Annotated in this window: 46 protein-coding genes (2 of these 46 cut by a window edge); 26 read left to right on the plus strand and 20 right to left on the minus strand. The window is 59.0% G+C overall.

Translation table 11 applies throughout. The annotated features are described in order from the left end of the window. On the minus strand, positions 1–338 hold the 5' portion of the coding sequence (locus M9Q49_RS30275; RefSeq protein WP_254513039.1) for a dienelactone hydrolase family protein. It extends 757 nt beyond the left edge of the window; 338 of the gene's 1,095 nt are visible here — the first part of the coding sequence; its start codon is at positions 336–338; its stop codon lies beyond the left edge, outside the window. Positions 339–528: 190 nt separating this feature from the next. Between M9Q49_RS30275 and M9Q49_RS30280 the strand changes: the two genes are divergently transcribed. Both M9Q49_RS30280 and M9Q49_RS30285 read left to right on the plus strand, forming a co-directional pair. Beyond that, positions 529–1,296, plus strand: coding sequence for a DUF4058 family protein (locus M9Q49_RS30280; RefSeq protein ID WP_254513040.1), 768 nt, complete (start codon positions 529–531; stop codon positions 1,294–1,296). Positions 1,297–1,331: 35 nt separating this feature from the next. Continuing rightward, on the plus strand, positions 1,332–2,729 hold the full coding sequence (locus M9Q49_RS30285) for an ABC transporter substrate-binding protein (RefSeq protein WP_254513041.1): 1,398 nt from the start codon (positions 1,332–1,334) through the stop codon (positions 2,727–2,729). Here M9Q49_RS30285 and M9Q49_RS30290 read toward each other — a convergent pair. The 3 genes from M9Q49_RS30290 to M9Q49_RS30300 all read right to left on the minus strand — a co-directional run bounded on the left by M9Q49_RS30290 (position 2,700) and on the right by M9Q49_RS30300 (position 5,429). Continuing rightward, positions 2,700–3,014: a WYL domain-containing protein gene (locus M9Q49_RS30290; RefSeq protein WP_254513042.1), complete on the minus strand. Its 315-nt coding sequence runs from the start codon at positions 3,012–3,014 to the stop codon at positions 2,700–2,702. The genes M9Q49_RS30285 and M9Q49_RS30290 overlap by 30 nt on opposite strands. 439 nt (positions 3,015–3,453) lie before the next feature. Next, the gene (locus M9Q49_RS30295; protein ID WP_254513043.1) at positions 3,454–3,744 is read right to left on the minus strand and encodes a hypothetical protein; all 291 of its coding nucleotides are present in this window, start codon (positions 3,742–3,744) and stop codon (positions 3,454–3,456) included. A 158-nt stretch (positions 3,745–3,902) separates the two neighbouring features. Further along, positions 3,903–5,429 (minus strand): serine/threonine-protein kinase, encoded by a 1,527-nt coding sequence (locus M9Q49_RS30300; protein WP_254513044.1) that lies wholly within the window; start codon positions 5,427–5,429, stop codon positions 3,903–3,905. Positions 5,430–5,703: 274 nt separating this feature from the next. Between M9Q49_RS30300 and M9Q49_RS30305 the strand changes: the two genes are divergently transcribed. The 13 genes from M9Q49_RS30305 (at position 5,704) to M9Q49_RS30365 (ending at position 25,348) form a co-directional block, all read left to right on the plus strand. After that, positions 5,704–9,309, plus strand: a complete 3,606-nt coding sequence (locus M9Q49_RS30305; protein ID WP_254513045.1) for a VWA domain-containing protein — start codon at positions 5,704–5,706, stop codon at positions 9,307–9,309. Between the two features lie 301 nt (positions 9,310–9,610). Continuing rightward, entirely contained in the window at positions 9,611–10,642 is a 1,032-nt protein-coding gene (locus M9Q49_RS30310) for an AAA family ATPase (RefSeq protein ID WP_254513046.1), read from the plus strand. Positions 10,643–10,653: 11 nt separating this feature from the next. Beyond that, entirely contained in the window at positions 10,654–10,812 is a 159-nt protein-coding gene (locus M9Q49_RS30315) for a hypothetical protein (protein ID WP_254513047.1), read from the plus strand. A gap of 201 nt (positions 10,813–11,013) precedes the next feature. Next, positions 11,014–11,466: an IS200/IS605 family transposase gene (tnpA, locus tag M9Q49_RS30320; protein ID WP_254513048.1), complete on the plus strand. Its 453-nt coding sequence runs from the start codon at positions 11,014–11,016 to the stop codon at positions 11,464–11,466. Positions 11,467–11,676: 210 nt separating this feature from the next. After that, complete coding sequence (locus M9Q49_RS30325; protein WP_254513049.1) at positions 11,677–12,570, plus strand: DUF58 domain-containing protein; 894 nt, start codon at positions 11,677–11,679, stop codon at positions 12,568–12,570. Next, the gene (locus tag M9Q49_RS30330; RefSeq protein WP_254513050.1) at positions 12,570–14,606 is read left to right on the plus strand and encodes a vWA domain-containing protein; all 2,037 of its coding nucleotides are present in this window, start codon (positions 12,570–12,572) and stop codon (positions 14,604–14,606) included. Before M9Q49_RS30325 ends, M9Q49_RS30330 begins: the two co-directional genes overlap by 1 nt. A 152-nt stretch (positions 14,607–14,758) precedes the next feature. Continuing rightward, entirely contained in the window at positions 14,759–16,369 is a 1,611-nt protein-coding gene (locus M9Q49_RS30335; RefSeq protein WP_254513051.1) for an arylsulfatase, read from the plus strand. Next, on the plus strand, positions 16,369–19,017 hold the full coding sequence (locus M9Q49_RS30340; protein ID WP_254513052.1) for a DUF1592 domain-containing protein: 2,649 nt from the start codon (positions 16,369–16,371) through the stop codon (positions 19,015–19,017). The genes M9Q49_RS30335 and M9Q49_RS30340 overlap by 1 nt, the downstream gene beginning before the upstream one ends. A 3-nt stretch (positions 19,018–19,020) precedes the next feature. Next, complete coding sequence (locus M9Q49_RS30345) at positions 19,021–20,286, plus strand: DUF1552 domain-containing protein (RefSeq protein WP_254513053.1); 1,266 nt, start codon at positions 19,021–19,023, stop codon at positions 20,284–20,286. Between the two features lie 87 nt (positions 20,287–20,373). Next, positions 20,374–21,408: a D-alanine--D-alanine ligase family protein gene (locus M9Q49_RS30350; RefSeq protein ID WP_254513054.1), complete on the plus strand. Its 1,035-nt coding sequence runs from the start codon at positions 20,374–20,376 to the stop codon at positions 21,406–21,408. Then, complete coding sequence (locus M9Q49_RS30355) at positions 21,408–22,922, plus strand: GNAT family N-acetyltransferase (RefSeq protein ID WP_254513055.1); 1,515 nt, start codon at positions 21,408–21,410, stop codon at positions 22,920–22,922. Before M9Q49_RS30350 ends, M9Q49_RS30355 begins: the two co-directional genes overlap by 1 nt. A 228-nt stretch (positions 22,923–23,150) precedes the next feature. Next, a complete protein-coding gene (locus M9Q49_RS30360) occupies positions 23,151–23,585 on the plus strand; it encodes a response regulator (RefSeq protein ID WP_254513056.1) in 435 nt (144 codons plus the stop codon). 74 nt (positions 23,586–23,659) lie between these two features. After that, positions 23,660–25,348, plus strand: coding sequence for an amidohydrolase (locus M9Q49_RS30365; protein ID WP_254513057.1), 1,689 nt, complete (start codon positions 23,660–23,662; stop codon positions 25,346–25,348). 7 nt (positions 25,349–25,355) lie between these two features. Here M9Q49_RS30365 and M9Q49_RS30370 read toward each other — a convergent pair whose 3' ends face one another. Together M9Q49_RS30370 and M9Q49_RS30375 are read right to left on the minus strand one after the other, a co-directional pair. Next, on the minus strand, positions 25,356–26,390 hold the full coding sequence (locus M9Q49_RS30370; protein ID WP_254513058.1) for a DUF1559 family PulG-like putative transporter: 1,035 nt from the start codon (positions 26,388–26,390) through the stop codon (positions 25,356–25,358). A 3-nt stretch (positions 26,391–26,393) separates the two neighbouring features. Beyond that, positions 26,394–27,479 carry a DUF1559 family PulG-like putative transporter gene (locus tag M9Q49_RS30375; protein ID WP_254513059.1) on the minus strand — a complete coding sequence of 362 codons (1,086 nt, stop codon included), beginning with the start codon at positions 27,477–27,479 and terminating at the stop codon, positions 26,394–26,396. Positions 27,480–27,862: 383 nt separating this feature from the next. Here M9Q49_RS30375 and M9Q49_RS30380 point away from each other — a divergent pair, with 383 nt between their 5' ends. Genes M9Q49_RS30380 through M9Q49_RS30390 form a run of 3 tightly spaced genes read left to right on the plus strand, consistent with a single transcriptional unit; the run spans position 27,863 to position 31,837 of the window. Further along, positions 27,863–28,153 carry a DUF997 family protein gene (locus M9Q49_RS30380; RefSeq protein ID WP_254513060.1) on the plus strand — a complete coding sequence of 97 codons (291 nt, stop codon included), beginning with the start codon at positions 27,863–27,865 and terminating at the stop codon, positions 28,151–28,153. After that, the gene (locus M9Q49_RS30385; protein WP_254513061.1) at positions 28,146–29,957 is read left to right on the plus strand and encodes a sodium/pantothenate symporter; all 1,812 of its coding nucleotides are present in this window, start codon (positions 28,146–28,148) and stop codon (positions 29,955–29,957) included. The genes M9Q49_RS30380 and M9Q49_RS30385 overlap by 8 nt, the downstream gene beginning before the upstream one ends. A gap of 11 nt (positions 29,958–29,968) precedes the next feature. Further along, positions 29,969–31,837: a hypothetical protein gene (locus tag M9Q49_RS30390; RefSeq protein ID WP_254513062.1), complete on the plus strand. Its 1,869-nt coding sequence runs from the start codon at positions 29,969–29,971 to the stop codon at positions 31,835–31,837. Between the two features lie 62 nt (positions 31,838–31,899). Here the strand turns inward: M9Q49_RS30390 and M9Q49_RS30395 are convergent, their stop codons facing one another. After that, entirely contained in the window at positions 31,900–33,009 is a 1,110-nt protein-coding gene (locus tag M9Q49_RS30395; RefSeq protein WP_254513063.1) for a hypothetical protein, read from the minus strand. A gap of 582 nt (positions 33,010–33,591) precedes the next feature. Here M9Q49_RS30395 and M9Q49_RS30400 point away from each other — a divergent pair. After that, positions 33,592–34,575 (plus strand): SHD1 domain-containing protein, encoded by a 984-nt coding sequence (locus M9Q49_RS30400; RefSeq protein ID WP_254513064.1) that lies wholly within the window; start codon positions 33,592–33,594, stop codon positions 34,573–34,575. 15 nt (positions 34,576–34,590) lie between these two features. Here M9Q49_RS30400 and M9Q49_RS30405 read toward each other — a convergent pair whose 3' ends face one another. From M9Q49_RS30405 to M9Q49_RS30430, 6 genes are all read right to left on the minus strand, one after another. Beyond that, complete coding sequence (locus M9Q49_RS30405) at positions 34,591–34,869, minus strand: SHD1 domain-containing protein (RefSeq protein ID WP_254513065.1); 279 nt, start codon at positions 34,867–34,869, stop codon at positions 34,591–34,593. 320 nt (positions 34,870–35,189) lie between these two features. Further along, positions 35,190–35,411: a DUF350 domain-containing protein gene (locus tag M9Q49_RS30410; protein ID WP_254513066.1), complete on the minus strand. Its 222-nt coding sequence runs from the start codon at positions 35,409–35,411 to the stop codon at positions 35,190–35,192. 99 nt (positions 35,412–35,510) lie between these two features. Next, on the minus strand, positions 35,511–36,950 hold the full coding sequence (locus M9Q49_RS30415) for a DUF1501 domain-containing protein (protein WP_254513067.1): 1,440 nt from the start codon (positions 36,948–36,950) through the stop codon (positions 35,511–35,513). A gap of 106 nt (positions 36,951–37,056) precedes the next feature. Then, positions 37,057–38,109 (minus strand): WD40 repeat domain-containing protein, encoded by a 1,053-nt coding sequence (locus M9Q49_RS30420; protein ID WP_254513068.1) that lies wholly within the window; start codon positions 38,107–38,109, stop codon positions 37,057–37,059. A 111-nt stretch (positions 38,110–38,220) separates the two neighbouring features. Then, positions 38,221–39,519: a DUF1501 domain-containing protein gene (locus M9Q49_RS30425; protein WP_254513069.1), complete on the minus strand. Its 1,299-nt coding sequence runs from the start codon at positions 39,517–39,519 to the stop codon at positions 38,221–38,223. 123 nt (positions 39,520–39,642) lie between these two features. Beyond that, positions 39,643–41,241, minus strand: coding sequence for a DUF1549 domain-containing protein (locus M9Q49_RS30430; RefSeq protein WP_254513070.1), 1,599 nt, complete (start codon positions 41,239–41,241; stop codon positions 39,643–39,645). Positions 41,242–41,501: 260 nt separating this feature from the next. Here M9Q49_RS30430 and M9Q49_RS30435 point away from each other — a divergent pair, with 260 nt between their 5' ends. Beyond that, complete coding sequence (locus M9Q49_RS30435) at positions 41,502–43,601, plus strand: protein kinase domain-containing protein (protein ID WP_254513071.1); 2,100 nt, start codon at positions 41,502–41,504, stop codon at positions 43,599–43,601. Positions 43,602–43,710: 109 nt separating this feature from the next. Here M9Q49_RS30435 and M9Q49_RS30440 read toward each other — a convergent pair whose 3' ends face one another. The 3 genes from M9Q49_RS30440 to M9Q49_RS30450 form a co-directional block, all read right to left on the minus strand. Then, positions 43,711–44,376, minus strand: a complete 666-nt coding sequence (locus tag M9Q49_RS30440) for an NUDIX hydrolase (RefSeq protein ID WP_254513072.1) — start codon at positions 44,374–44,376, stop codon at positions 43,711–43,713. Continuing rightward, on the minus strand, positions 44,373–46,115 hold the full coding sequence (locus tag M9Q49_RS30445; protein ID WP_254513073.1) for a DUF6798 domain-containing protein: 1,743 nt from the start codon (positions 46,113–46,115) through the stop codon (positions 44,373–44,375). The genes M9Q49_RS30440 and M9Q49_RS30445 overlap by 4 nt, the downstream gene beginning before the upstream one ends. 91 nt (positions 46,116–46,206) lie before the next feature. Continuing rightward, the gene (locus M9Q49_RS30450) at positions 46,207–46,563 is read right to left on the minus strand and encodes a hypothetical protein (protein ID WP_254513074.1); all 357 of its coding nucleotides are present in this window, start codon (positions 46,561–46,563) and stop codon (positions 46,207–46,209) included. Between the two features lie 644 nt (positions 46,564–47,207). On the opposite strand from M9Q49_RS30450, the gene M9Q49_RS30455 reads away from it, so the two are divergent. The 3 genes from M9Q49_RS30455 (at position 47,208) to M9Q49_RS30465 (ending at position 49,521) form a co-directional block, all read left to right on the plus strand. Next, the gene (locus M9Q49_RS30455; RefSeq protein WP_254513075.1) at positions 47,208–48,542 is read left to right on the plus strand and encodes a citrate synthase; all 1,335 of its coding nucleotides are present in this window, start codon (positions 47,208–47,210) and stop codon (positions 48,540–48,542) included. Positions 48,543–48,699: 157 nt separating this feature from the next. Further along, complete coding sequence (locus M9Q49_RS30460; protein WP_254513076.1) at positions 48,700–49,101, plus strand: 2Fe-2S iron-sulfur cluster-binding protein; 402 nt, start codon at positions 48,700–48,702, stop codon at positions 49,099–49,101. A 108-nt stretch (positions 49,102–49,209) separates the two neighbouring features. Beyond that, positions 49,210–49,521, plus strand: a complete 312-nt coding sequence (locus M9Q49_RS30465; protein WP_254513077.1) for a P-II family nitrogen regulator — start codon at positions 49,210–49,212, stop codon at positions 49,519–49,521. A gap of 210 nt (positions 49,522–49,731) precedes the next feature. Here the strand turns inward: M9Q49_RS30465 and M9Q49_RS30470 are convergent, their stop codons facing one another. After that, positions 49,732–50,199 (minus strand): hypothetical protein, encoded by a 468-nt coding sequence (locus tag M9Q49_RS30470; RefSeq protein ID WP_254513078.1) that lies wholly within the window; start codon positions 50,197–50,199, stop codon positions 49,732–49,734. Positions 50,200–50,394: 195 nt separating this feature from the next. Beyond that, positions 50,395–50,886 (minus strand): hypothetical protein, encoded by a 492-nt coding sequence (locus M9Q49_RS30475; RefSeq protein WP_254513079.1) that lies wholly within the window; start codon positions 50,884–50,886, stop codon positions 50,395–50,397. A gap of 562 nt (positions 50,887–51,448) precedes the next feature. Between M9Q49_RS30475 and M9Q49_RS30480 the strand changes: the two genes are divergently transcribed. Then, positions 51,449–53,098, plus strand: coding sequence for a sigma 54-interacting transcriptional regulator (locus tag M9Q49_RS30480; protein ID WP_254513080.1), 1,650 nt, complete (start codon positions 51,449–51,451; stop codon positions 53,096–53,098). 104 nt (positions 53,099–53,202) lie between these two features. After that, on the plus strand, positions 53,203–54,744 hold the full coding sequence (locus M9Q49_RS30485; protein ID WP_254513081.1) for a toxin-antitoxin system YwqK family antitoxin: 1,542 nt from the start codon (positions 53,203–53,205) through the stop codon (positions 54,742–54,744). A gap of 105 nt (positions 54,745–54,849) precedes the next feature. Here the strand turns inward: M9Q49_RS30485 and M9Q49_RS30490 are convergent, their stop codons facing one another. Beyond that, the gene (locus M9Q49_RS30490) at positions 54,850–55,506 is read right to left on the minus strand and encodes a hypothetical protein (RefSeq protein ID WP_254513082.1); all 657 of its coding nucleotides are present in this window, start codon (positions 55,504–55,506) and stop codon (positions 54,850–54,852) included. A 135-nt stretch (positions 55,507–55,641) separates the two neighbouring features. Between M9Q49_RS30490 and M9Q49_RS30495 the strand changes: the two genes are divergently transcribed. Continuing rightward, positions 55,642–56,310, plus strand: a complete 669-nt coding sequence (locus M9Q49_RS30495; protein WP_254513083.1) for a hypothetical protein — start codon at positions 55,642–55,644, stop codon at positions 56,308–56,310. A 3-nt stretch (positions 56,311–56,313) separates the two neighbouring features. Here M9Q49_RS30495 and M9Q49_RS30500 read toward each other — a convergent pair whose 3' ends face one another. After that, a protein-coding gene (locus M9Q49_RS30500; protein ID WP_254513084.1) for a hypothetical protein crosses the window boundary here: on the minus strand, positions 56,314–57,671 show its end. Its footprint extends 1,837 nt past the window's final position; 1,358 of the gene's 3,195 nt are visible here — the last part of the coding sequence; the start codon falls outside the window, past its right edge — the gene reads right to left on this strand; its stop codon occupies positions 56,314–56,316.

A 57,671-nucleotide genomic window follows, 5' to 3' on the forward strand; every position in this document is an offset into this window, starting at 1 on the left:
ACACGCTGCCGAATCACGCCGTCGATTTTGTCTTCCTCGAGCACCTTCAGCGCCGGCGGTTTGGCGGGATTGCGCTCGGCGGGCATCTTGCCAAGAAACTTCGTCCACCAGGCGAGGATTTCCGCGCGGCGGGGTTTCCAGGCTTCGACCGTTTCGATCCGCTTGCCGGCGGCATCGACGAGCAGGTCCGACAACGTCGGCGCGTTCGTCGGCAACTTTTCGGGTCGTTGCTGAATCTCCTTCAACCAGGGAACATCTTTTTCCGCAGCCCGCACGTTAGAAGTCAAACAAGCGGCTGCAACCGCCGCCGTCGCGCCAAAAAATTCTCGCCGTTGCATTGCTGTTCTCCTGTTGGCCTGCTGGAAGGAAAAGCCGGACAAGCCTCCCGAACCGCTCGACCTCGCGGGCAGCGCAAGTGTGATAGTCGCGTGGCGGGTTCGCAAGAGTCAGCCGCAGAAGTAATCGCGGGTATCGACTAGAATGAAATTGCTTGCGAAGTACCGACAAACAGGCAACCCGAGTCGCGACATGTCATCTCCGTTTCCAGGAATGAATCCCTATCTGGAGCAGAAAGACGTCTGGCAGGATTTTCACAACCGCTGCCTGACGCACATCGCCGATGCGCTCTCACTGCGGACCGGTGGCGGTTATGTGGTCAAGCTAGAGACGCGTCTCGTGCTCGAAGAGATCGATTCGCACGAGCGAGCGTTCATTGGTCGGGCCGATGTGGGAATCAGTGGTGGGCCGAGCGGCGTGGCGTTGGCTGAGCCGCAAGCCGCCACGCAACCGTTGCAATTGCCACTGCCGGAGTTTGATGTCAGCCAGCATCACTTTGTCGAAATTACCGATCGCGACCGCCGCGTCGTCACGGTCATCGAACTGCTGAGTCCAGCCAATAAAGAAGCTGGAAGTGATCGCGAAGGTTACACGGCTAAGCGTTTGAATATCATGCGTAGCAAAACGCACTTTGTGGAAATCGATCTGCGGCGCGGAGGCAAACGGCCATCACCGCCAGAGATTCCACCAGCCGATTACTACGTCCTCGTGTCGCGGTTTGAAGATCGGCCTCGCACCTGCGACTGCTGGCCGTTCGGTCTGCGAGATCCGATTCCCCTGGTCCCCATTCCGCTGTCGCGGCCCGATGCCGACATTGTTCTCAACCTGCAAGAAATTCTCCTGCAGACCTACAACGCCGCAGGTTACGCACGATATATCTATCGTGGTGAGCCAGAGCCTCCCTTGGCGCCACGCGACGCGCAATGGGCGCAGGAATTAGTCCAACAAATCTCCGGCTGAGCGAACTACTCTCTCGAACCGAACGTATTGGCAGCATGACAGACCTGCGCCGCTATCAAATTGTCATTGGCTTGACCTTATTGGCACTGACCGGTTGTCCGCAACCGGCTCCGCCACCGCCGAGTCCCTCTGGCACTGTGGAGACTCCGCTGCGGGTGATGGTTGTCGACGATCCGCCGCTCGCGGCTGCCTTGGCCCGCGAATGGCTGGCGCATACCGAGAAAAAAATCGATCTGGTCGAAGTGACCACCGCCAAAGCTGCCGCTGCCGAGCAGTTGCCGGTTGATGTGGTTATTTGTCCGCCGAAGCTTCTCGGTCAGTTTGCCACGCGCGATCTGCTGTTGCCGTTGGAAGAGAGTGCGCTGACCGATCCGGCCTACGAGCGTGATGAAATCCTCCCCGCGCTGAAGGATGTCGAAACAACCTGGGGCCGGCGCACCGTCGCCGTGCCGCTTGGTTCGCCGCAACTCGCCTTGTGGTATCGCGCCGACTTGCTCCCTGCCGGCACGCAACCGCCGCGCACTTGGGAAGAGTATGCAGCGCTAGTTGAGAAGTTTGAAAAGGAGCCAGGCGAGTTGAAGCAGATCACTGCCGAGCCGCTGGCCGATGGTTGGGCGGCCCGACTGCTGCTCGCGCGCGCGGCTGCCGGGGCGCTTCATCGCGATCAACTCTCGCCGCTGTGGAATCTCGAAACCATGGAGCCGCTCATCGCCAATCCGCCGTTTGTCCGCGCGCTCGAACAACTGGCCAAAGACAATCGCGGCGCTGGCGAACGGAAACTCCTCTCGCCGGTTGAGTGCTATGAGAAGTTCCAAGCCGGCGAATGCCTTTTCGCCCTCGGCTGGCCGGGCCAATCCGTCGATGGCAAATCAACGACGCTGGCCGATAAGCAATACGGCGTGACACAACTCCCCGGTTCGCGCGAGATGTTTCAACCAACGTCCGCCAAATGGGAAGGAGTCGAAAACTCCGAGACAATTCACGTGCCGTTCCTCAGTGCGAGCGGTCGAGTGGCGGCAGTGACGCGGGCCAGTGCCCAACCGAAAATCGCCACGCAGTTCATCCTCTGGCTGAGCGGCCCAACGGTGAGCGGTCGCGCTGCTGCCGAAAGTCGCGCCACCACGGTCTTTCGCAAGTCGCACTTGCTCGGCAGTTGGCAAGCACCCGCCGAACTTCGCCAACCCCTCACGATGTATGGTGAAGTTCTCTTCGCGCAGCCGCTCGCTGGTCGGCGGTTTGCTCTGCCGCGCATTCCTGGCAGCGACGAGTATCTGGCCGCCCTCGATCGCGCGGTGCTGGCGACGGTGAAAGAAGAGAAGCCCGCGCAGGAAGCCTTGCAAACCGCGGCCAAAGAATGGCAGGCCATCACGGCTGCCCGCGGCTTGGCGAAACAACAGCGAACCTTACGCAGCAGCTTGGGGCTCGGCGACTGATTTGGCTGGCGGCAGCGTGGCGACCAACTGTTCTAGCGGTACGCGCACCATCGGCACGGGCATCACAAAGTTCGACGCCCATTCGAGCCGCATCTGCGAGCAGCGTTTGAGATGAAACTGCCGCGGCTCTTCGCGACTCAGGCACAGGGCCATCAGCCGCTCGCCCTTAATCATCCGCACCGGGCTCACCACCCGCCGCGAAACCACCCCCTTCGAATCCATGTAGTTGAAAACCAAAACCAGTTCATCGGCTTGTCGCAGGGCTCGGTTAATCAAGGCTTGCATGGCTGTCTCGCAATCGAAAGGCGGTCAGTGGCTCGTCTCCCGTATTCTCGAAACCGCGCGGACAACTTAGGTCCGACGTCGAACGATTTTTCAATTTTCGATTTCTTCGCGTGCGAACATACAACACTGGTGCGCGAAAAATGAAATCAGCGTAACTCCATGAGGTAAAAAGTCTTGCGACAGAAATAAGCCACTGATTTCACCAGATCGTACAACACCGGGCCGAATGCCCTGTTTGCATCTTGCGCAATTATTCGATGCTGTAAGTCGCTTGATAGAAATCACTTGCGGACTGGGCCGATTTCATAAGCTCGTTATTTCGGCTTGCACGGCCACAACAACCAATCGGTCGGTCAACAACAATCGATAGCTGAGTTGCATTCGCTGCTCCGCTAGGAAACAAGCGAAGTAATTGAAGTACTTGCAGCCACATGTTTCTTCACGGATTCGTGTCGGGGATCGATTCCTTGAGTTCCCTGGCCGTATCTCCCAGAGTCCAATCCTTCGAGCGAACGTTGCGATCGATTTGCTCCAGCGGCCAATAAATCACGGCTGAAAATTTGCCGCCGATGCGGTAGGGCTCTAAGTTTCCCTCCAATTGGTAATCGTCGTTCTTTTTAATCAAGCCGACACCTTGGGGAACAGTTAGCAGGAAGTAGCTCCCCACGTAGAGTGCCGCTAAGAGCAACAGGATGCCGATGATGACCGGAGCATGGGATTCGCGCTGCATGGTTGTCCCTCGCGACTTGTTCAGCCGCTTACATTGACATTGTAAGCCTTGCGTAGGACGAACCATTGGTTCGTCCAAGAGCAGCGAGTGCAGAAGATTTGGCTTGGTACCCGCATCGGGAGCGGACCAATGGTCCGTCCTACGCTGATGCAAAGAAATCAGCGTTTGGCTCGCAAGGCAATCAGCGCAATGCCGCTCATCACGGTTTGCAGAAATAGGAGCACGGTCATCATCGGATAGAACAGGCGATGGCCGCCGACCAAATCCCATTGGGTCACGCCGGCGGGAAACCAGCCGACGACAAAGGCGAACGCCATCACGAGCATGATCGCACCGCCGATGAAGGAGGCCCAGGCGGCCCAGAGGCGGTTCTGCAACAGGCTCCAACCGAAATAGATAAACGGGCCGTGCCCAGCGAACATGATGAGCATCACCGTCGGCAGTAGCTTGGGCAGATTGAAATCGGCGGGGCGATCGACCACTGCTCCCGCGTTGACCATATACAGAATGATGAACATGCTGAGGATGACCGCGACATGGGTAGCCATGATCGTCAGGCCTGCGTCGCGAATGCGCTGCGGCTGCTGACAGATGCGCAGCGCCCGCCGTGGCAACGATGTCCGTCGCGCCTGAATTTCTTCACCGGCGAGAAAGTGCTGCAAGTCCGCGGCGAGATCTTGCGCGGTTGCGTAGCGATCGGCGGGTTGCTTCTCGAGGCAGTGGAGGCAAATCGTTTCGAGATCGCGAGCAATCTCGGGCCGTTGTGATCGCAGCGGGCGGGGCGGCGTGTGACGCACGAGGTCGAGCACCTCGAGCGGTGTCGTGCCGAGAAACGGAGGACGGCCGCTGAGGAGTTCGTACAGAATCGTGCCCAAGGAATAGATATCGGCCGCGGGGCCAGCCTGCTCGGGATCGCCGAGAGCTTGCTCGGGCGCCATATAGAGCGGCGTGCCGACCACACCGCTAGTGCCGGTCGCTTCCAGTTCTTCTTCGGCGAGGCGGGCCAGGCCGAAGTCGACAATCCGCGGCACGAAGGGAAACTCCTGACTTTGGCCAGCGATCTTGGCGACGGGAAAGAGCAAGACGTTGTTGGGCTTGAGATCGCGATGCAACACGCCGCGGTGGTGGCTGTAATGCATGGCTTCGGCCAGCTGCTGCACGATGCGGGCAGCCACGCGCGGCGAAACCGGCACGCTTTGCGCGCGGAGCCATTCGGCCAGGCTGGGGCCTTCGCAATACGCAAACGCGATATACGACAGCGCATCGCCATCGCCCAGTTCATGAATCGGCACGATTCCCGGATGATCGAGGGCCGCCGTCGCGCGACCTTCACGGCGAAACCGCTCGCGCAGACCTGTGCTATGTAGTACATGCCAGCGCGGAACTTTCAGCGCCACTTTGCGATCGAGCAGCGGGTCGCGAGCGAGATAGACAATGCCGAAAGCGCCCTGCCCCAGCAATTTTTCGATTTCGAAGCGCCCGATGTTCGTCGGCAACGTGGCTTGTCCGGCGAGTTCGTTCCGCGGCCACCGCCGTTCGAGTCGCTGCAAGCATTGGGCGAGACTCTCGGAAATGAGGGTAGCGCCGGCTTCGCTATCGGTAGCGATGATCTCCAGCCCCTGCCGAAGTTGCTCCGCATAGGCAGTCAGTGCTTCGACGTCGGCAGGAGAAGGATCGAGCTTCAACGGACCAATAATATTGAGAGGAAAAAGGGGCAGGGACTTCTTTTAGTTTACTCAAATGCCCCGGGAGGGCGAGGCTCCCGCCGAGCCGCGCCGGTCGAAAGCAGTCGCCAACGGCCTTCGCAATTCCACCTCGGCGGCTCGGCGGGAGCCTCGCCCTCCCAGCGGCTGCTATTGCTTTAGGCCGCTGGTACAATAGGCCGGAAGATTTCGTCTTCGCGGGCGAACTCTCCTTGTCATATTGCGCGCACGCTCGTAGCACCTGCAGGATTGGCTCATGGCCTGGCTGGAATCGATCCGCTTCGATGTCATTCCGATCTGGCTCCTCGTCTGGACCGGCTGGCTGCTGGTAACGGGCTCGATCGGTGAATGCTGGCGGCTGATGTTCGACCGCTACTCGCCCATCCTCGTGCGCATTTCGATGCCCCTGGCGATTGTCGGCCTGGCCACGGCAGCGACGTTTGTTTCGCTCAGCGTGCTCTATCCCGTCGGGTTGTGGCTCGGCTTCGGCAAGGCGACGTATTACTGGCTGCTAGTCGCGCTATTTCTCGCGCCCTTCGACGTTTGGCCGGCGGTGTGGTCGAGCGAAACGCGGACCGGCTGGAAAGTGACGCTTCGCAACATTGGCCTCAAGCTGGCGCTGCCGCTGCTGATTTCATTGGGCGGGTTGCTCACACTGTGGGTTTATTCCTGGCTGACGACGAAGGTGCAGTCGCTCTTCATCTATATGCGCTGGGGCCGGTTGTCGGCCTGGTTCGGCGATTGGTTTGTGCTGCAGAAGGAATTCGACGCCGATCAGCTGACGTTCGATCATCCCTGGACGCTGCTGCTCCTCGTGGCGATTCCGGTGCTGTTTGTCATCAGCTATCGCTCGCTCGCGGCGCTCGGCAAGTATCGGCGAATGTTCGCGCTCGGTTATCGCGGCCGGGTGCTCTTGCTGATGATTCTGGCGCTGGCCGGCGTGCAGTTGCAAAAGATCAGCGAGCGGATGACGGTCATGTATCTGCTCGATCAGTCCGAAAGCATTCCGAAGCACGTGCGCGAAGCCATGCTGCAGTACGTCATGCAAGACGTCGCGCTGAATCGCCGCAAAGGGGATTTGAAGAGCGCCACCGAGGATAAGGCCGGCGTGATTGTCTTCGGCCGCGAAGCCACGATCGAACATCCGCCGTTCGCCGACGATATTCGTTCGGTTGGCAATCTCGAGAGTCTGTTCGAATTGCGAACCGATGCCACCAACATAAGCTCGGCGCTGAAGCTCGCGCAGGCGGCGTTTCCCGAAGATAGCGCCAAGCGAATCGTGATCATCACCGACGGCAACGAAAATCTGGGCGATGCCCGCTCGGTGGCCAGCGGTTTGGCAGCGAATGGCATTGGCATCGACGTCGTCGCTGTGACGCTCACCGCTCGCAATGAAATCGCCGTAGAAAAAGTCGGCTTGCCAGCCGATATCCGCCGTGGTCAGCCGCTCGAAGCCCGTATCGTCGTGCAGAACTACGGCACGGAAGTGGTATCTGGCAGTTTGCGGCTGGTGCAAAATTTCAACGGCCTCGATAACCTGCTGCAGGAATCGCGGGTCACGCTGCAGCCGGGCAAGAATGTCTTTTCGGTGCAGCACACGATCGATCATCCGGCCGGTTACACCTACACGGCGAAGTTCGTGCCCGATGCGTCGGCTGGCGACGCAATGGAGCAGAACAACACGGCGACGGCCTTCACGCATGTGCGCGGCAAGGGTCGCGTGCTGATGATTGTCGATGCCGAGAACCCGCGCGAGTTCGATCCGCTCATTCTCAAGCTCGGCGAACTGAACATGGAAGTCGATCGCATGCCGAGCGACAACCTGTTTACTTCGCTCGCGCAGCTGCAGGGGTACGACTGCATTGTGCTGGCCAATGTCGCCCGCTCGAGCGGCGGCAACGAAGAAGCAGCCGCTTTCACCGACGAGCAGATCGCGATGCTGGTCCGCAACACCGAGCAGTTCGGCTGCGGCCTGGTAATGATCGGCGGCCAGAACAGCTTCGGCGCCGGCGGCTGGGTAAACACCGAACTCGAGAAGGCGATGCCCGTCGATTTTCAAATCAAGAACAACAAAGTGAAAGCGGTCGGCGCGCTCGTGCTGCTGATGCACGCCTGCGAAATTCCCGACGGCAACAACATTCAAAAGAAGGTGGCCGAAGCCTCGGTGAAGGTTCTCGGCCCGATGGATTACTGCGGCTTGCTGCAGTGGGAAAACTTCACCGGTGGCGACAACTGGCTATGGTTCGACAAAGGCAAGGGCCTCGTCCGCGTCGGCGATCGGCAAAAGGACATGGTCAATCGCATCGGCCGCATGACGCCGGGCGACATGCCGGCCTTCGATCCCGCAATGGGCAAGGCGATCAAAGAATTTGAAGCCAATCCCGCCTCGGTCAAGCACATGATCGTGATCAGCGACGGCGATCCTTCGCCGCCGAGCCCCGGTGTGCTCGCGCGGTTTGTGAAAGCGCAAGTGACGGTCAGCACCGTGGCCATCGGTTCGCACGGCCCGGCCGAAAGCAGCTTGTTGCAATCGATCGCCAATCAAACCAAGGGAAAGTACTACGCGGTCAACAATCCCAAGGCCATTCCGAAAATCTTTCAGCGCGAGAGTCGCCGGGTTGCTCGGCCGCTGTTGCATCAAGAACGCTTTCAGCCGTTCGTGGTGCCAGGCGCGCAGGGACACGAGATGCTGCAGAACATCGACGGCGATCTGCCGCAACTCGATGGTTTCGTGATGACGACAGTGAAGGAGAATCCGCTCGTCGAAGTGCTGATGCGTTCGCCCGTACCGATCAGCAAGGATGAAGACGGGAAGCAAGATCCGCGGAACTCGACGATTCTCGCGGTGTGGACCTACGGCGCTGGCAAGACCTGCGTCTTTACCTCTGACGCCGGCGCGCAATGGGCCAAGGACTGGACCGGCTGGGAGAATTACAACAAGTTCTATAGTCAGATGATTCGCTGGGCGATGCGCCCCGTGAACGAAGAAGGGAAGTTCAGCGTCGCGACGGAAGTGAAAGACGGCAAGGTTCGCGTTGTCGTCACCGCGCTGAAGGAAGACGATGAGTTTTTGAACTTCCTGAATATGTCGGGCGTCGGCGCCGATCCGGAATTGAAAAACTTGCAGCTCAACATGCAGCAAGAAGCGCCGGGCCGCTACGTCGGCGAGTTCGATGCCGACAAGGCCGGCAGCTATTTGCTCGCCATCAACACTGGCACGGGCGGTGCGCCGCTGCTGACCGGCATCACAGTTCCTTACTCGGCGGAATATCGCGAGCGCGAGTCGAACATGGCCGTGCTCGAAGGTCTCGCCAAGATTGTTCCCAGCGGCAGCACGCAGGCCGGCACGCTGATCGACGAACCGCTCGATCGCGACACCGTGCCGCGACTCGTCAAGAAGCACGACAGCTTTCGTCGCACGCTGCAAAAGGCCAACAGCAGTCACGACATTTGGCCGATCTTCCTGATGGTAGCCGGCGTGATTTTTCTCGGCGACGTGTTTGTCCGCCGCGTACAAGTCAGTTTCGATTGGATCCTGCCGGCCCTGCTGGTTGGTTGGAATTGGCTCCTCCGCCGCGAAGCCGAAGCTGCACCCGACGAACGGATGGATCGCCTTCGCAACTTGAAGGCGAGTGTTTCCGGCCAGATGGATGAACGCCGCGCTGCCGCCCGGTTTGAACCGCAAGTCGATACCGACGCGCCGGCTCGCGACCCGAATGAAGTCCTCGGCGAAGCATCGGCAGCCGGTCCCGCCCAACCGCCACCACAACAACGCCCCACCAGCCAGGCGCCGCAAACCGAAGAAGAGTCGTACACCGAACGACTCCTCAAAGCCAAGCGGAAGAACCGTCCGCCGCAGTGATCATTAAAATTAACTTTGTTCGTTCATCAGCCAGACCCCACCGAGCTTGCTCGGTGGTGAAATGATTATGCACCAGTCAGCAACCGCGAAAATCACTGCCCCCACCGAGCTCGTCTCGGTGGAGCAAATGATTTCCACGGTGGTTCAATCATCCGCTCCACCGGCACCAGGCCGGTGGGGGCGAAGACTGCGACCTTGGAGTCTGGTGCAAAATCAGTGCTCCACCGAGCAAGCTCGGCGGGGGCAGAATTTTTCATTCATTCAAACAGACAATTAATTTAAGCACCCCTGAGGAGCATTCATGAGTATCGGCGAGTCGATGCAGAAGCAGGCCGAGGAATTTCGCAATCGGTACAACGCAGTCCGCGAGCAGATCGGCCGCGTGATCGTCGGCCACGACGACATCGTGCATGGCGTGCTCACGGGCATGTTCATCGGCGGCCATTGCTTGCTCGAAGGGGTTCCCGGCCTCGGCAAGACGATGCTCGTGCGCACGCTGGCCGAAACGCTCGATCTGAAATTCAACCGCGTGCAATTCACGCCCGACCTCATGCCGTCCGACATTCTCGGCACGAACATGATCAACGAAAACGCCGAAGGCCGCCGCGTCTTCGAGTTTCAACGCGGCCCGATCTTCACGCAGATTCTGCTCGCCGACGAAATCAACCGCGCCACACCGAAGACCCAATCGGCGATGCTCGAAACGATGCAAGAAGGCACCGTCACCGTCGCCGGCCAGCGCTACGAACTCGAAAAACCGTTCTTCGTCCTCGCCACGCAAAACCCGATCGAACAAGAAGGGACCTACCCGCTGCCGGAAGCGCAGCTCGACCGCTTCTTGTTCAAACTGGTCGTCGGCTACTCGGGCCGCGAAGAGTTGGCCACGATCGTCGATCGCACGACGAAGGGCATCAACATTCGCCCCGAGAAAGTGATGGACGGCACGGAAATTCGCACCTGGCAAAAGCTGATCCGCGACGTGATCCTCGCCCAGCACGTGCAGGACTACATCGTGCGATTGATTCTCGCGACGCATCCCAACGGCCCGTACGCCCTGCCGATCACCAACCAATACCTCCGCTGGGGCAGCAGCCCCCGCGGCGCGCAAACGATCGCTCTCGCCTCCAAGGTGCGTGCACTCCTTGAAGGCCGCTACAACGTCAGCTTCGAAGACGTCCGCCGCTCGTTCCTCCCCGCGATGCGCCACCGCGTGATTCTGAATTTCGAAGCCCAAGCCGAAGGCCTCGATACCGATCACGTGCTGCTCGAAATCCTCGAGAAGCTGCCCGAGAAGGGCGAAGACGCGCCGGTAAAGGCGGCACTGGCGCGATAAGGAGCAAGAGGATGGAAATCAACGACGAAGCAGAGCAACGGAAATCTAAACTCAAAGCCGTCATCGAACGGATGCAGCGAAACCCAATTGCGTTCGACGCGCCGAAGTTCACGCGAGAGGAACTACACGAGCGGCGCGAGCGACCAACCGATAAACACGATTCCCCTTAGCCACCAGCTTTAGCTGGTGGTCGGACGGAGAAAAGGTTCCCGGCTTTAGCCATTAACAATCGACGTCGATCGTGGAATGGCTAAAGCCGGATCCTTCGAGATCGTGAACCACCAGCTAAAGCTGGTGGCAAAGAGGAAGAAAGAACTACTGTCGATCAACACGATTTCACATCATCCACTAACAAACCCCGGACACCTGCCATGTCCAACCATTGCTTCCACGAGATCTTCCTCCACATCACCTGGCACACCAAAGACAGCTATCCCTTGATCACCGCCAGCATCGAATCCGAAGTTCATTCACTGCTACGCAAACGCTGCGGCGAGGCCAAAGGAGTCTGGCTGCACGCACTCAACGGAACGCCAAATCACGTCCATATCGCGATCAGTATCGAACCGACGGTCACCATTAGCGATTTCATCGGTCAGCTCAAAGGCGGCTCAGCGTTTGACTTCAACAAGACAGCCCGCATGAAGCGCATGGAATGGCAGCGCGGTTATGGCGTGGTGAGTTTCGGCAAACTGAACCTGCCTTGGGTCACTCGCTATATCGATAACCAGAAAGAACACCACGGCTGCGGAACGCAGATTGATCGACTCGAGCGGTTTTGCGAATACGATGAAGGAGAGGGATATGATGCCCGCAGTTATTGAGCGTGAACCAATAGCAGGAAGTTTCCGGTTTCAGCCATTCGATGGTCGACGTCGATTATCGATGGCTAAAGCCGGAGACTTTTAGGGATTGCGATCCACCAGCTAAAGCTGGTGGCTAAGAAGACAAAAACTCAACGAGCGATTAGTCAGCGTTTAAGCGCGCATTCTGCGAAAATCGATTCAACAACCATCGGTCAACTCCACCAACCCATGTCCACTGTCAACGAAATCCCACTCCTCAACCCTCAGCTCCTCGCGCAGCTGGAGCGGCTGGAATTGATGAGCCGGAAGATTTTTCGGGGGCGGATGAAGGGCGAACGGCGGAGCAAACGTAAAGGGCAGAGCGTCGAGTTTGCCGATTTTCGCAATTACGTTCCTGGCGACGATCTGCGGTTTATCGATTGGAATTTGTACGCTCGCATGGACCGGCTGTTCCTCAAGCTGTTTCTCGAGGAAGAGGATCTGCACGTGTATGTGCTGATCGACGCCAGCACCAGCATGACCTTCGGCGAGCCGACGAAGTTGCAGTACGCCAAGCAACTCGCCGCGGCCCTCGGTTACATCGGTTTGACTCGTGCCGACCGCGTGAAGATCGAATCGCTGGGCACGTCGCATCGCAACCCCGGCCCGATCCTTCGCGGCAAGGCCAGCGTCTGGCGGATGGTCGAACACCTCAACAGCATTCAGCCCGGCGAAAACATTTCGCTCGCCGAGGGGATCAAGAACTTTTGCATCCGCAATCAAAGCAAAGGAATTCTCATCCTCATCACCGATCTGATGGACAAGAGCGGTTACGAAAAAGCCCTCAAGCTGCTCGTCGCTCAGCAGATGGATTTTTATCTGCTGCACGTCCTCAGCCCCGAGGAGATCAATCCCGAGATCAAAGGGGACCTCCGCCTGGTCGACGCCGAAGACAGCGATATCGCCGAAGTCACCGTCAGCCGGCCGTTGCTCGACCGCTACAAGCGCACGCTGGCCGCCTTCGTCGACGGCGCGAAAGATTACTGCACCCGCCGCGGCATGAGTTACTTGATGACGAGCACGGAAACGCCGGTAGATAAACTGGTGGGAACGTATTTGCGCAAGCGGGGATTGGTGCGCTAATGATCCAATTCTTCACCAGCCACTTCCTGAATACCCTCACGCTAGGCCAATGGCTGATCTTGGCGCTCGTGCCGCCGGCAATTGTCGCGCTCTATTTCTTGAAGCTGCGCCGGCAACCACTGCAAGTGCCATCGACCTATCTGTGGAGCCGGGCGATCGAGGATTTGCATGTCAACTCGCTCTGGCAACGACTGCGGCAGAGCCTGCTGTTGTTGTTGCAGTTGCTGCTTATCGGCCTGCTGATCTTCACGCTGGTGCGGCCCGGTTGGAAAGGGACCGAGCTTGTCGGCAGTCGTTTGATTTTCATGGTCGATACCTCCGCGAGCATGAACTCCGCCGATGTGAAGCCGACGCGGCTCGACTCGGCCAAGCAACAAGCGCTCGCTCTCATCGAGCAGATGAAGCCCGGCGATGTCGCCATGGTCATCAGCTTTTCAAACGTCGCTAAAGTCGAGCAAACCTTCACTGACAACCGCCGCCTGCTGCGGCAAAAAGTCGAGCTGATCGCGGCGACGAACCGCAGCAGCGATCTGAGCGAAGCCCTCCGCGCCGCGAGCGGCCTGGCCAATCCCGGTCAGACCGGCGACCCGAACAATAAAGATGACATTCAAACGGCTGAGGCGCAGCCGGCCACGATGTATCTCTTCACCGACGGCGGTTTCAACGCAGTGCCGACCTTCCGCCTCGGCAATCTGAAAGCGGAGTACGTGAAGGTCGCGTCGGCCAAGCCGCGGAACATCGGCATCGTCGCCTTCAGCACCGACGCCAATCCGGAAAAGCCCGGCCAGATCCAAGCCTTTGCCCGCGTCGAAAACTACGGCCTCGCAACCGAGAAAGCCGTCGCGACACTGTATGTGAACGACATCGAGCTCGATTCGCAAAACGTCGAAGTCGCGGGCCGCGATCCGAAGAACGATTTGCCCGGCGCTGCCGGCGTGAAGTTCGAAATGGACACGATCGAAAACGGCGTGCTCAAACTCGAGCTCGAAATCAAAGACGACTTGCCACTCGACAATCGGGCCTACACCGTCGTCAATTTGCCACAGCCGGCTAAGATTCTGCTCCTCACGCCCGGCAACGATGCGCTCGAACTGGCACTCGCCACCGATGAAGCCGTGAAGATGGCCAAGGTGACCAGGCAGCCGCCGAAGTATATGGAAGATAAAAAGTACCTCGACGCCGCGGCTGACAGTTCGTACGACCTGATCATCTACGATCAGTGCGCGCCCAAGCAGATGCCGAACTGCAACACCCTCTTCATCGGCACGCTCCCTCCTGGCAACGAATGGCAGGCCGCCCCAAAAGCGTTTCCCACGATCGTGCGCGATGTCAATCAGCTGCATCCGCTGTCGCAGTTGCTCGCCATGGAAAACGTGAAGATCCTCGAATCGACGCCCCTCACCGGCCCGCCCGGCAGCACGCCGCTGATGGAAGCCTACGTCGGTCAGGGCGCCGATACCAAGTTCAGCACCATCTACATGATCGGCCCCCGCGCGGGCTACGAAGATGCGGTGCTCGGCTTTGAGATCGTCGGCGTCGATGAAAAAGGAGACGTCGTCAGCAACACCGACTGGATGCGGCGACGGAGCTTTCCCGTCTTCGTCCTCAACGCCATCAAGTATCTCGGCGGCGTGCGCACCGGCCTAGCCATGCCCAGCGTGAAGCCGGGCGCACCAGCAGCGCTGCGAGCACTAACCGCCGTGAAGACGCTCACTGTTCGCTCGCCGCGCGGCGAACAATTCGCCATCGATCGCGAAGCCCAGAATCAATTCATCTTCACTCGCACCGACGACCTGGGCGTGTACGACGTGCGCGAAGGCTCGGGCGACAAGGTTTCGCAAAAAGTCGCCGTCAATCTGTTCGACCCGCGCGAGAGCAACCTCGAGCCCCGCGAAAAAATCGAAATCGGCGAAGAGATCAGCGCTCAAAAGGCCAAGCAAGTCTCGCGTCAAGAACTCTGGCGCTGGCTCCTGCTCGGCGCCATCGGCCTGCTGATCTTCGAATGGTACGTCTACAACCGCCGCGTGTATTTGTAATCGACGTGGGCTGGCACGATCGGCGAGAAAAGATCGTTCTGCAGCTCATGCCGGAACAGCGCGGAGTATCGCTCGTTCTGGCCTACGTTGAAAGTTGGCCGCGCCCCACGCATACTGCTCGCTGCCCACTAAAAATCACTCCCCGGTGCGATATGTCGAAACTACTCGCTGCGCTGCTCCTGTTCCTCGGCTTGGCCTTCGCTGCTCCTCTGACAGCGCAAGAAAAAACCGAAGCCGCTAAGGAAGAAGCCAAAAAGGAAGAACCTAAGAAAGAGACGCCGAAGAAAGAGGAGCCCAAAAAAGAAGAACCTAAGAAGGAAGAACCCAAACCCCCAGCGCGCAAGCCCAACATCGTGTTCTTCCTTGCCGACGACTTAGGCTACGGCGATATCGGCGCTTTCGGTCAGGAGAAAATCCGCACGCCGCGGCTCGATAAGCTGGCTCGCGAAGGGATGCGGATGGTGCAGCATTACTCGGGTAATGCAGTGTGTGCGACTTCGCGTTGCGTGCTGATGACCGGCGTGCATCCGGGGCATGCGATCGTCCGCGACAACAAGCAGGTCAAGCCGCAGAGCCAGTTTCCGCTGCCGGAAGGGACCGTCACGCTGCCGAAGCTGCTCAAGGAAAACGGCTACGCCACCGGCGCGTTCGGCAAATGGGGCCTCGGCGGCGACGACACCACTGGCGAACCGACGAAGCAATACATCGATCGCTTTTACGGCTACTACTGCCAGGCCGTGGCCCACAATTACTACCCGACGTTTCTCTGGGACAACGCGACGAAGCAGATGCTCGAGAACGAGCCGTTTGCCTCGAATCAAAAGTTGCCAGAGGGGGCCGATCCGAATGATCCGAAGAGTTACGAACGCTACAGCGGCAAGCAGTTCGCGCCTGATCTGATCGCCGAAGAGGCTTTGAAGTTTGTCAAAGACCACAAGGACGAACCGTTCTTTTTGTTCTTCCCCACGACCATTCCACACCTAGCGCTGCAGGTGCCGCAGGATGGACTCGATGCTTACAAAGGGGCGTTCACCGAAGACCCGCCGTACCCGGGCGGCAAGGGCTATCTGCCGCATCGCACGCCGCGGGCTGCGTATGCAGCGATGGTCAGCCGATTGGATAGTTACGCCGGCCGCATTATGGATCTGGTCAACGAGCTCAAGCTCGACGAGCACACGATCTTTGTCTTCTCATCCGACAACGGCCCGCTCAATGATCGCTTCGGCGGCACCGACACCGACTTCTTCAACAGCAAACGCAACCTCCGCGGCTTCAAGGGCTCGCTCTACGAAGGTGGCGTGCGCGAACCGACGTTCGTTCGCTGGAAGAACAAGATCGAAGGAGGCACGCTCAGCTACCGCGTGACCGGCTTCGAGGATTGGCTCCCCACGCTGCTCGATCTCGCGGGCCTCGCCAAGGAAACCCCGAAGGGGCTCGATGGAATTAGTTTCAAAGCGGCCCTCGAAGGCAAAACGATGACGCAGCGGCCGTTCCTCTATCGCGAGTTTCCCGGCTACGGCGGCCAGCAATCGGTCCGAGTCGGCGATTGGAAAGCGATCAAGCAAGGCCTCGCCAAGGGCCCCGCCGAGATCGAACTCTACGACCTCCGCGTCGACGAATCGGAAACGAACAACGTGGCCTCGGCCAACCCAGACGTGGTGAAGCAACTCGCCGCGATCATGGACAAGCAGCACGTCCCCAGTAAGGATTTTCCGATCAAAGGTCTCGGCGATCCCATGCCGGAACCGATGGGGAAGAAGTGATGCGCCAGCTCTTCGCAGTCTGCCTGATTGTCGCCACGACGAAGCTCGCTGTTGCGGCGGAAGTTTCGCAGCCGGTGCGCAAATTCATCGAAACGAACTGCACGAGTTGCCATGATGCGGATACGAAGAGTGGTGGCTTGGATTTGACGGCGCTCGGTGGCGAACTAGGCGAGGCCGCGACGTTCAATCGCTGGGTGAAAATTCACGATCGCGTGAAGAGCGGTGAAATGCCGCCGCCGGAGAAGAAGGCCGAGAAGGCCGCGCCGCTGAAGGATCGCGACAATATCGTCAAGCAACTTGCCGATCAACTGGCGGGAACCGATAACCAGCGGCAGCGCTCACAAGGCCGCGTGCCAATCCGGCGTTTGAACCGGACCGAGTACGAAAACACGATGCGCGATCTGTTTTCGCTGCCGGGACTGCAGGTGAAGGAGTTGTTGCCCGAGGATGGCCGGGCCGATGGTTCTGACAAGGCGAGCACCGCGCTCGAAATCTCCGCTGTGCAGTTGCGGAAGTATCTGGAAGCGGCTGATTACATTCTCGACGAAGCCATCGCGCACGAAGACAAACCGATGGTTTTTCGCGAGCGTTTTCGCCGCATCGGTGGACTGGCGCAGTTTTGCGAATGCACCTTCCCGATCACGAAGGGGCGCGTCGACATGAGCGTGGTCGAAAAGATCCGCCCGCGCGACGGCAGTCAAGGCATTCACATGCGCGACTACGATCCGTATCTCCGCGCGATGGATTCGCTGGGCATCACGACGCACGCCAGGCCGTCGTGGGATGCGGTCATCGAAAACTTCTCGCCATTCCACTCGGGCTATTACCGGCTGAAGACTTCGGTCTGGAGTTTCAATTACAACAAGGGCGAAATCGGTCAGACCGATCGGATGCAATCGATCGCGCTCACTGCCGATGGACGTGTGCTCGCCTATCTCGACGCGCCATCGCAACAGCCGAAGGAATTTGAAGCCGTCGTGTGGCTCAATGAAGCCGAGGTGCTGGAGCTGAATCCGGCGAGTCTCTGGGCAAACTTCAATTCGGCCTACAACCACGAAGGGCCCGGCGTGGCCGTCGACTACTTTGATGTCGAAGGGCCGCTCAACGACATTTGGCCGCCGGCCAGTCATCGCCGTTTGTTCGGCAACTTGCCCGTCGCAGAACTGACGTACGAAAAAGATCGCGACTATCCGCGGCAGCCGGCCAAGCCGCAGCGAAAACCCGGTTTTCGACCCGATCATCGCGATGGCAAGGAGTTTCAAAAATGGCAAAGCGTCTGGTCGGCTGCATCTTCGCGGCCTAAGGATGATGCCCGTCGATTGTTGAAAGATTTCCTGCCGCGGGCCTTCCGCCGGCCGGTGGCTGCTGAGGAAATTGATGTCTACGTGAAGATCGCGCACGATCTCATCGACGCGGGCGACTACTTCGAAACGGCCATGCGAGCCGCTTATCGCGTGGCACTTTGTTCGCCTGATTTTCTGTTCATTCAGGAGATTCCCGGTTCGGCTTCACCGTCGGACCCAATGGTGCTCGATCAACATGCGGTGGCTACGCGGCTGTCGTATTTCCTGTGGAATTCGACGCCCGACGATGAGCTGCTGAAGCTCGCGGCCAGCAATCAACTCCATTCGCGAGCGCTCACGCAGCAGATTGATCGAATGCTCGCCGATCCGCGATCGGATCGCTTCGTCGAGGACTTTCTCGATCAATGGCTCGACTTGCGGAAGATCAACTTCACGAGTCCTGAGGCGCGACTCTATCCCGAGTTTCGGCCCGATCTGCGCGATGCGATGCTCGCCGAGTCGCGGGCGTTTTTCCGCGAGTTGCTCGCGCACGATTTGAGCGTGAGTCAGATTGTTGACTCGAGTTTTCTGATGCTCAATCAGCGCTTGTCGGAGCATTACCGCATCGGCGGCATTCAGGGAACGGAGATCCGCCGCGTGACAAAACCGGCCGGCAGTCCGTACGGCGGCCTGATGACGCAAGCTGCCGTTTTGAAAGTCACGGCCAACGGCACGACGACGTCGCCGGTGACGCGCGGCGCGTGGGTGATGGATCGCGTCCTCGGCAGGCCGCCGGATCCGCCGCCGCCGGACATCAGTGCGATCGACCCCGATGTCCGCGGCACGACAACGATCCGTCAGCAACTCGATGCCCATCGCAACAACGCGATCTGCGCTGGCTGTCATGCCAAGATGGATCCCGCCGGCTTCGCGCTCGAAAACTTCGACGTCATCGGCGGCTGGCGAACGCTCTACCGTTTCACCGGCGAAAAGCCCGCCACCGAAGGCACTCCGCGACTCGGCAAGGATCCGCAGAAGCACGATTTTCTCGGTGTGTTGCCGAACCAATGGGTGCACGTCATGAACAACGTTCGCTTCGGCCAGCCGGTCGATGGGAGCGGCGTGACCGTCGACGGCCAGGCGTTCAAAGACATTCATGAATTCAAACGCCTGCTGTTTGCCGAAGAAGAACAAATTGCTCGCAACCTGACCGAAAGACTGATTCAATACAGCACCGGCGCTCGCGTGAGCTTTGCCGATCGGCAGCAAGTCGACGCGATTCTCACGAAGACTCGGCCGGGGCATTTTGGTTTGCGCAGTCTGATTTGCGAAACGATTTACAGTCCTCTGTTCCGCCGGAAGTAAGCCATGAACACTGCCACTCAAAATGGAATTGGCCGGCGCGCGTTTCTCGCCGGCGCGGGGGTGATGCTGGCCTTGCCGGCGCTGGGTCGAGCTGCCGAAGCGCCGCCACCGCGGCGACTCGTGGCGATTCAGACCAATCAAGGGATCATGCCGCATCTGTTCTTTCCGGAGCGTGCAGGCCGCGAGTTCGAGCTGAGTCCATATCTGAAAGTGCTCGAAGCCTTTCGCAACGACTTCACGGTCTTCTCGAACGTCTGTCATCCGGGCGTCGACGGCGGGCATGCGAACGAAGTGTCGTTTCTCACCGGTGCGCCGCATCCTGCCGGCGCGGGTTTTCGCAATTCCGTTTCGGTCGATCAACTAGCCGCCGAGCAACTGGGGAATCAAACGCGGTTTTCTTCACTCGTCGTCGGCGTTTCGAACGGCGGTGATCCAAGCATGTCGTTCAATCGCAGCGGTGTGCTGATTCCACCCGAGAAGAACGCCGCGTCGCTGTATCGCAAGTTGTTCGTGCAGGGGACCGCGAAAGAGATCGAAGCCCGCGTGAGCGATCTCCGTTCCGGTCGCAGCTTGCTGGACACAGTGCAAGCGCGGGCCCGGCGGTTAGAAAAATCGGCTGCAGCCGGCGATCGGCAGCGACTCGATCAATACTTCTCTTCCATCCGCGAACTCGAACAGCAATTGCTGCAAGCCGAAGCCTGGGAACAAAAGCCGAAGCCGAAAGTGGCCCAGCCGGAACCGCCGGAGATCAAAGAGTCGTCGCAGCTGGTCACCAAGCTGAAGCACACGCTCGACGTGATCAAGCTCGCGCTCGAAACCGATTCGACCCGGATCGTGAGCTTGTTCATTCAGCCGCTCGGCGTCTTGTCCGAAATTCCGCAGGTCTCGCGCGAGACGCATTCGCTCACGCATCACGGCAATCGGCCGGAGATGATCGAAGAGTTGCAAAAGATTGAAACGGCGCAGTTCGCCGCCCTCCGCGATTTTCTGACGAACCTGCGCGGCGTGCAGGAAGCAGGGAGTACGCTGCTCGACCGGAGTGCGATTCTCTATGGCACGTGTATGGGCAACGCCAACGGCCATACCAACAAAGACTGGCCGATGATGCTGATCGGCGGCGGTTTCAAGCACGGCCAGCACCTCGCGTTTAGCAAGGACAAGAACGAAAATCTCGGCAAGCTGTTTGTATCGCTGCTGCAGCGCGTGGGTGTCGAGACCGATCGCTTTGCCGCCGCGAGCGGAACGATGCCAGGGCTGGAGATGGCCTGATGTGGCATGGTCAGGCGAGCTGGTTCGGGATAACGTAATTGCGTTGTTCTCGCACCGTTTTGCTTGTGTCCGCCTGGATTGCCACTCATGTTGATCGGCCTGACTTATGACTTGCGGAGCGAGTATCTCGCAGCCGGGCTGAGTGATGAAGAGACAGCCGAGTTCGATCGCGAATCGACGGTCGCTGCCATCGAAGGCGCATTGCAATCGCTCGGACATCAAACCGAACGGATTGGCCACGCCCGACAGTTGATTGCTGCGTTGCAAGCGGGCCAGCGCTGGGACTTGGTCTTCAATATCGCGGAAGGTCTTTCGGGGATCGCACGCGAAGCGCAAGTGCCGGCGATCCTCGATGTCTATGGCGTGCCGTATACCTTTTCCGATCCGCTGGTTCTCGCGCTCACGCTGCACAAGGGGCTGACGAAGACAGTGGTGCGACCCGCCGGCGTGCCGACGGCGCCGTTTGCGGTAATCGAGGAATTAGCGGATCTGCAAAACCTGGAGCTGCCGTTTCCGCTGTTTGCCAAACCGATTGCCGAAGGGACCGGCAAGGGCGTGACGCCCGCTTCGAAAGTGAGCGACGCGGCGCAGTTGCGGTCGACCTGCGATCAGCTGCTGAAGCAATTTCAACAGCCGGTGCTCGTCGAAACGTTTCTGCCGGGCCGCGAATTCACCATCGGCATGATCGGCACCGACGATGCTGCGTATGCGCTTGGCACGTTGGAAATCGTGCTCCTCGCGTCGGCCGAATCCGAAGTCTATTCGTACGTGAACAAGGAAGAGTGCGAGTCGCGCGTCGAGTATCGCCTGGTCCGCGCGAGCGACGATCCGCTGGTGAAGCAAGCCGAAGAAGTCGCGCTGCGGGCCTGGCGAGTGCTCGGCTGTCGCGACGGTGGCCGCATCGACATTCGCTGCGATGCCGCTGGCGTTCCTTGTTTTCTGGAAGTGAATCCGCTGGCCGGCATACATCCGGAGCACTCCGATCTGCCGATTCTGGCGACGAAGCTGGGGATTGCTTACGGCGACCTGATCGGCCGGATTATTCGGTCGGCAGAACAACGCATCGCTGCCACGCCGCGATCGCTGGCGCAGAAGTTTGATGCAGCCGTGAGGAAGAGTTGATGCCGCGCGTGTTGATCGTTCACAACGCAGTGGCTGCCGACGCATCCGCCGCCGAGCGCGATGTGCTCGCGCAAGTTGCCGTCGTGCAGCAAGCCTGCCGCGAGCACGGCTATGCGTGCGAGTCGTTCGCCTGCACCAGCGATCTGCAGCCGCTCATCGAGCGCGTTACCACCACTCGGCCTGCCGTTGTTTTCAATCTCGTCGAAGCCCTCGCCGGCCGCGATCAACTGGCTTGGTTGATTCCGGCGCTGCTCGAAACCTTGCACATCCCATGCACCGGCACGCCAGCGGTGCCGCTGAACCTGAGCAACGACAAACTGCGCACGAAGCAAAAACTGCAGCTCGCGGGACTGCCGACGCCGGCCTGGTTCACGGCGGAATCGCTCGCTGATTCGAAATCAGCCAACCAATTCGTGCCTGGTCAATACATTTTGAAAGCCATCGGCGAACATGCTTCGCTGGGTCTCGACGACAGCGCGGTAGTGCAAGTTGATTCCGCAACAGCGCTGCAGGAACAACTCCAAAAACAAACAGCCCGCCTTGGCAAAGCATGCTTTGCCGAACAGTTCATCGCTGGCCGTGAGTTCAATATTTCTGTGCTCGCCAGCGGCGCACTTCCCGAAGTGTTGCCGCCAGCCGAGATCGACTTCAGCGATTTTCCTGCTGGTAAACCGCGGATCGTTGGCCAGGCGGCTAAGTGGGATGAAGGAACCTTCGAATTCGATCACACGCCGCGGAAGTTCGACTTTTCTGCGAATGATGCGCCATTGCTCGAACGGCTCCGTTCGTTGTCGCGCTCTTGCTGGCAGGTGCTGGAGCTCGCTGGTTGGGCTCGCGTTGATTTTCGTGTCGACGAGCAAAATCAGCCGTGGATTCTCGAGGTTAACACCAACTGCTGTCTCTCGCCCGATGCTGGTTTCGCAGCCGCTGTCGAGCGCGGTGGCTACACGCTGTCGATCGCGGTCGAGCGGATCATCGCCGCCGTCCTCGCACCGAGCTCATCTCGGCCAGCGACAACATCGCCAACCAAAGCCAACAAAGTTGAGCTGCGCACCGATCCCAGCGCCGACGACGAAGCTCATGTTCGCGATATCGTCGACTCGACCGGTCTTTTTCGGCCGAACGAAGTCGACGTCGCCGCCGAGCTCGTTCGCGTGCGAATGCGCGATGGCCTGGCGAGTGGATATGAGTTTGTTTTCGCCGAGCAAAATGGCGAGGTTCTCGGTTATGCCTGCTACGGCCTCAATACAGTGACGCTCGCAAGTTACGACTTGTACTGGATTGCGGTGCGGCCGAACCTGCAGGGGCAGGGAATTGGTCGGCAACTGTTGGCCGAAGTCGAGCAGCGAGTGGCCTCGGCGAGTGGCAAGCAGATCTACATCGAGACTTCGCACCGGGCCGATTATGCGGCTACGCGGGCCTTTTATGAACGGTGCGGTTATGCGCTCGAAGGAGTCCTCCGCGATTACTACGCACCGGGCGATGACCGCGCCATTTACGTACGTCGCTGGTGACAAGTCATGACACTCGCTACGCAAATGGATTAGCGCAAGGATAAATTTTCGCAGCACCTTGCCCGCATAGTCCGGACGATCGCCACATCAGCCTTGCGGGCATCCGACATTTTGGCGTTGCCGCGTCTTCTGACGCCCGTTTTTTCTCACGGAATCTAAGTTTGTGTAAGCACGAACGGCAGGCATATGCCGCTCGGTTGGGGCAAACAATTTCAGGGGCAAGCTGAAGTGAACGAGAAACATACGATTTTGCATATTGATGACGACCCAGCCATTCTGCGGCTGGTCGCTCAGCGATTGGGTGACGAAGGGTATGAGGTGATTAGCTGCGGCGATCCAGATGCGATCGAGTCGGTGTTGCACGCGAGCAACGCCCGAGTCTGTCTGCTCGATATCGCCATGCCGCACGCCGATGGTTTGGAGCTGCTGAAAGAGATCAAGCGTTATGACGGCGGCGTGCAGGTGATCATGTTGACCGGCCTGGTGAGCATGAACTCGGTGCTCGACTCGCTGCGCAATGGCGCTGAGGCGTTGCACTTCAAACCGATCTTGGACTTTGAACCGCTGCTCGAAATTCTCGCCGATTCGTTCCGCAAGACCGAACGCTGGCGGAAAACCCTGGAAGAACTGCGGCAACGTCGGGCGCAAACGGCGCTAGCGTAATTCGTTCGCGTAATTCGTTCTGCGCTGCGTTACAATCCTCCATCACGTCCTGCCAGTGATGAAGGAGATTTGTGATGCTCGATTCTCGTCGGCGGATGATGCAAATATCCGCTCTTGCCGCGGCCGGTCTCATCGGCGAATCCGGCGCCGGTTGGCTGCACGCAGCCGACATGCTCGATGGCCTCGATCTGGCCGTCATCAATGCCAACATCCACACGGTGGATGAAAAACAACCGCAGGCGCAAGCGCTCGGAGTTTTTCAGGGCCGCTTTCGCATCGTCGGCAGCAATGACGAAGTGAAATCGCTCGTCACGAAGCGAACACGCGTAATCGATGCCGAGGGAATGACGATTGTTCCCGGTTTCATCGATGCGCACACGCACCCCGCCGCGGCCGGCGCCGAGCACTTGATGTACGTCAATTGCGATCAGCGCAGCGTGGCCGAAATCGTGGCGGCTATTCGCGCGCAGGCGGCGAAAACCCCCGAGGGAGATTGGATCATCGGCTTTAAGTACGACGATACCAAGCTCGCCGATGGCAGACCGTTGCTGAAGAGCGATCTCGATCAAGCGACGCAAAAACATCCGATCCGCGTGACGCATCGCGGCGGCCACACGGCAATCTACAACAGCCTGGCCTTTGAACGCGCGGGAATAACCAAGGAAACGCCCGACCCAGCCGATGGCAAGTTTGGCCGAACCGAAGTGGGCGAGTTAAGTGGTTTTGTTGCCGAAAAAGCGGTCGATCGCATCAAGCGCCTGCCGATTCCTTCGCGCAGCCAGGCCCGTGACGGCGTGAAGGTGATCGCCCAGCTGATGACAGCGGCCGGTCTTACCTCGGTACACGATGCGGATGCGGATAAGTCGAACTTTCTCGCCTATCAAGACGCGCGCGCGGCCGGCGAGTTACTTTTTCGCGTGTATGTGCTGGCTCACACGAGCCTGTTTGATCATTGGGTCGCCGCAGGTCTGCGGAGCGGCTTTGGCGATTCGTTTTTGAAGATCGGCGGCTTGAAGCTTTACGCCGATGGTTCTGCATCGGAGCGAACGATGCGAATGAGCAAGCCGTACATCGGCCGACCGAACGACTTTGGTTTGCTCGTCACCACGCAAGACAAATTGAATGAGCAAGTCCTCGCCGCACACGAGCAAGGCTGGCAAGTGGGCGTGCATGCCAACGGCGACGTCGGCATCGACATGGTGCTGAACGCCTATGAGTTAGCAAATCGATTTCATCCGCGGCCTGACCCGCGGTTTCGCATCGAGCATTGCACGCTGATCAACGAACCGCTGCTCGAACGTATGGCCAGGCTCGGCGCCATTCCCACGCCGTTCTACACCTACGTTTATTATCACGGCGACAAGTGGGCGCAGTACGGCGAGGAGCGCACGCGTTCGATGTTCGCCCATCGTTCGTTTCTCGATCACAAGATCAAAGTCGCCGGCGCGTCGGACTACGTTCCCGGTCCCTTCGAACCGCTGATGGCAATGCAAAGCATGGTGACGCGCACCGATTACAAAGGTCGCGCGTGGGGAGAGAATCAGCGAATCACGCCAGCGGAAGCGCTGCGCATCTGCACGTTGCATGGCGCGCATGCTTCGTTTGAAGAAAATCTCAAAGGCTCGATCACGCCCGGCAAGCTCGCCGATTTTGTGATGCTGGGCGCTGATCCGCTGCAGGTAGAGCCGAGCAAAATCAAAGATATCGCCGTGGTACGCACGGTCATTGAAGGGAAAACGGTACATCCACGGAACGTGGAATAGAGCCTTCTTAAAAATCGGGAATGTCACCGCCATCGTCGCGGTTGGCCAGGCGTTTGAGAATGAGCATGGAAGTCTGCTTCGTGAGCAGCAGCACATGGCCATCGAGAAGCCCGACCATCGCGCCGGCGGGATGAGCGGCGAGGAGCGGGTTGTTGAGACCACACCGGCCGATGCCGAGCGTGCCCCAATCGGGAGCTGAGTCGTGCTTGCCGTGGCGATTATTGCTGCCGATGGGATGCGCGATCGTGATCAGATTGCAAACGCGATTCGCGGGAATCGCCGGGCCATCTTTCTCGACCACAAAATCGAGATTCGTCCCCGCCATCCAACCGGCAGCGTCGTGGAACCCGTCACCCGCATCGCCGATGTTGACAGCCGTGTTTCGCCGCTGACCAGCATCGGTGTAATACCAATCCGAAACTTCGCCGACGATGATGGTGTTCGCCGTGCCGTCTTTGCAGGATTCGAACGTCACACAATCGTTGATTGTCAGCGTCCCATTCGCCGCAGCCCAGCCGCCAAAAGGACCGGCGCAGAAACGCTCCTTCGCATCGATCAACTGATCCGGTTCGTCCGTCGCGCCCATGATTCCCGCATAGCTGCAAACCGTTAATTTGAAATTGCTCAACTGTTGCGTTTCCGGCAACGGACTCGAAGGGCAGAGGAACAACTTGTAATTGCGGTCGTGATGCACACCGCGAATCGCCGGGCTGACATAATCGTTCGCTTCGGCTGCCAGACTGGCCGCGTACGTCTTGTCGTAGTCGCTAGCGCATTCCATGAACGGCCTGGTGGACAGCAGCCAGGATGCACCCCAAGAGACCCGCACATCATCATCCGCGCCATGCGTCCGATTCCGCGCTCCGTAGGGAAGATATAAAAACGTATCGTGATAGTTCTGCAGCGCTAGACACAGCTGCTTCGTATTGTTGCCGCATTGCATCCGCCGCGCCGCTTCACGGGCAGCTTGCACGGCGGGAAGTAGCGCCGCGGCGACGAGCAGCACGATGACGGCGATCACGATGTAAGGGGTGTAACGCATTGATCAGTATCCATCGCAGCCCGCGAATGATTCATCGCGACAGGCCAGCTTTTTGAGGATCAACAGTGATGTTTGTTTCGTCAGCAGCATCACATGCCCATCGAGAAAGCCAACCATCGCGCCGGCGGGGTGGGCGGAGAGAAGTGGATTGTTGAAACCACAACGGCCGATTCCTTTCGTTCCCCAATTCGGTGCCTTGTCGGATGCGCCGCCGCGATTGTTGGCGCCGATCGGTTGATCGATGGTGATCAGGTTGCAGACACTGTTGTTCAGAATGGGTGGACCGTCCTGATAGACATACAGTGCGACTTTCTCGGGCAACTCTGCGTTCTCTTTGAAACGCGGGTTGTCGATAAAGCGCAAGTTGTTCCCCGCCAGCCAACCGGCTTCTTCATCGAAGGCGATGTCGCCGGCATTGCCAATGCTGAGCGCGGGATTGCGCTTGGTTCCCGCGTCGTCAAAATACCAGTCCGAAACCTCACCAATCACAATCGTGTTGGCCCAGCCGTCGAGGGCCAGCGGCAAACACTCATTGATGACGAGCATGCCGTTTCCCGCAGCCTGGCCACTGTAGGGTGCGCCGACAATTCGCGAATCGGTAAAACTTTCCCATTTCGTTCCGGATTCATTAGTCGCCCCCATGATTCCCGCATAACTGGGAACTTGCAGTTTGCCGCCGGTCAGTGTTTGCCATTCGGGTAGCGGACTGGAAGGGCAAACGAAGAACATGAATTTCTTGCCGGAGACAACCGAGCGGACCTCGGTACTTGTGTAGCAACTGCCTGCTCTGGTTTGCTCGGCTGCGTTAATTTGCTGGAATTCATCATGTCCGTTTTCGAAGGTCAAGAGCGCGACGAGCCACGACCGGCCCCAGGAGATTTTTTCGCGATCCGCATCCATCGGACGGTTCTGCGCTCCGTGGGGGTAGAAATGAAATAAGTCGTGATAACTTGCGAGCGCAAAGCAGTGCGTCTGCATATTGTGGCCGCATTGCATTCGCCGCGCCGCTTCGCGGGCGACCTGAACGGCGGGAAAAATGATTGCTGCCAGAATGACGAGCACCACCGCCACAACGACGTAAGCACGCATCGCAGGCCGTCCTCGAGATGAGAAGAGAGGATTGAGAAGAGCCGCTCGTTAGTATACTTCTCGCTCACGCTTGGCGAAGCGCAGCGAGCAAAAAGGTAGCCCGAGCCGTGAGGCGAAGGTTTGGGCGATTGGAGATGGCCACCACCAACGTGTGGCAGCACAACGGATGCGGGGGAGAATCAATACTTTGCTATTAAACCGCCGCCGCGGATGGTGCTGTCGCACGTTGCCGGATCGAGAGTCTACTCGCCCAAACCCTCGCTCACGCAACGGGCTACCTTCTTGGCGTTTTCGTCTTCCTTGCTCGGCGCTGCGTGGCGACTTATATTCGGTCGGACTTTCCCGCCTCTCCGCTTCCCACCTGTGTACTGCGGACCAACTTGATGGCAGCTCCTCATCCCATTTTGCAGAGCGCGCGGCGCGAAGCCTTGATCGTGGCCAGTTTGTGGGTGGTGGCAGGAACCTGGTCGATCGGGTTCTGCTCCTGGAACGGCTATGGCGCGACGCCCGACAAGTTGCACTTCACGCTGGGATTTCCCACCTGGATTTTTTGGGGTGTGGCGCTGCCGTGGGTGCTGTGTGCCCTCCTCTCGCTGTTGATTGCCAATGTGCTGATGACCGACGTCGATCTGGGCGTGGAACCGGGCGAAGAAGAGGATCTGTTCGATGCCTGAGTTGTCTCTACTTTTGGGCCAAGCTACCGCTGCTTCCAACGCTGCTGCCGGCAAGGGCGCGAACTATGGCACGCTGATCGCGCTGATGATTTTCATTGCGGCGTCGGTCTGGCTGGGAACGCTGGCCCAGCGCGTCGTGAAAAAAAGCTCGTTCGTGAAAGGCTTTTTTCTCGGCAACCGCGGCTTGGGAGCATGGGCCGTCGCACTGACCGCGACCGTGCAAAGCGGCGGCACGTTCATGGGCTTCCCGTCGCTCGTTTATTCACACGGCTGGATTGTGGCGCTGTGGATCGGCAGTTATATGGTTGTGCCGATCACCGGCTTTGGTTTGATCGGCAAACGAATCGCCCATATTTCGCGGCACACCGGCGCCATCACCATGCCGGATCTGTTTCGGCATCGCTTCGGCAGCCCGACGCTGGGGCTGATCACTTCGCTGCTGATCATCGTCTTTATGTCGTCGATGATGGTCGCGCAATTCAAAGCGGGCGCGACGGTGATGAAGCTCGCAGCGCCCAGCGGTGAGTTTCTGTCGCTCAGCGAAGACGGCGATGCGGTTTCGCCGGAGACGAAGGATCAAGTCAAAGCCCAGCGCGAAGAGATCCTCTATTGGATCGGCCTCGGAGTGTTTTCGGTCACGGTTGTGGGCTACACGTTGATCGGCGGCTTTTTGGCTGCCGTTTGGACCGACCTGTTTCAAAGCGTGATGATGTTCATCGGCGTGTTAGCATTGCTGGTTCTGTCGTTGTACGCGGTGGGTGGATTAGAAAATGCCTCGCGCGGTGCGGTGGAGAGTACGCAAATTGCCGCGGACAATATTCCCCAGGCACGACTTGCGAAGGGGCTATCGCATGGACCACCCGTCGACGGAAACGCCGGACTGCGGATCATTTCTGGGCCTGGCTATTCGAAAAATCCCGACCATCAGTACTTGCCGCTGTCGCTGGCCATTTCCTTTTTCTTCTTCTGGCCAGCCACTGGTTTCGCTTCGCCGGCGAGCGTGACGCGGATCATGGCTTGCAAGGATACGAAGACGCTGCGGCGTAGCATTGTGCTGCTGTGTGCGTACAACCTGGGGATTTATCTGCCGCTGATTTGCATCTGTTTGTGCGCTCGCACGCTGATGCCGGATCTGGAAAAGTCGGACGAAGTGATTCCACGGATGGCGATGAGCATGACCGAAGGCTTGCCCGGCGGCTCGCTGCTCGCGGGCGTAATTCTCGCGGCGCCATTCGGGGCGATCATGGCCACGGTCAGTTCCTATCTTGTGGTGATCGCCTCGGGTCTGGTGCGCGATGTTTATCAGCGGTTCATCAATCCGCACGCGACCGATCGTGAACTGCAACGGCTGTCGCGGTTCGGCATGTTGGTTGTTGGCGTGATCGCGGTGGCGCTGAACATCAAGCCGGTCGCTTATTTGCAAACGCTGGTCGTCTTCGCTTCTGGCGGCGCGGGGGCATGCTTCATTGTGCCCTGTTTGATGCTCTGTTATTGGCGGCGAGCGACAGCAACTGGCGTGGGTGCGGCGATGATCAGCGGCGCAGTGACGATGATTTTCTTTTACGTCCTCGGTGCGCTGCCGCCATCCTGGGTTCCGTTTCTCCCGCAATATGCCATCGGCCCCGAAGCGGGTTTTCGGCCGTATTATCCGGCCGGTTTGGAACCGCTGATTTTCGGCGTGCTCGTCTCCTCGATTGTCGGCACGGTCGTGAGTTATTGCACCGAACCGCCGAGCGAGCATATCGTCGCGCCGTTGTTTGATGCTCCGCAAGAAGATCCCCATTTAAAAACCTCTCCCGCGTAAGGACTCTTCCCATGCGCTGCTGGCTGGCCAACGTTGCTTGGTTGCTTCTCGTCGTCAGTAGTGTCTCGCCAGCGCAGGGGCAGGCAACCACTGCTGCGCCGCCGCAGGTGGAGTTCACGCGACTCGTCTCCCATTGGCACGAGTACGATCATCCGGAATATCTCAATTTCATCGCCGAAGCTCAGCCAGAGATTGTGCAGCTTGGCGAGTATGGTGCGCACTTCTACAGCCTCGTCCATACGCCCGTTTACAAGGGTTACCCGGCGCATTTTCCGCTGCGGGGCATCAACGAATGTGGCGCTTGGTTTGAAGAGAAGAATCGTGAGATTCATGCCCGCGGCGGCAAGGTCATTGGTCATTTGAATGTGGAGTTTCTCGTCGGCGATCCGGAATCACCCGACGGGCCGACTGGTTTTTTCAAGTTCTACAACGAGCTCTGGGATGAGAAGGAACTCGGCCCGAAACCGGTCGCCGATCCGCTGCAGTTGCTCGAGCGCGGCAAAGACGGCATGCCGATCGGCCAAAAGGGTTACGAGATCGGCAAAATGCGCGAGTACTGGGCCTGCCTGCGAAATCCGCATTGGCAGAAGGTACTAAAGGCATGGGTCAAACGTGGCGTGGATCGGGGCGTCGATGGCTTCATTGCGAACTATTTCTATCGCCACGATTGCCACTGCGAGCATTGTCAAAAGAGCTTTCGTTCGTATCTCGCCGAGCGGCACACGCCCGAGCAATTGAAGGAGAAGTTCGCCATCGCCGATCTGGCCAGGCACGAGTTTAGCGAGATCGGCTATTGGCACCCGGTTGCGGATTCGACGCCGCTGAAGCGCGAAATGCTGCGCTGGTCGCAGATTTCGAACAAGCAGGTCTTCGACGAGGTCTTTCACCACTATGGCCGAAGCTTGAAGAAGGATCTCATCACGGCCCAGTGGAATCACATTAGTTATTTCAGCCAGATCGCCGGCGACGAGCGCTGCCTGCTCCCCGCCGAGTTGTGGGGCAAGGATGAGAGCTATCTGTGGTATAGCACCGGTGCTGCCGCCTGCTACACCGATCTAAAGGAAGGCTATCTCGGCGAAGGAACGCTGCAGGCCCGTTACATCCGCGGCATGTTCGACGACAAGCCGTTCACACTCGGCAAGTACGAAAACACCCGCATCCGCGCTGCCATCGCCGAACTGGCCGCGAACGGCGGTGCGCCGATGGGCTTTTATACGCGGTTCACCGATCCTGCCGCGCGCGAAGTGATCACCAGGTATTTTCAGTTCATGAAGCAGCACAACGACATCTATCACGCCGCTCGTTCGCAGGCTGAGGCAGTTGTCCTCTTTCCGCGGACGCAAGTTTTCGACGGCAACGTCGGCGCCGTCGATGATTTCAAGAAGAACGCCAATGCACTGCTCGATGCGCATGTGCTGTTCGACGTTCGCAGCGACGAAAAATCGCACGAAGATGCAGTGAAGCAATACAAGCACGTGGTTCGCAATGAAGGCGATGTGAAAAAAGTTCTCGCTGCCGAACGAAGCAAGTTCAAGGCTCCCGACACCGTGCGGGCATCCATGTCGCAGGTGTTCACCCTCGGCAACAAAGCCCCCGACCTGGTAGTGCACCTGGTCAACTACAATCGCGAGGAACCGCCCCGCGGCAAGGATGGCAAACCAAGTCCCGGCGGCGGCATTAAGGATGAAAAACCGATCGCCTGCGATGAAGTCGAGTGCGATGTGATTCTGCCGCAGAACGCCGAGGTGCGCGAGGTTATCGCCCTGTCACCCGAAGAGTCGGAGGGCAAGCCGCTGAAGTTTGAGGTGAAAGACCGCAGAATAAAATTCACTGCGCCGGGATTTCTGGTCTATCGCGTCGTGCGGATTGCAGTGAAGTAGTTCGTATTTGCGACCTCCCTCAATTTGCAATCTGCCATCTAAAATCGGCAATCAACCCAGAATCACTTCGCCTTACGGTTCAAGAACCACGTCAGGGCCAGCCAACCCAAGGCTTCGCCAGCCACCATCAAGCCGGCACAGCTCAAGCTACCTTTGAAGGCAATGAAGCCAGTGAGGGGAGTCACGACTGCCGCCGTCGCCAGGGTGGCGAACTTCGACAGCTGCCAGGCCCGCAGCGGATCGAGCGGTGGCTTGGCTTGGGGTTTGACGGTCAGCACGCGTCGGCTGGCGCGATAGGACTCAAACTCCTCGTCGCTCTCTTGGGGCGAGGCGAAATTCGTCGCGGCGACCGAAACGAAGAGGTACATCATGCCGGCCGCTGTGAAACCCACGATGGCAGGCAGGAGCAACAATTCCAACATCTGCTCGCCATCGAAGTTCAGCATCCGGCCGTGAAACGACCCACCAAAGGCCGCGCCGACAATGATCGCCATCACGCCATAAATCGTTTCCCAGCGACAACGATCGACCGCGGCCAGGTGCATGGTTCTCGCCGTGCGAGTCGACCTGACGATCGGCGTCACGGGCAACGGAGTGCCGATTGGCGCTTCGGCCTGCTCCGCGCCTGACAATTGTTGGTAGTCAGGCATCTGCCGCACGTAGAGATAAGGATCGTTCGGGCTCGCCTCGGGCTTTTTGGGTTTCCACAACAGCCAGCGGCCGGCAATCACGACGGCGGCGATCAGTACGCAGAATCCCGCAATGATGCCGATTCCCTCTATCGCCTTGCCGCCGTGCTTGACGTAATCGATGGCGCTGAAGATGACGGTGAGACCGATGATGTAGTACGCCGTCGTGCCGATGTCGCCAAGCAACTGCTTGCGTTGTTCGTAGCGAACGGTCGCTCTTTGAAAATGACCGCAGCGCGGGCAAGCGGCCAGATGCGGTTCGGTGAGCAAGCGTTTTAAGTTGCGAGCCGCGCGTTCTTGGGTCCGCTTTTGCACAAACTGGGCCGGCAAGATATCGAAGGGGCTCAGCACGCTGCCGACAGCCGTGCGCGGCTCCGTATCGACGAATGCATGCCGGCAAGCATCGCAGGTATACGGCAGGCAGGGCTCGCCCGTGGCAAACGAGTTGTGACGGACGAAAATGGGAACGCTAAACCCGCTCATATCGTAGTGCTCAGCCGTCCCCGAATTGGTCAATCGCCGCCAAGGCCTATTTCTACTCTCACTGAGGAGTATTCATTGTCAATTCGTAGAAGAGGTAACGCAACGTTGCGCCAGCGATGTGGAACCGGTTGTTCCGAATGAATGGATCACACCGGTGTGAGCTGCAGGCCGTTTGATTAGGTAGCCCGACGCGTGAGCGAGGGTTTGGGCAAGAGGACTCAAAAGATGGCAGCGTGCGACAGCACCATTCGCGGCGGCGGTTTATTCGCAAAGATCGATTCGCCCCCGCATCCGTTGTGCTGCCGCACGCTGGTGGCAGCCATCTCCACTCGCCCAAACCTTCGCCTCACGGCTCGGGCTACCTTTTCGTGCTGCGCACAATGACGTCCAAGGAAAGAATGTTTCCCAGCCTTAATGCATGTAGAATAGAAGACCCTTTAATTTGAGAGCGATGTTACTCTTGGTCCTTGGTCACTATTTTTATCTGTCGATCACCTGCCGAGTTATCTAATGGGGATGGGAACGGGGTACTGCCCGCATTGCGGTTTAAAATTCAATGCTCGCAGCACATCAATTGGCACGATGCGTCGCTGCCAAGGGTGCGGGCAGAAATTTGTGTTGCAAGCAACTTCATCAGGCTGCCTGCAAGGCATCTCGACGTTGCTGACGTTGGTCGGCATTGGTATAGTGACGCTCTTCGTATGTTGCGGCGGCATTGCTTATTTGTCTTCCGGCAATGCGCCTCAACCTCGCCCCAGCATCGCTCCTCACCAAGAGAAGTCTCAAGTAATTGTCAGCGCGTCAGAGAGTAAGCAGCCGCTGGATGTAGCGGTCTCGCCAAAGCCCCCGCCGCCTGACATTGCTACCGAGACTCCTCAGCCAACTCTTTCTCTTGCTAACGAGCCCGCAAGCGCAGAGTTGTATACGAGCCTCGACCGAAACTATGGGCTCCCTATTGCGAGTGTTGTTAGCACAGATGTGGTTGCTCAACTGCGAGCGACTGGTTTCACTGGCCCAGAGCCAACGCTGCATCCGAATGGCCTGCCTGATATCCCAGAAGCAAGGATCATACGCACCTGGCACTTGTCAAAAATGCTGCCCGAACATTCCGTCGAAGTTGACGTTATTGGCGACGACCGCGGTGCCATGCGCCGAATGGAACTCCACATTACCTCACTCGACGGCCAGCCCGCGAAATTGGTCGCCAAACGGGAAATCGCTGCTGTTACAGTGACACTTGCGCGGCCGCGCGCTTCGAAGTGGCTAATTGATAACGTTGGCCAAAATCGAACGGATAACTTCGACGGCCACAAGCTTGAATCGATCGCCAACTCTGACTTGGCATTGTCGTTTACGATTGCTGGTTCGCCCGTACGTTCTGCCTACGACTATCACAGCCCTCGCGAGTGGAAAGACGCAACTGGCGGTTTTAAGGTCACGGCGTCGTTCGTCAGTCTCACCAATGGTGTCGTCAAACTGCGAAAGGAAGACGGCAAAGTAATCGAGGTCCCTACCGAACGGCTTTCCGTGATTGACCAGGAATTTTTGAACTCACTGAAACATTAGCGAGCGATGCCAAGCTTATTGACGTCGTCTGTCGTTGATCCAGGCCTGATCTGCTTCTGAAAGGCGATCGAATTCAAGTTTGATTGGCGTGCCATCAAGCTTCTTGAGCGTAACCAGCGTTCCTTGCATTCCACCAAAGCGAGCCGTCACGGTAAAGCTGCCGGTGCGGTCGGTCCATACGCGAAGCAGTGGATCATCGGCAGATGCGGGAATAGGGCGAGTTTGTTTTGGCGGCTCGACTTTCGGAGGAGCACTGCTGCGCGGCAAGGACCGTTCCACAACGGGCGCCATCATGCTGATGTCGGTAACATCGCCTGTCCAGGCCGAGGATCGCGCCGTCGTACGCGCTGTAGTCCGAACACGAACGGCAGGGAGTTCTGGAGGGTCGGGCGATAAGACCGCGGTGCCCGGTGCGCTGCGCGTATGCGGCCGCACATAGGTCCCGTCACTTCGTGTATATCCTGAAACGTGAACACCGCCTGAACTCGGAGCAGAACTGCGTGGTTGGCTAGCGTACGTGCTGCGTCCACAGCCGCCCTTAACACCGGAACATGTGCCCCCAGCGACTGCGACACTAGGCGATAGCAGCAGTGCCAAAATCACAAGAGCAGTCCTCATGGATGGATCGCTCCGGCGATAACAATTCCCACGGAGATGATGACGGCTGCCAGAACGATGGACATGGCAATATTGCCTTGTTTGATTTCCTGCCATTCGTCGACTTTGGGAGTCGAGAGGTCAAACAATTTCAAGGCAATGATGATTCCGAGCCCCATTCCAATCGAACCGACAATCGCCCAGCCAAAAGTAATTGCGTAGGCCGTGAATATCGACATAAATCCCTCGGTGGTGGCAGGTCTATTGAGAGGGTTATGCTACCACGCGTCCCAAGGAATTCAATAAATTGCATTCAACCTTTCGGTGAATAGTTTCTCCTACCCTCTCAACCCTACAATCGCATCGTCGTGATAAATATGATGCGGCCGATTGCTCTCATCGCGCCAGGCGGAGACGGCGGGGATGCCTAAGGCGCTGTAGATGGTGGCGGCCATTTGCTCTGGCGTTTGAGGATCGCTGTGAGGATAGCCGCCGATGCGGTCGCTGCTGCCGATGATCGTGCCGCCGCGCACGCCGCCGCCGGCGAACCAGACGGTTTGAACCGCGCCCCAGTGATCGCGGCCGGGAAGCTTCGAACCGGTTAGGCCGAAGACGCGCGGGGTGCGGCCGAACTCGCCGGCCATCACGAGGAGCGTATCGTCGAGCAGGCCGCGCGTTTCTAGATCGTCGAGCAAGGCAGAGACGGCTTGGTCGGTGGGCGGGAGGAGGAAATTCTTGAGGTTTGGGAAGATCGATTGGTGATTGTCCCAGGCTTCGTTGTTGCCGAGGTTGACCTGCACCAGCGACACGCCCGCTTCGACGAGTTGCCGGGCCATCAGCAGCGAGCGGCCGAAGCTGTTGCGGCCGTAGGCGTCTTGCAGTTTTTCGGGAGCCAGCGTCACGTCGAACGCGCTCTGCGTCTTCGGATCGGCGAGGAGCGAAATGGCCGACTGGCGAAAGCGATCGAACTGTTGCACGCCGGCCGCGGCTTCGAGCTCTCCGCGCTGCGTGTCGAGCAGTTTGCGTAAATGCTGGCGATTGGCAAAGTCGGTTTGCGATAGGCCCTGCGGCAGCGCGAGATTCGGCGCTTGAAAATCAAGCTTCGAATCGGCACGGCCCGTTTCGTGATGAAATTCGTAGGTCGGATAAGCGCCGTACGTCTTCGCATTGAAGGGCGAAGCGCTGATGAACCACGGTTCGCGCTTTGGCCCCATCAAACCGGCGAACTGCCCGGGTATGACGCGGCCCGTCCGGTGAATCAGCTTCTCTGGCAATACGACTGCTGGTGGCAGGTTATTCGCCGGGCGCATCGCGTCGTTCGCAATGGCAGCGATCGACGGCCAATCACTGGGCATCGGCTTCGACGGATTAAAGCCGACCGGCATCGGCGAGCGGCCGGTGAGCATCACATGATGACCCTGCGAGTGCTCGTTGTAGGGATGCGTCAGCGAGCGAACGACGGCCCACTTGTCGGAGCGGGCGGCGAGCAGCGGCAGGTGTTCGCAGATCTGCAAGCCGGGCGTCTTGGTGCTGATCGGTTTGAATTCGCCGCGCACACTTTCGGGAGCGTTCGGCTTCGGATCAAAGCTATCCTGCTGAGCGAGGCCGCCGGAGAGAAAGATGTAGATGACTGCTTTGGCCCGCTTGGTCTTGGTGCCGGCAGGTGGAAACTCGTCGCCCGCCGCGATGAGCGGAGCGAGATGATTCATGCCGAGTCCGAGGAGCCCGATGCTGCCGGCCTGAATGGCAGTGCGGCGTGTAAGAGGGTGGACGTGCATATTTTTCAGCTCCTGCGCGACCGTAGGGTGGGTCGAGCGTATTCGCGAGGCCCACCGCAAACCATGGTGGGCCTCGCGGAGTACCGCTCGACCCACCCTACATCTTCTACGAAGGGATCGCGAACAGGTGGATCGGGGATTTATTCGACAGGTACTTGCCGTCTTTCACCGGACGGCCGTTGCCGTTGCTGCCGGCGTTGGTGGCGGCGACCGCGAAGCGCTTGCCGTCCGGGTGCCAGCTGATGCTGTGGGGATTGGCGAGCTTCTTTTCGGTGAGGAACGGGGCTTTCTCTTCGGGCCGCACGTAGATGAGCTGCCCCTGGCCGGGCGTGCCGTAGGTGATGAGCGAAAGGAACCCTTCCTCGTGGAAGTGGAGATCGCAGACGTTCACATCCTGCTCGGCGCCGAGCGTAAATTTTGTTTTCAGTTCGCCGGTGGCAACATCAAAGATCAGCAGCGTGGGAATGCCGACCACCGTGCCGCCGTTCTTCGGCGCCACGCCACCGACCGCGAGCGTTTTCGCTTCCTTGTCGAGAGCCAGGCATTGCACGCCGCCGCAATCTTGCAACCGCGACAAAACGAAGAGGACACTGCCGTCGAACTTCTTAATCAGTTCGCCGCTCGGTTTGATCCAATGCACGATCCCCTTCGCATCGCCGAGCAGCAGCGTGCCATCGGGATGAAAGCGGACGACGCGGGGATCTTCGGCGATGGTGATTTCGTGCTGTAGCTTGCCGTCCGCCGTCGACCATATTTTCAATTTGTGATCGATGGCGGTGCTGGCGACGAGCTTGCCATCGGCGCTAACGGCCAATTCGCGCACCCAGCCGTCGTGAGCTTGTTCGTTCTGCCAGACGATCTCGGGCTTCTCGCCAACGAGACTTTTCCAGCAGACGAGCTTGCCCCACGAATCGGCCGTGAAGAGCTGATCTTCATGGAAGGCGATCCCTTCGACCCAGCCGTGATGACCTTCGAGCGCCGGCAGTTCTTTGAACTCTTCCGTCTCGAAATTCCAGCGGCGAACCTTCGCATCGTAGCCGCCGGCGACGAGCACTTTGCCGCACGGGCTAAACCGCGCAGTAGAAACCTGCGGATCGGCTTCGAGGACTTTGAATTGCTTCGGTTGATATTTTTTGAGGAGTTCGGGAGTTTCGATCATGGCTGGGGGTCCTGTGGGGGGCTTGGGATTAGGGACTAGGGGCTGGGGAAATGCGAAGACAAAACTATCTTGTCTTTCCCCAGTCCCTAGCTCCCAGTTCCCAGTCCCTGCCTACGAGAGCAATTCCTTCACTGCGTGCATTTCGTCGTGAGCCAGCGGCAACGGCTGGCCCATGTTGTCGTATTCGGTTTTCTTCGAGTCGATGCCGAGAGCGGAATACCACGTGTGGAAGAGGTGGCCGATATCGTGCTCGTCGCCGTCAACGTAGGTGCCGACGTCGTTTGTTTTGCCGACGCAGATGCCGCGGTTGAGACCCGTCCCCGCCATCGCCACCGACCACGCTTCCGGCCAGTGGTCGCGGCCGATGTGGCCGTTGATCCGCGGCGTGCGGCCGAACTCGCTCATGGTGATCACCAGCGTGTGCTCGAGCATGCCCCGCTCGGCGAGATCTTCGATCATCGCGGCAAAGGCTTGATCGAACCGCGGCATGAGGCTGAGATGGCCATTGAAATTGTCGCCGTGCGTGTCCCAGCCGTAGCTGTTCACTTTGACGAACGTCACTCCGGCCTCAAGCATTTTGCGGCCTTGCAGCATGTGCCGACCGAATTCGTGCGTGCCATAGCGCTCGATGTCTTTCGGATCGAACTTTGAAGTGTCGAACAAATCCTGCCGCTTCATCAGCGTGCGGGCGACGTCGTAGACATATCCCTGCGCATCGCCGACTTGCTTGCGCCGACCCTCGGCGTATTTCGCGTTGGCGAGCTTGCGAAGTTCGTTGCGCTCTTCATCAATCTCGGGTGTGATCTCGGCGTTGAGGGGCAGATTCTCCGGCGGCTTGCCGTCGCCGAAGGCAATGCAGCCGTACTTCGGGCCGAGGAAACCGGCGTCGGTGTGAATGAAACCGCTGCTGCCTGGCTTGATCCAAACATAGGGAGGCAAGCCGCTGTCGCCAGCGCCGAGCAATTTCGCCACCGCACTGCCGAAGAACGGATAAGTCACGCCGCGATTCTTCGGATCGCCGCGCTGAATCCGCGCGACACCCGCCGAGTGCGAATTGTCCTTGGTGCAAACACTGCGAATCACCGCCAGGTGATGCATCTGCTTCGCCGTCTTCGGCATCAGCTCGCTGATGTGAATGCCGGGGACCGAAGTCGGAATCGCCCGGAACGGCCCGCCGAAAAGCGTGTTCGGTTTCGGATCCCAACTCTCCAGCTGACTCATGCCGCCGTCGATCCAAACGAAGAGAACCTGCTTGTGCTTCTTCTTCACTTCGTCGGCAATGGCGGGCGAGAGCAGGCTGTGGGGACCGATGGTACTTGCGCCGAGCGCCGCGCTTCCCGCAAGCGCGCTACCGAGAAGTTGGCGGCGCGAGAGGGTGTGTTCCCAGGGCTTGCAGAGGGGGTTTTGCATAGTCGCGTTTCCGTAGGGTGGGTCGAGTGCACTCACGAGGCCCACCGGATCGACGTTGATTTGCACTTCATGGTGGGCCTCGCGACAGCATTTTTCAAATGCTGTCACTCGACCCACCCTACATTAGTGATTGATCCCGAATTCATTCGAAGCGAGCAAACTCCACGCCAACGTGCGAATCGCTTCCGGCCGATTATCGGCGTGTTTGGTTAAATAGTCGGCGACGGCTTTCTTCTCTTCAGCGCTGGGCTGGCGAGTCAGAATGCTGAGATAGAGTTCGTCGGCGAAAGCATTGCCATCGGTGAGCTTGTCCAAACGGGCGGCGAGGTTGTCGCCCTGGGGTTTGAGCCAGCCGATGACGCTGGGATCGTTCAAAAGAAACAACGCTGCCCGCACTGACGGCGCGTGTTCGACTTCGGGCTCGCGAGCAGGCAGGGCGAAGGCCTTGTCGAACTTGGCTTGCAGTTCGGTGAGCGGTTTTGCTTCGGTAACGGTGCTCGCCATGCCGGTGGCTTGCAACATGCTTTGCAGGAGCTGTTCCGACGAGAGCGGCTTTTCGAGCGCGACGCGATACGAATGCAGCGGCACTTTGTCGGTTTCAAAATTCGCCAGCGTGCTCCGTTGATACGTTTTCGTGAGGGCCAGCTCGCGAAGCAGCCAGCGCATGTCGAACTCGTGCCCGGCGAGTTCATCGGCCAGCAGTTCGAGCAGGGCAGGATGCGACGCTGGATTCGCGCTATGCATCAGATCAAGCGGATGAACCTGACCGCGGCCCATCATCAGCCACCACAGTCGATTGGCGATGTTCTTTTTGAAAAGCGAATTCGTCGGCACGGGCAATTGTTCCGACAGATTTTTTAGCGCACTGAATTTCACTTTGCCGGGCTTCTTCGTTTTCGGATCGGGAGCCACTTCCCATTCCTGTCCCTTCTCAAACGTCGGCAGCGAGACTTCTTCGAGCCCCGGCAACTTCGGCCCGACGGTTTTTGGTTCCTTGACAAAGACCGACATGAACTCGACTTTTTTCAGCAGCGGCTTCTCGACAACGGCGGGATACTTCACATCGGTCCGCAAGCCCACCTGGCTGATGTAGGCGAACATGCCGTGGTAGTGCTCTTGCTTATATTCATCGATGAAGAGATGGTCGTGGCACTGAGCACATTGCACATCGACGCCGAGCAGCAGCCGACCAACGTCGCGCACGAGGGCGGGCACATCGACCGGATTCTGGCCGTAGCTCTCGAGTCGCTTCGAGAGGAACAGCGCACTGCCGCGGGTCGCTTCGTTGTCGGCATCGGGGTTGAGCAGTTCGCGGACGAAGACATCCCAGTGCTTGTTCGACTTCACCGATTCGCGAAGCCACTTCCGCCATTCCTCGTGATCGCCGAGGCGCTCGGTGAGCATCACGTGCAGCACTTGCTCCAGGCGGCGAACATGATCGTCGCTGGCGAGGAGCTTGTCGATCAGCTTGGTTCGCTTGCCCTCGTCTTTGTCGTCGATGAAGGCAGCCGCTTCGTCGCGCGTGGGAATGCGGCCGGCGAGATCGAGATAAATGCGGCGAACGAATTCGGAGTCGTCGGCGGGGGCAGCCAGCTCACCGCCGGCTGCGGCTTCGATGGCGGCATCAATGCGCTGATGGAGCGAATCCTGCGCGGCAACGATCGCCGAACAGCAAATGACCAAACCAATAGCCAGCGAACGGCAACAAACCAGGACGGGCATGGGAGGGACCTCGGCCAGGCAATCAAGGCGGGATTTTTGGCGGGCTCGCATCAACTGCGACAGATGCCAGTCTAATGAATCTCGTCGGCTGGGGGAAAGAAGAATCTGGTGAAAAAGGTGGGGAACGGGCTAGGAGCTGAGAACTAGGGGCTGGGGAGGCAGAAAAAGCAAAAAATCTCTGAAAGGTCCATCCCCGGCAGTACATTACATGTAAGCGTCTTTCCTTCTGGATTCTGACTTCTCACTTCCGCCTTTCCCCGATGGCCGCGACCACTTCACATCCGACCGCCGCAGCGCTGCTCGCCTATGGGCAGGGGCGGCTTTCGCCGGGGGAGATGTCGGCCATCGAAACGCATCTGGCCGGGTGCGACAGCTGCTGCGAACTGCTGGCCGCGACGCCCGACGACACGCTGATGATTCGGGCTCGCGAAGCGGCGACCAGCGGCTTTCGGGCTCATCAAAAAACGGTTCCCAGCCAACCGGCCAGCCCGCGCGAGATTCCGCAAGCCTTGAAGGATCATCCTCGCTATCGCGTGCTTGGTTTGATCGGCGCCGGCGGCATGGGGGCGGTTTATAAAGCCGAGCATCGGAAGATGGAACGGCTGGTCGCGCTGAAGGTCATCAACCCGGCGTTCGTTTCCAGTCCAGCCGCTCTCGAGCGCTTCGAGCGCGAAGTGAAGACCGCGGCCAAGCTCTCGCATCCGAACATCGTCGCCGCCCACGATGCCGACGCGGCCGGTGATCTCCACTTTTTGGTGATGGAGTTCGTCGAAGGAATGAGCCTTGATCGGTTCGTTGCCTCCAAGGGGCCGTTGCCGCCGAATGTCGCGGCGAACTTGATTTGTCAGGCCGCCAACGGACTGCAGCACGCGCATGAAAAAGGAATGATCCATCGCGACATCAAGCCGCAGAACTTGATGCGGACGCGCGATGGCAGCTTGAAGATTCTCGACTTCGGCCTCGCGCGACTTGCCAGCCAGGCTTTGCAAAGTTCGCCAGGCGTGATCGAAGAACTACCGGAGCGCCCCGCCGATGCCACGCGCGCGGGTTCGCTCCTCGGCACGCCCGATTACATCGCGCCGGAGCAAGCCACCGACGCACACCTGGCCGACATTCGTGCCGATATCTATAGCCTTGGCTGCACGCTTTATTTTTTGCTCACGGCCGAACCGCCGTTCATCGGCGGCACGATGCTCGACAAGCTGCACGCCCACAAAACGTGCGAGCCCACGCCGATTCGGCTCCGCCGGCCTGAAATTCCCGAAGAACTGATCGCCGTGCTCGAGCGGATGATGGCCAAGGATCCCGCCGATCGTTTTGCTCGCCCTGCTGATTTGGCGAAGGCATTGAAACCGATCGCGAATGCCCGGCCTGCAGCGACTGCGCCGCAAAACAGTGAAGTCAAAGTTGCCGTCGCGCCGTCGCCGACCGTTGCTGACGCGACAACCGCTCCTGCCGCCGAAGAGTTTTCGCTCGACCTCGTTACAACTCCGTCACTGTCGCCCAGCAAGACATTGCCTGCACCGAAAAAGAAAACCGAAGACGTTTCTCCTTGGCTGTGGGTCGGCGCTGCCGGCACGGCAGTGTTGATGATCGCCACATGTGCCTGGCTTCTCCTTGGCAATAACGGCAAGCAGCCGATTGCCAAGCAAAACGAAGTACCGAAACAGGAAGAGCAACAGCAGACGAAGAACGAAACTACACCGCCGAAGGTGACGAAGAAAAACCAGAGCAGCACAAAACAGTCGCAGGGAAACAATCAGAAGAATGTCGTGCCGACGCCGACGAGTCCGAAAAGAGTGCTGATGCTCCTGCCGCAGAACGAACTCTACTATCCCGACTACATCAACACGCGCAACAACCTGCCGCGTTCCATCCAACTCGTGACAGCCGCTGAGAAGAAAGAACCCGTCGGCTTTCTACGATTTCCGGGCGATGCCACGCCCGATCCCATCACGCCTGATCTGGCCCTGTCCGATGGGGTGAAGGCCGCCGACTACGCCACGATCATCTTCGTCGGCGGCAAAGCTCCCGAGCTCTGCACCGGTTCGGCTGGCCGCCAGGTGCGTCGGCTGCTCACTGAATTTCAGCAACAGAAAAAACCGATCACCGCGATCTGCGCCGGCCAGCATGTGCCCGCGTTCCATGGTTACTTCGGCGCCGACCGCCGCGTGGCTGGCGGCCCGCACGTCAACGACCATCCCGACTTTGCCCGCACGCAAGCCACTCGCAAAGGCATGGGTGTCGAAGCCGAAGACAACATTCGCGACCGCAGTCGGCTGATCACCGCCGCCACAGCGTTCGACGGCAAAGACTTCGCCTGGAAAATCGCCGAAGCCATCAACGCGCCGTATCCGTAGCCCGTCTTCAGGAAGCCCGAGCCGTAAGGCGAAGGTTTGAGCGCGAAGACGCCAGGTCAACTAACGTGCGGCAGCACCAAAAAGCGGCGGGGCGTATGCGCCTCCAAACTCATCGCGCCAACACTGCTGCGAGTTCACCCAGCATCATGCAGGTGGCTCCCCAGATGGCGCGATTGGCGATTTGGAAGTGCGGCGCTGTGAAGGCCAGGCCGTGGCGGTCGATGTGAGTCGTGCCGCGGGCGGCGGGATCGAAAAGACTAGTGAGAGGGACTTCGACGACCTCGGCAACTTCGCCGGGGTTGGGTTGCCAGGTGGGGGGATCGAAGCACAGGGCGAGGTGCGGGCGAACGAGGACGTTGCTGACCCAGACATAGATCGGCGAGAGCTCGCCGACGACGCGCACTCGATGAGACACTTCGCGCGGAGCGAGTTCTTCGGCGTATTCGCGCAGCGCGGTTTGCTGACTTGATTCGCCGGCTTCGACCATACCGCCGGGAAGGCCGACTTGTCCCGCGTGCGATTTCATGTGCGTGGGTCGCAAGATCGCCGGCAAGTACCAGGAGTTGTTTTTCGGATAGAGAAGCAGCAGCACGGCGGCTTCGCGAAACTCGCGGGTCGTCGGACCGAAGTGCCGGCCGAAGGAAAGTTGCGGCGAGAAGGGCGTTTGACTCGCGCGGCCCGGCAAGCCGCGGGCGATCTGCTCGGCTAAGTGATCGGCGAGTTGCTCGGCCGACATCGCAAGTGCGGCGGGCATGACGAAGTTGCTGTTACTCATGGCCCCACCTTTGGCAGAGGGGGCACGGCGTACACTTCATAGGCCGGGTTCTGAGCGTGGACGGCGGGATAGACACGCGGAAAATTCAAGCCGCGTTTGGCTCGCGTCCGATCGAGCACGATGTACTTCACATTGTATTTATGCGCGATGGCGAGCAGCCGCGGCTCGATGTGCGCGGCCAAGTCATCTTCGAATGTGGCTCGCGGATAAACCTCATCCATGGCGGCTTTCCACTTTGCGAGGCCCGCGGCGTCTTGCGGCACGTCTTTCCAGTTCACTACTTCAGGCCGCTGGGCATACCACTTAAAGGTCTGCTGCCGCCGCGGCGTGAGGAAACGCGCATCGCTCGGCGTTTCGTACTTGATCCACAAACAAACATCCTGCCAGCGCTCAAATAACTCCGGCAGCAGCATTTCGGCGACCGCCTGTTCGTCTTTGGTCGCGGGAGTCTGCGTTGGTTTCGGCTGCAGGAACGCGGCTGGCACGCGAACTTCATTGCGCTGCTGCACCGTTAGCGCGACATCTGCACCGACAGCAACAATTGCCAGAAAAACCAAGACCCCAAAGACCGCCGGCCGTGACTGTTGGCGGCGAGAGATTTCTTGCGCGAGCGCGATGGCGACACTGGCCGCGAGCATGGTGTCGCTGAGGCGAAACCAATAGTAACGGAGCAACTTTGCGGCCAGCTCGCGCTGATAGAGGAGCGATTGATCGATGATCGCGCCACAGAGTCCCATCAGCACAGCGCCGAGCGTGAAGATGTGGAGCGCTCGGAGTCGCACATCGTGCCGTTGTTGCCAGGCGAGCACGGCCCAGGTGATGAGCAGCACCAAGTGGCGGGCCATGAAAAAATGATCGAAGCGGTGAAAGACCAAATGATGGCCGAGGCGTTCGAAGACGTAGGCGGTGGCTGCTTCGCGAGCGACATCCGATTCGACGCCGCGGTTGAGGAGCACGGCGGGGAGCAGGCCGGGCAATGAGAGAATAAATCCGCCGATCACAGCAGGAGCCATTCGCCACAGACTGGGCGTTTCGGCCTTCGGCTTCAAAAACAATTCGATCAGCCACACGCCGCCGAGGAGCAAGCAGCCCCAACCGCCGATCAGCACGTGAAAGGCCGCAGCCGTTCCCATCAGCAGCCAGGCGGGTGTCCACCGCCGGCGCACGAGGCATTCGAGCGATAGAAAAAAGAATACGTAGGAAAAGCTCTTCGCTTCGATGCCGCCGATGATCCATTCGCCGGCGAGATGAAACCAGCGCGTGAAGATCAACAGCAGGCCGCCGCTGAGAATCGAAAACAAGGGCTTTGGCACGAGGGCCACGCTCAGCCGTTGCCACGACCAGGCGAGGAGCAGCCAAGTCACGCCGCGGCCGATCCAAGCCGTCGCGGTGAGCGAGCAGAATTTCGTCACCCAGCCAAAGCACCAATAAAACGTCAGGTGAGCATCGGCAGATTCCAAAAAGAGATCGCCGCGGCACCAAGCCGGATCCCAATAGTGTTTGGCCTTCGGCAGGTAATGCGATTCGCCAACGCCCGGCGGCGGCGAACCGGCGATCAGAAAAAACAGCAGCAGAATGAAGAGTGTCTCGACGGCGGCCAGCTTCCAGCCGTAACTGCGCACCGCGCCGGAATCGATTACTTCCAGCAGCGGGGGAGAAGGGCGCGAGATCACAGGAATCAGGAGGGTTTTGGGAAACGAGGTGGGAATCGTCAACGACTGTGCGGCGGAATATTTCAAACTAATCCCTCGCCCGGAAAGTCGCCAGTCAGTAGGACGGGCTTCGCAGCACTTCGATCCTCCCATTTTCGCCGGGCGCTGGGAGTTCGCCTTACCGAATGCCCGCGGCGACCGACAGGGGCGGGGTTGCTGACTTGCGAGCAAAGAGTGCTCTCAGCCGCCAGCCGAGCGTAACAGCGGCGGCCGACATGGCGATGGCCGCAATCAGATTCATCCACCAACGCGACTGAGGTGGCGGCACCATTTCGCGATCCGGGAGTTCGGTTTCGACCGCCAATTTTCCGTCCTTCAGCGTAACCGCGTATTGCGTCGTCTTGCCTGATTTACTCTTCTCGACGATCGTGCTGGGAGGATTGATTTTCACGCTGAGGACTCCCTCGGCTTCGTCGGTCAGCCATTTCAGCGAAGGATCTTTCTTGACTCGGCTGGCAAATTCTTCGCGCTTCATCGCGAGGAGTTGAAAATCTGTGATCCGCCGTTCTGACCTCAATTGAAAGGATTCTGAATCCTTAATCTCGACGTATGTGTGCGGGTGAACTGGACCGCCGTGGAAAGTCAGGAACCGCAGGTGGAACACGTACTCCTTGTTCAATTCGTCAACGCCCGTGAATTTGACTGATGGCTGGGTGTAAGTGAAATTGTTCGGGAGGGGGAGATCTGCCCAGGCGATCGGTTGCGAGCAAACAGCCAGTAGGAGTGCGACCAGAAGCGTAAATCGAGAGCGCATAGCGGCTGCCTTCCTAAATGAACTCGCGCGAGGGTGCTATCGATCACTATACCCGTTTGCGACGGTGCGGTGCTGTTGACGTGCTGCCCTGTGACTTAGGGACAAAATGGCCAGCCGTTGTTGCAGTTCCGGCTTTTGTTGGCTGCCTCAGGTGGCAGGCAGAAGACCGGCTAAAGTTGGGACTCCAACATTTCCACTACTAATTCTGTCGCGCTCGTCATTTACCGCCGCTTCACTTACCGGGGGTTTCAGCGGTATACTGCGGAAACGGGCGCGGCGGCATCGATGAGTAGCAGTTTAATCGGGTACTCCCGGCATTTTTCGGGTACTCCCGGTATTTAACGGGTGGGACGAAAGGGAATCGCATGGCAGAAGTTGCCAAGGGGTCGGACAAGCCAATCGACGGAATCAAACTAGCAGAGCCAGCCCATGTGCGCCTGGGAGGCAAAGAATTCGACCTGCCGGTTGTCATCGGGACGGAAAATGAACGGGGCGTCGACGTTTCGAAGCTGCTCGCCTCGACCGGGCACATCACGCTCGACGACGGCTATGCGAACACTGGTTCGTGCACCTCGGCGGTCACGTTTTTGGACGGCGACCGCGGCATTCTGCGGTATCGCGGTTATGCCATCGAAGAACTCGCGCAGGGCTGCGACTTTTTGGAAGTTGCCCACCTGCTGATCTACGGCGAATTGCCCACGCAGGCGGAACTCGAAACGTTCCGAAATTCGATTCGCCGCCACACGATGATTCACGAGGAAATGCGGGCCTTTTACAACGGCTTTCCGCGCGACGCCCACCCGATGGCGATTCTGTCGTCGGTGGTCAGCGCCCTCTCAACCTTTTATCAAGACTCGCTCGATCCAATGGATCCACGGCAAGTCGAAGTTTCGATCCACCGCCTGCTCGCCAAGCTGCCAACGATCGCGGCTTATAGCTATAAGAAATCGGCCGGTCAGCCGTTCATCTATCCGCAAAACGATCTGACCTACTGCCAGAACTTTTTGCAAATGATGTTCGCCGTTCCTTGCGAACCGTATGAGTTCGATGCCGATGCGGTGGCCGCGCTGAATCTGCTCCTCATCGTCCACGCCGATCACGAGCAAAACTGCAGCACCTCGACGGTGCGGATGGTTGGTTCGTCGAATGCCAATCTCTTCGCGTCGATCTCGGCAGGCATCAGTGCGCTGTGGGGTCCGCTGCACGGCGGAGCCAACGAAGCCGTGGTGCAAATGCTCGAAAAGATCATTGCCGACGGCGGCGACGTCGGCAAATCGGTCGCCATGGCGAAGGATAAGAAGAGCAACTTCCGCCTGATGGGTTTTGGCCATCGCGTTTATAAGAACTTCGATCCCCGCTGCAAAATCATCAAGCAAGCCTGCGACAAACTGCTGGCCAAGCTCAAGGTCGACGACCCGCTGTTTCACGTTGCTCAGCAGCTCGAACAAGTGGCCCTTAGCGACGAATACTTCATCGAGCGCAAGCTGTACCCCAACGTCGACTTCTACAGCGGCGTGATCTATCGGGCCCTCGGCATTCCGATGCAGATGTTCACGGTGCTATTCGCCATGGGCCGGTTGCCCGGCTGGATTGCCCACTGGGTGGAAATGCACAAGAGCCCCACGAAGCGGATCTATCGCCCCCGGCAGATCTATACCGGTGCGCCCGAACGCGAGTTTAAGTCGATCGAGAAGCGGTAATCGGGCTTAACCCGTAAATGGCAGCGGGGTATGATGGCTGAGGCGATTTGAGCCGCCAGTCCCTCACCCCTGCCCTCTCCCCGGAGGACCGAGGAGAGGGAGTTCGGAATTTGATTTCCTAATCTCTTCATCTCTAACCTCTAGCCCCTTCCCCGCCATGCCCCTCGTTAAGTTCACCAAAGAGAAGAAAGAAATCGAAGTTCCCGTCGGGGCCAACCTGCGGAACGAAGCCATCAAGGCCGGCATCAACCTGAACCAAGGTTTGAACGGCATTGGCGCTTCGGTCAATCGGTTTATGAACTGCAAAGGGATGGGCATGTGCGGCACCTGCCGCGTGCTGATCACCGCCGGGATCGAAAACACCAACAAGCTGACGATGGCTGAGTGGTTGAAGTTCAAGACGGTTCTTCCCACGCCAGTGCCGGATCCGATCCCCGCCCTCGCTTACATCGGCCACGAAGAAGAAATGCGGCTCGCCTGCTGCACGGTGGTCCAAGGCGATATCACGGTTGAGAGCGGGCCCGAAGTGAATCTGTTCGGCGAGAACTTCTTCAGCTAGGTTCGTTTACGTTTCACGAGACGCGGGGTTAAACTCGCAGCTCGGCCCCTCACCCCAACCCTCTCCCCGGAGTACCGAGGCGAGGGAGTAATACAAACGGTGAGTTGAGTGAAGCAAGTCCTCGCTGTCGTCAAACCGCATCTGGCAGAGCCTGTGATCGAAGCGCTGCTGCGAGCGCCGGTCGAGGCTCTCACCGTTCGCGAAGTCCGCGGCTATGGCCGGCAAAAGGACTATCTGAACCAATACGGCGAGACAGAGTACGCGCTCGCCTTTCTCCCGAAGCTCGAAATCGAAGTTTGGGTCGACGACAGTCGGCTGCAAGAAGTGCTCGAGCTCATTCAGCAAACCGCCAGCACCGGCCGTTTAGGCGACGGCAAGATCATGGTGCTGCCAGTTAAGGCATTTCACCCGCTGGGCTAAAGCGACCTGCGGATAGCATCGATTGCTTCAGCAATCGACGTCGCGCCAGCGAAAAGAGGCACAGCTATATTCGTCAGTGCCGCAAGCGAACCCGGCTTTAATTTCCAGCCTGAAAAGTTCGCCGATGGCGAACGTCGCTCAAGCTGCGACGTTCAACAGGATGCCTCTTGTCGCTGCGCGACATGGATTGCGGGGCGCAATCCATGCTAACTAGTCGACCGGTCCGCGATCACGATAGACCGCTTCCTGCAACCACGTGCTCGCCGCGGTTTGCAATCGCTTGAGATCGGTGAGGAGTTCGGTCCCTTGACGTTCGACCTTCGCACGCTCGTCACCGATCTTGGCTTCGTCGCTGCGAACTCGCGAAGCCTTCTCGGCGAGCAAGTGCAGATTGCGGCGAAAGTCTTCGTGTCGCTGCAGCAGCTTCTGCTCGCATTCGACCATCTGCTGCACGTGCGATAGCAGCTCATTATCGGACTTCGCGATTTCCGTAAAATCGGAATGCAGCCCTTCGAAGAAAGGACTCAACTGCTCGGCTACATCGTCGGCCGTGTCTTGAACCGCATTGATCCAGGCGACTAACTCGCCAGACAACACTGGAGTGAGCAGTGCGGTCTCGAGTTTGTCGACGTGTGATTTCAGATCTACATCGGACTGATGCTTCAAATCTTGCGTCATGTTGCATCTCCCTTCCTGCGAAAAAGCAGCCTGGCAGACATGCAGCCAAGCTGGCTTGGTTGCGGCCAGAACACTCTCCACGCTGCGTGCGAGGTTAGCCTCACACGCGGAGAATGTTGCCGGACGCGAATCGCTGAGGAGGAGTTGCAACTCGTGGGCCATTCCGTGGCGAGTCAGGGAGTGACTCGCCTGCGGTTAGCGACGCAGCGTCTGAATCCCTTGCGAGGCGCTCTCAGCCGTCGGCGCAGGATAGAAGGGCTGTTGCTGGGCATTCGCTGGTCCCAGCTGCTGGGCCGCGGGCCGCGGTTGCTGCGCCGCGTTCACGTGATACGAGAAGAACGACGTGGGCTCGTGCATCTCGGCGTGCCACGGATAGTCGAACACGTTGCGATAGTTGTACGGCCGGCGATAGTAAGTGCCCGAGAACGCCGGATAGCGGTTCATGTGCCGATCGGCGCCGTAGCAACCGTATTTCGGGTTGTAGCAGCTTTGCGGCATCATCCAGTGCGGCTGCTTGTATTTCGAATTGCCGCCGCCGCAGGAATCGCAGCCGCCGCCATGAAAGCCAGCCTGCGCGACTTGCGAATCGATCGCGGGCTGCGCGGCCATCTGCGCGTTCATGTGCGTGGACATCGGATAGCCGTCACCGCCAGCGAGTGCGAGCACGGTCAACAACAAAGCATGCATGGATGAACTCCGCAGCGAGAGTCGAAAGCGGGATCCGGGACGGGACCCGTTGGTTGGCAATAAGCAATACTCAGCACTCATTGCATCGACCCGCGAAGACGGAGTTTCGATTTTCTTTGGCAGGACCTGCGAAAGCGGCAAGGGCTGCAAAGTTTCACAATCTGCCTGCTTTCAGCGGAGATCAGGCCTGTGATAGCACTTGAGGCGTGAACGTTTTCGCCCAAACGTTAAACCTTAAACCTCAAACTTTGAACAAATTGACTCGGCTTTTAACAGCCCGAGACACTCGCGCAGCAACGGTCCGCTAGGCCCATCGGCACAGCCGTTACAACCGGACGCGTTTCACAAGATTTCCCGGCGTTAAGGCTGATTTGCGTTCGGTAAAGTTTGCCATCCGACTAGCGTGGAAGTTAACAGCACTGCGCAACTTTGCAACACTTCGGCGACAGTTTGTCGCAGAGAAATGTGGTTTTGCCGAGCAGTCATGTTGCTGTGACTACACAGTTTGTCAGAAATATTTCCTTGAGTGCAGTGCTCTTCGCGCTGGATTGATGGTGCTCCGATGACGACTTCCGCCTTGATCAGCCTGACTCGTGATCAAAACCTGATTTTCGAATTGCAAGCGCAGCTCGAAGGGAAGTTTCAGGTTTTTCCATGCGACTCGCTCGCCACGCTGCCGTCGACGCTAACGGCTCATCCGGCCGCACCGGTCGTGGTCCACTTGGGCCAAGAGACGCTCGGCGAATATTCGGCAGGACGCTTTGTCGCCGAACTCGACGAAGCCGTCGAGAACTCGCCCGTCTATGGCTTGCTCGCCAAGGACTGCCCGCCGCGCTTACAAAAGCTGGCCGAGAAGTCGATCGATCATTGCGTGGCCATGCCTATCGATTACGAACAGCTCCGCAAACTGCTGGCCAATCGGCAAGACATCGAAGGCGAGCTGCAAGGCTTTTGGAGCCAGATGCCGCACAAGGAACTGCACGGCCGCAGCCGGTCGCTGATCACGTTCACGCCCGAAATGTTCGACACGATGGAAGAGATCAAGGTCGCTGCCCGGCACAACGTGACCGTGCTGCTGATCGGCGAAACCGGTAGCGGCAAGACGTTTCTCGCCAAGCTCATCCACGAACTGAGCGAACGTCGCGAAGATCGCTTCTGCAACGTCGCCTGCGGTGCGTTGCCGCCTGATCTGATCGAAAGCGAACTCTTCGGTTATGTGAAAGGCGCGTTCACCGGCGCCGATCGCGACCGCGAAGGAAAATTCGCCGCCGCCGGCCGCGGCACGCTGTTGCTCGACGAAATTGACGTGCTGCCGATGGAACAGCAAGCCAAGCTGCTCCGCGTGATCGAGACCGGCGAATACGAACCGGTCGGCAGCAACGAAACGCAATACAGCCAGGCTCGCCTCATCGTCGCTTCGAATTACAACCTCGAAGAGCTCGTTCGCAGCGGCAACTTCCGCACGGACTTGTACTATCGCTTGAACATTCTCAACTTCCACTTGCTGCCGCTCCGTCAGCGTCCGTGGGATATCGAGTATCTCATTCGTAAGTTCGCCGTCGATCACAGCCGAACGCACTCGATCCCGCTCCGCTCGATCGATCAAAGCTTTTTCGAAGCCCTCCGCGCTTACAACTGGCCGGGCAATGTCCGCGAAATGGAAAACGTCGTTCGCCGCGCGGTGCTGTATTGCCAACGGGGCGTGCTGACCGTCAACGACCTGCCGACCTCCATTCGCCAGGCCGTGCAAGGTCAGATGCTGCCGCAATATCAGTCGATCAGCCACGAACTGCCGCCGATCGTCGTGCCGGAAGAACGCTATCCGCTGACGAACATCTCGGGCCCGATTCCGGTCGGCATGGGCGTTCGTCCGCGCACGCCAAACGCGCCGCCGCAAATGCATCGGCCTTCGTCGTCGCCAATGCCGCTGCCGCAACAGCCTCACAACATGCCGACCTATGCCGGTTCTTATGCGTCCTCTCAGTCAGCGCACGAACCGCAATCCATGGGCCCCATGATGAGCCCCATGAGCCAAGCTCGCGTCGCTACTTCTGGCAGCGCGTCGCTCGAAGCCCGCGTCGATGTGCTTGAACAACGCATCATCGAAGACGCCCTGCAGCGGAACAACTTCCGCCGCAAGGAAACCGCCGCTGAACTCGGCATCAGCCGCGTAACCCTCTACAACAAGATGAAGAAATTCGGTTTGCTGTAGGCCGTTTCACGCCATCGCGGCGGCGGTTCCCCAGCTTGTGTGCTACTCCGCCATATATTTCCGGCAGCCGGGAATAATTCCCCTGCCGCCGCCGAATTGGTGGTATGGCCACCTCTTCGGCAACCGTGCGTTTCTCTTGGCTGCAATTCTCATTGCGCACGCTGGCTATTGCCCTCACGCTGACGACCGTCGCCTTCGGCTATTGCTGGCAACTGCCGATTGTGGTGACGGCGGTTCCCATTGAATTTGTGCCGGGCAAGAAGCCCCGAGTCATGTGTTTGACGGGCGTAGATCCAAAGATCATCGCCGCCCAGAATCTGCAACCGGCATCTGCCCGCTGTATTGCTCGGCGGAGCGGTTGGTCAGAACATCAGCTGCACGGCCAAGCCGAAATCTACGATCGCACGGGGCCAAAGATCATCGAGGCCCAATACGTGCGTGGGCAACTGGAGGGCCCGTATCGTTCGTGGTTTGTGAACGGTCAACCGCGCGAGATCGGCGAATACCTCGCTGGCAAACAGCACGGCAAATGGCAGCACTTCGATCTCGAGTCGGGCAAGTTAGGGGCGACCTGCTACTACGAGCGCGGTGCGCCAGTCGGCACTTGGACTGACGGCAGCGCCGTGAAAACGACTTATCGCAACGGTTTGCGATGGCAAGAGGAACTGCGACATAGCGCCCACCTGAGGCGGGTTACCGAATACGACGATCAGGAGAAAATCGCCAAAATCACGATTTGGGGTGAAAGCCCGACCGAGCCGATCGGTTTGGATCTATTTCGAGCGGGCCAGCGCCACGGACCCTGGTATCGCAAGGATGCTAATGAGCATCTGCGCGGCCAATGGGTCGATGGGCGAGCCGAGGGAGAGTGGATTCTCGATCGCGGTTACAACAACTTCCACACGCTCAAATTTCGCCACGGAGAATTGCTCGCGCTCGACGGCGAGCCAGTCAACGATCATTTGACGCGGCAGCTCGCCAATCAAGCAGCGCTCGAATCGCGCGCAGGAAAACAATGCAGCGAGCTACTTGAGAAATTGCAGCATGTTATAGGAATCGATCATGCCCCACTGACTCGAGAAGAGATTTTCGGAATCGCTAACGACGGCGCCGACCTGCCGCCGTTGCAAGTCGACCCGCGGTTGATCATTGATCCAGAAGAGCTGAAGCAACTCTGGCAGCGTCATGTTTCACTCCGCTGCGCGCATGGACCGGTATCGGCGGAACTCGTGCTCGCCTTGCAAGGGACCGGCTTGGTTTTGGACTACCGCTTGGAGTGTCTCTGGCTGACGACTCCCGAACTGGCCCGCGCGTGGAAAGATGAAACGGGTGTGCTCGACTGGTACTACTCGCTCTCCGAGAAAAAACAGCAGGAGTACCTCATCGTCCGTTCGTCGTTTACCGACTTCGCTGAATTCATTCGCTACTGGAATTTTGGCGATCCACCGCACCTTGTCGCGCCTAAGAAACTCCCGCCGTCCCTGTTGCAGTTAGATGACAATCGCAATTGGTATCACCTGTGGTTTCATCAATGCCTGGCCGTTGGTTGCGAAATTCATCGACTCCAACTGCGTCGCTCGGGCGATCAGTTACTGCTGGTTCCCATCACAGAGCCGCCTCAGACAGTTCGTGACAGTAAGCCGTAGGCGCAAACATTCCACCTGCCGATCATGCGTACTCCCTACGATCCAGCCAGGGCGAGAACATCGGGGCTAAATTTTTCGCTCCGCTCGCTGGCGATCGTTGTTACCTTAGCGTGCGTTGGCTTTGGAGTCTGGTGGCAAATCCCGCTGGAGGTCGAAACGGTTCCGCCACAGTTCTCGCCCGGTCATGCTCGCTGTTTGCTGGGCCGAGGTGATTATCTCTGGACGGAAATGAGCGTTCAGCAGGGAGGACCTTACGGCGGCGAAGCGGTCAAACTCCACTTCGCGCGCCCCGCCAAAGCCAAAGGCTTGGCTCGAAGGAGCGGTTGGTCGGGATATCAACATCACGGCGAGTGCGAGATTTTTGATTGCGCGGGCAAACGACTTATCCTCGCTCATTTCTCGCGCGGCGAGTTGCATGGCCCCTATCAATCCTGTTTTCACACCGGCAAGCCCCGCGAAACAGGAAGCTATTTTGCCGGCAAGCAACACGGCGAATGGCAGCAGTTCGATCCACACAATGGCGCGGTAGTTGAAACCAGTTATTACGAGCACGGCCAGCCCGTTGGTACTTGGCAGCTCGGGCCCGCGTTCAAGCAGACATTTCGCAACGGGCAGTTGTGGCAGAAAGAGCAACAGCTGAATGCCCTGACCCGAAAAGTCACGGAGTACGATGAGCAAGGTCGCATCATTTCCGAAACGCTCTGGCGTGAGGGCGCGACCGAGCCCGTCGGCTTCGATGGATTTCAAGCGGGAGAGCGACATGGGCCCTGGTATCGCAAGTCGCCAGAATCCCATTTGCGCGGTCAATGGACCGATGGCTTGCCCGACAGCAGGTGGGTTTATGAAACAGACGCTGGTGAAAACACGCAAACGCTGCTTTTCTCCCGCGGCGAACTGATGTCACGCAATGGAGTGCGGATCAACGACGGTTTGATGCGTCAAATGGCCGATTGGGATTTGCCAGCAACCTACGACGGGCTGCGCCGACAGCAGTTTCGTCAACGGTTGCTCAATACGCATCACGAGTTTCACAGCCAGTCGACGCGCGAACAGATATTTACGCAGATTTGCGAGCGCGAAAACTTACCGCCCTTGCAAGTCGATCCGCGCTTGGCGATTTCCACCGAGACCTTGCAAAAGTTCTGGCAACGCGAGGTTTCATTCCAGTTCGAAAACCTGCCAGCAGCGGCAGCCCTGGCCCTCGCGCTGCACGGATCGGAGTATGTCTTGGAATATCGTTTGGGTTGCCTCTGGCTAACGACCCCCGACTTGGCACGGACCTGGCAAGACAAAACAGAGATCCTGCAGTGGTTTCACGCGCTGCCGCTCGCCGAGCGAATGTCGCTCAACGAGGAAATCACTGCCGTGCCGGGTGAATTCGTGGGCCTGACTCCTTTGCTGGTGGTCCCCAAGGATTGGAGGCCGCTCGAGCTGAGCCTCAGTCGCCATCCTCAGTCCTTGCACCTCCCGGTCTATCAACTCCTGGCCATCGGCTGCGAACTGTATGGTTTGCGGCTCGATCCGGAGCACAAAGCGATTGTGCCCCAGGCTCGCTTTTGGAAATAAGCACTACGCCGCGCGGAACGTGATGCCGTCGAGGCTGGCGTAGATGTTGCTGCCGGCGACGAAGACGACGTTGCCGTTGGACATCACGTCGATGCGGCCCAGGTTAAGCAGACCGGTGACGGTGCTGAACATCCCGTTGAACTCCGGCCGATAGCCGGCGGGCAGAGTAAAGATGGTGCTGCTCCCCGAGGCCACCACACCGCGCAGGTGAACGATACCCATCGCATCTTTGTAATAGCCGGCGGTCGAGTAACCGCTGCCGTAGTTCGCCCACGAGTTGAGCAGCGTCGGCGCGGTGAAGGCCGGCGGCGTCAGCAACGCGTTGACCTGGGCGGTCGTGAGGCCATCATCCACCCCATCGGCGAAACCGGCTGGCACGGTTTTCAGTTTCGTCCAGTCAACCGGATTGCTCGCTTGATTGACCGTGCCCGAGCCGGATAGCAAACCTGTCGCAATGCCGAGCGGATTCCCCACGGAACCATCCCCCGTGAGCGTACTGTCGGTGATCGTCGATGCAGCAGCGCCGGCAGGACCTTGAGGACCCGTGGCTCCCGTCGCGCCGGTTGCTCCTGTCAAACCAGTTGGACCTTGCGCGCCCGTCGCACCTGTGGCGCCTTGAGGCCCTTGTGCACCCGTTGCACCCGTGGCTCCTGTCAGCCCCGTTGGGCCCTGAGGTCCCTGCACTCCTGTTGCACCCGTGGCCCCGGTCAAACCAATGGGCCCTTGCGCGCCCGTGGCGCCTGTGGCTCCTGTCAGGCCTGTGGCACCTTGAGGTCCCTGTGCACCGGTGGCCCCAGCAGCACCCGCGGCTCCCGTTGCACCGGTGAGCCCCGTCGCGCCTTGAGGACCTTGCGCGCCAGTAGCGCCTGTTGCTCCCGTCAAACCTATTGGCCCTTGCGCTCCCGTGGCTCCCGTCAAACCTGTTAAACCAGTTGCCCCTTGAGGACCTTGTGCACCTGTCGCGCCATCAGCGCCAGCGGCCCCCGTCGCCCCCGTGAGTCCGGTGGGGCCTGCCGGCCCTTGAGGGCCTGTTGCTCCCGTGGCGCCGGTCGCACCCGTCAATCCAGTTGCCCCTTGCGCGCCCGCAGCGCCTTGTGCTCCGGCTGCTCCTTGAGGACCCGCGGGTCCCTGCGGCCCCGTTGCTCCCACTGCGCCATCGGCACCTGCCGCGCCTGTCAAACCAATGGGCCCTTGAGCACCCGTTGCGCCGGTCGCGCCCGTTAGACCTGTAGAACCTTGCGCGCCAGTAGCACCTGTTGCTCCCTGGGGACCCGCCGGCCCTTGCACTCCCGTGGCTCCTGTTAATCCTGGTGCGCCCGTAGCCCCCACTGCGCCGGTCGCGCCCTGAGGACCTTGCGGCC

The organism is Anatilimnocola floriformis (genome assembly GCF_024256385.1).
Lineage (GTDB): Bacteria > Planctomycetota > Planctomycetia > Pirellulales > Pirellulaceae > Anatilimnocola > Anatilimnocola floriformis.

What these genes read in the sequence shown, in the direction of transcription:
- M9Q49_RS30280 (WP_254513040.1), top strand. Translation starts at nt 529, where the DNA reads ATGTCATCTCCGTTTCCAGGAATGAATCCCTATCTGGAGCAGAAAGAC.
- M9Q49_RS30285 (WP_254513041.1), top strand. Translation starts at nt 1,332, where the DNA reads ATGACAGACCTGCGCCGCTATCAAATTGTCATTGGCTTGACCTTATTG.
- M9Q49_RS30290 (WP_254513042.1), bottom strand. Translation starts at nt 3,014, where the DNA reads ATGCAAGCCTTGATTAACCGAGCCCTGCGACAAGCCGATGAACTGGTT.
- M9Q49_RS30295 (WP_254513043.1), bottom strand. Translation starts at nt 3,744, where the DNA reads ATGCAGCGCGAATCCCATGCTCCGGTCATCATCGGCATCCTGTTGCTC.
- M9Q49_RS30305 (WP_254513045.1), top strand. Translation starts at nt 5,704, where the DNA reads ATGGCCTGGCTGGAATCGATCCGCTTCGATGTCATTCCGATCTGGCTC.
- M9Q49_RS30310 (WP_254513046.1), top strand. Translation starts at nt 9,611, where the DNA reads ATGAGTATCGGCGAGTCGATGCAGAAGCAGGCCGAGGAATTTCGCAAT.
- M9Q49_RS30315 (WP_254513047.1), top strand. Translation starts at nt 10,654, where the DNA reads ATGGAAATCAACGACGAAGCAGAGCAACGGAAATCTAAACTCAAAGCC.
- tnpA (WP_254513048.1), top strand. Translation starts at nt 11,014, where the DNA reads ATGTCCAACCATTGCTTCCACGAGATCTTCCTCCACATCACCTGGCAC.
- M9Q49_RS30325 (WP_254513049.1), top strand. Translation starts at nt 11,677, where the DNA reads ATGTCCACTGTCAACGAAATCCCACTCCTCAACCCTCAGCTCCTCGCG.
- M9Q49_RS30330 (WP_254513050.1), top strand. Translation starts at nt 12,570, where the DNA reads ATGATCCAATTCTTCACCAGCCACTTCCTGAATACCCTCACGCTAGGC.
- M9Q49_RS30335 (WP_254513051.1), top strand. Translation starts at nt 14,759, where the DNA reads ATGTCGAAACTACTCGCTGCGCTGCTCCTGTTCCTCGGCTTGGCCTTC.
- M9Q49_RS30340 (WP_254513052.1), top strand. Translation starts at nt 16,369, where the DNA reads ATGCGCCAGCTCTTCGCAGTCTGCCTGATTGTCGCCACGACGAAGCTC.
- M9Q49_RS30345 (WP_254513053.1), top strand. Translation starts at nt 19,021, where the DNA reads ATGAACACTGCCACTCAAAATGGAATTGGCCGGCGCGCGTTTCTCGCC.
- M9Q49_RS30350 (WP_254513054.1), top strand. Translation starts at nt 20,374, where the DNA reads ATGTTGATCGGCCTGACTTATGACTTGCGGAGCGAGTATCTCGCAGCC.
- M9Q49_RS30355 (WP_254513055.1), top strand. Translation starts at nt 21,408, where the DNA reads ATGCCGCGCGTGTTGATCGTTCACAACGCAGTGGCTGCCGACGCATCC.
- M9Q49_RS30365 (WP_254513057.1), top strand. Translation starts at nt 23,660, where the DNA reads ATGCTCGATTCTCGTCGGCGGATGATGCAAATATCCGCTCTTGCCGCG.
- M9Q49_RS30370 (WP_254513058.1), bottom strand. Translation starts at nt 26,390, where the DNA reads ATGCGTTACACCCCTTACATCGTGATCGCCGTCATCGTGCTGCTCGTC.
- M9Q49_RS30375 (WP_254513059.1), bottom strand. Translation starts at nt 27,479, where the DNA reads ATGCGTGCTTACGTCGTTGTGGCGGTGGTGCTCGTCATTCTGGCAGCA.
- M9Q49_RS30380 (WP_254513060.1), top strand. Translation starts at nt 27,863, where the DNA reads ATGGCAGCTCCTCATCCCATTTTGCAGAGCGCGCGGCGCGAAGCCTTG.
- M9Q49_RS30385 (WP_254513061.1), top strand. Translation starts at nt 28,146, where the DNA reads ATGCCTGAGTTGTCTCTACTTTTGGGCCAAGCTACCGCTGCTTCCAAC.
- M9Q49_RS30390 (WP_254513062.1), top strand. Translation starts at nt 29,969, where the DNA reads ATGCGCTGCTGGCTGGCCAACGTTGCTTGGTTGCTTCTCGTCGTCAGT.
- M9Q49_RS30395 (WP_254513063.1), bottom strand. Translation starts at nt 33,009, where the DNA reads ATGAGCGGGTTTAGCGTTCCCATTTTCGTCCGTCACAACTCGTTTGCC.
- M9Q49_RS30400 (WP_254513064.1), top strand. Translation starts at nt 33,592, where the DNA reads ATGCGTCGCTGCCAAGGGTGCGGGCAGAAATTTGTGTTGCAAGCAACT.
- M9Q49_RS30405 (WP_254513065.1), bottom strand. Translation starts at nt 34,869, where the DNA reads ATGATGGCGCCCGTTGTGGAACGGTCCTTGCCGCGCAGCAGTGCTCCT.
- M9Q49_RS30410 (WP_254513066.1), bottom strand. Translation starts at nt 35,411, where the DNA reads ATGTCGATATTCACGGCCTACGCAATTACTTTTGGCTGGGCGATTGTC.
- M9Q49_RS30415 (WP_254513067.1), bottom strand. Translation starts at nt 36,950, where the DNA reads ATGCACGTCCACCCTCTTACACGCCGCACTGCCATTCAGGCCGGCAGC.
- M9Q49_RS30420 (WP_254513068.1), bottom strand. Translation starts at nt 38,109, where the DNA reads ATGATCGAAACTCCCGAACTCCTCAAAAAATATCAACCGAAGCAATTC.
- M9Q49_RS30425 (WP_254513069.1), bottom strand. Translation starts at nt 39,519, where the DNA reads ATGCAAAACCCCCTCTGCAAGCCCTGGGAACACACCCTCTCGCGCCGC.
- M9Q49_RS30430 (WP_254513070.1), bottom strand. Translation starts at nt 41,241, where the DNA reads ATGCCCGTCCTGGTTTGTTGCCGTTCGCTGGCTATTGGTTTGGTCATT.
- M9Q49_RS30435 (WP_254513071.1), top strand. Translation starts at nt 41,502, where the DNA reads ATGGCCGCGACCACTTCACATCCGACCGCCGCAGCGCTGCTCGCCTAT.
- M9Q49_RS30440 (WP_254513072.1), bottom strand. Translation starts at nt 44,376, where the DNA reads ATGAGTAACAGCAACTTCGTCATGCCCGCCGCACTTGCGATGTCGGCC.
- M9Q49_RS30450 (WP_254513074.1), bottom strand. Translation starts at nt 46,563, where the DNA reads ATGAAGCGCGAAGAATTTGCCAGCCGAGTCAAGAAAGATCCTTCGCTG.
- M9Q49_RS30455 (WP_254513075.1), top strand. Translation starts at nt 47,208, where the DNA reads ATGGCAGAAGTTGCCAAGGGGTCGGACAAGCCAATCGACGGAATCAAA.
- M9Q49_RS30460 (WP_254513076.1), top strand. Translation starts at nt 48,700, where the DNA reads ATGCCCCTCGTTAAGTTCACCAAAGAGAAGAAAGAAATCGAAGTTCCC.
- M9Q49_RS30470 (WP_254513078.1), bottom strand. Translation starts at nt 50,199, where the DNA reads ATGACGCAAGATTTGAAGCATCAGTCCGATGTAGATCTGAAATCACAC.
- M9Q49_RS30475 (WP_254513079.1), bottom strand. Translation starts at nt 50,886, where the DNA reads ATGCATGCTTTGTTGTTGACCGTGCTCGCACTCGCTGGCGGTGACGGC.
- M9Q49_RS30480 (WP_254513080.1), top strand. Translation starts at nt 51,449, where the DNA reads ATGACGACTTCCGCCTTGATCAGCCTGACTCGTGATCAAAACCTGATT.
- M9Q49_RS30485 (WP_254513081.1), top strand. Translation starts at nt 53,203, where the DNA reads ATGGCCACCTCTTCGGCAACCGTGCGTTTCTCTTGGCTGCAATTCTCA.
- M9Q49_RS30490 (WP_254513082.1), bottom strand. Translation starts at nt 55,506, where the DNA reads ATGTCGCTCTCCCGCTTGAAATCCATCGAAGCCGACGGGCTCGGTCGC.
- M9Q49_RS30495 (WP_254513083.1), top strand. Translation starts at nt 55,642, where the DNA reads ATGTCACGCAATGGAGTGCGGATCAACGACGGTTTGATGCGTCAAATG.